This is a genomic window from Noviherbaspirillum sp., assembly GCF_035254865.1.
GTDB lineage: Bacteria > Pseudomonadota > Gammaproteobacteria > Burkholderiales > Burkholderiaceae_D > Noviherbaspirillum.
The window spans coordinates 56,667-114,105 of record NZ_DATFAF010000034.1 but is presented as its reverse complement, the minus strand read 5'-3'; the positions used below and the strand labels follow the sequence as shown (position 1 = coordinate 114,105).

The 57,439-nt window shown below is 59.3% G+C and carries 39 protein-coding genes and 1 pseudogene (1 of these 40 running past the window's edge); 24 read left to right on the top strand and 16 right to left on the bottom strand.

Going from position 1 to position 57,439, the window contains the following annotated elements:
* Together VJ651_RS09510 and lepB are read left to right on the top strand one after the other, a co-directional pair.
* Positions 1–163, top strand: a pseudogene (locus VJ651_RS09510) (erythrose-4-phosphate dehydrogenase); the annotation flags it as partial.
* A gap of 91 nt (positions 164–254) precedes the next feature.
* A complete protein-coding gene (gene lepB / locus VJ651_RS09505) occupies positions 255–935 on the top strand; it encodes a signal peptidase I (protein ID WP_324107224.1) in 681 nt (226 codons plus the stop codon).
* Between the two features lie 25 nt (positions 936–960).
* On the opposite strand, the gene VJ651_RS09500 is transcribed toward lepB, so the two are convergent.
* From VJ651_RS09500 to glnE, 3 genes are all read right to left on the bottom strand, one after another.
* Positions 961–4,161, bottom strand: coding sequence for a sodium:solute symporter family transporter (locus tag VJ651_RS09500; RefSeq protein WP_324107223.1), 3,201 nt, complete (start codon positions 4,159–4,161; stop codon positions 961–963).
* A gap of 39 nt (positions 4,162–4,200) precedes the next feature.
* Complete coding sequence (locus VJ651_RS09495) at positions 4,201–4,395, bottom strand: hypothetical protein (RefSeq protein WP_324107222.1); 195 nt, start codon at positions 4,393–4,395, stop codon at positions 4,201–4,203.
* A 136-nt stretch (positions 4,396–4,531) separates the two neighbouring features.
* Positions 4,532–7,267, bottom strand: coding sequence for a bifunctional [glutamate--ammonia ligase]-adenylyl-L-tyrosine phosphorylase/[glutamate--ammonia-ligase] adenylyltransferase (glnE, locus tag VJ651_RS09490; protein WP_324107221.1), 2,736 nt, complete (start codon positions 7,265–7,267; stop codon positions 4,532–4,534).
* A gap of 158 nt (positions 7,268–7,425) precedes the next feature.
* Between glnE and VJ651_RS09485 the strand changes: the two genes are divergently transcribed.
* From VJ651_RS09485 to VJ651_RS09465, 5 genes are all read left to right on the top strand, one after another.
* On the top strand, positions 7,426–11,604 hold the full coding sequence (locus VJ651_RS09485) for a YhdP family protein (RefSeq protein ID WP_324107220.1): 4,179 nt from the start codon (positions 7,426–7,428) through the stop codon (positions 11,602–11,604).
* Between the two features lie 15 nt (positions 11,605–11,619).
* Positions 11,620–12,429, top strand: coding sequence for a carbon-nitrogen hydrolase family protein (locus VJ651_RS09480; RefSeq protein ID WP_324107219.1), 810 nt, complete (start codon positions 11,620–11,622; stop codon positions 12,427–12,429).
* Positions 12,430–12,574: 145 nt separating this feature from the next.
* Entirely contained in the window at positions 12,575–14,035 is a 1,461-nt protein-coding gene (gene tldD, locus VJ651_RS09475; protein ID WP_324107218.1) for a metalloprotease TldD, read from the top strand.
* 332 nt (positions 14,036–14,367) lie between these two features.
* Positions 14,368–15,429 (top strand): 3-deoxy-7-phosphoheptulonate synthase AroG, encoded by a 1,062-nt coding sequence (gene aroG, locus VJ651_RS09470; protein ID WP_324107217.1) that lies wholly within the window; start codon positions 14,368–14,370, stop codon positions 15,427–15,429.
* A gap of 145 nt (positions 15,430–15,574) precedes the next feature.
* Positions 15,575–16,087, top strand: a complete 513-nt coding sequence (locus VJ651_RS09465) for a DUF1269 domain-containing protein (RefSeq protein ID WP_324107216.1) — start codon at positions 15,575–15,577, stop codon at positions 16,085–16,087.
* Positions 16,088–16,114: 27 nt separating this feature from the next.
* Here VJ651_RS09465 and VJ651_RS09460 read toward each other — a convergent pair whose 3' ends face one another.
* Positions 16,115–16,750: a retropepsin-like aspartic protease gene (locus VJ651_RS09460; protein ID WP_324107215.1), complete on the bottom strand. Its 636-nt coding sequence runs from the start codon at positions 16,748–16,750 to the stop codon at positions 16,115–16,117.
* Between the two features lie 128 nt (positions 16,751–16,878).
* Positions 16,879–17,364 (bottom strand): YajQ family cyclic di-GMP-binding protein, encoded by a 486-nt coding sequence (locus tag VJ651_RS09455; RefSeq protein WP_324107214.1) that lies wholly within the window; start codon positions 17,362–17,364, stop codon positions 16,879–16,881.
* A gap of 163 nt (positions 17,365–17,527) precedes the next feature.
* Here VJ651_RS09455 and murB point away from each other — a divergent pair, with 163 nt between their 5' ends.
* Positions 17,528–18,556 (top strand): UDP-N-acetylmuramate dehydrogenase, encoded by a 1,029-nt coding sequence (gene murB, locus VJ651_RS09450; protein ID WP_324107213.1) that lies wholly within the window; start codon positions 17,528–17,530, stop codon positions 18,554–18,556.
* 55 nt (positions 18,557–18,611) lie between these two features.
* Here the strand turns inward: murB and VJ651_RS09445 are convergent, their stop codons facing one another.
* The 6 genes from VJ651_RS09445 to VJ651_RS09420 form a co-directional block, all read right to left on the bottom strand.
* The gene (locus VJ651_RS09445; RefSeq protein ID WP_136419457.1) at positions 18,612–18,932 is read right to left on the bottom strand and encodes a pyrimidine/purine nucleoside phosphorylase; all 321 of its coding nucleotides are present in this window, start codon (positions 18,930–18,932) and stop codon (positions 18,612–18,614) included.
* 29 nt (positions 18,933–18,961) lie between these two features.
* The gene (argG, locus tag VJ651_RS09440) at positions 18,962–20,299 is read right to left on the bottom strand and encodes an argininosuccinate synthase (RefSeq protein WP_136419456.1); all 1,338 of its coding nucleotides are present in this window, start codon (positions 20,297–20,299) and stop codon (positions 18,962–18,964) included.
* Positions 20,300–20,369: 70 nt separating this feature from the next.
* Entirely contained in the window at positions 20,370–21,284 is a 915-nt protein-coding gene (argF, locus tag VJ651_RS09435) for an ornithine carbamoyltransferase (RefSeq protein ID WP_324107212.1), read from the bottom strand.
* A gap of 120 nt (positions 21,285–21,404) precedes the next feature.
* Positions 21,405–22,304, bottom strand: coding sequence for a ribosome small subunit-dependent GTPase A (rsgA, locus tag VJ651_RS09430; RefSeq protein WP_324107211.1), 900 nt, complete (start codon positions 22,302–22,304; stop codon positions 21,405–21,407).
* 3 nt (positions 22,305–22,307) lie between these two features.
* On the bottom strand, positions 22,308–22,658 hold the full coding sequence (locus VJ651_RS09425; RefSeq protein WP_324107210.1) for a 4a-hydroxytetrahydrobiopterin dehydratase: 351 nt from the start codon (positions 22,656–22,658) through the stop codon (positions 22,308–22,310).
* 23 nt (positions 22,659–22,681) lie between these two features.
* On the bottom strand, positions 22,682–23,941 hold the full coding sequence (locus VJ651_RS09420) for a M48 family metallopeptidase (protein ID WP_324107209.1): 1,260 nt from the start codon (positions 23,939–23,941) through the stop codon (positions 22,682–22,684).
* Positions 23,942–23,985: 44 nt separating this feature from the next.
* Here VJ651_RS09420 and orn point away from each other — a divergent pair, with 44 nt between their 5' ends.
* From orn to VJ651_RS09400, 4 genes are all read left to right on the top strand, one after another.
* The gene (gene orn / locus VJ651_RS09415) at positions 23,986–24,573 is read left to right on the top strand and encodes an oligoribonuclease (protein ID WP_324107208.1); all 588 of its coding nucleotides are present in this window, start codon (positions 23,986–23,988) and stop codon (positions 24,571–24,573) included.
* Positions 24,574–24,650: 77 nt separating this feature from the next.
* On the top strand, positions 24,651–26,318 hold the full coding sequence (locus VJ651_RS09410) for a peptide chain release factor 3 (protein ID WP_324107207.1): 1,668 nt from the start codon (positions 24,651–24,653) through the stop codon (positions 26,316–26,318).
* Positions 26,319–26,850: 532 nt separating this feature from the next.
* Complete coding sequence (locus VJ651_RS09405) at positions 26,851–27,264, top strand: hypothetical protein (RefSeq protein WP_324107206.1); 414 nt, start codon at positions 26,851–26,853, stop codon at positions 27,262–27,264.
* A gap of 152 nt (positions 27,265–27,416) precedes the next feature.
* Positions 27,417–28,748, top strand: coding sequence for a TAXI family TRAP transporter solute-binding subunit (locus VJ651_RS09400; protein WP_324107205.1), 1,332 nt, complete (start codon positions 27,417–27,419; stop codon positions 28,746–28,748).
* Positions 28,749–28,766: 18 nt separating this feature from the next.
* On the opposite strand, the gene VJ651_RS09395 is transcribed toward VJ651_RS09400, so the two are convergent.
* On the bottom strand, positions 28,767–29,219 hold the full coding sequence (locus VJ651_RS09395) for a rhodanese-like domain-containing protein (protein ID WP_324107204.1): 453 nt from the start codon (positions 29,217–29,219) through the stop codon (positions 28,767–28,769).
* A gap of 410 nt (positions 29,220–29,629) precedes the next feature.
* On the opposite strand from VJ651_RS09395, the gene glnA reads away from it, so the two are divergent.
* The 4 genes from glnA (at position 29,630) to ntrC (ending at position 34,513) form a co-directional block, all read left to right on the top strand.
* A complete protein-coding gene (gene glnA, locus VJ651_RS09390; protein ID WP_324107203.1) occupies positions 29,630–31,045 on the top strand; it encodes a type I glutamate--ammonia ligase in 1,416 nt (471 codons plus the stop codon).
* A 201-nt stretch (positions 31,046–31,246) separates the two neighbouring features.
* Complete coding sequence (locus tag VJ651_RS09385; protein WP_324107202.1) at positions 31,247–31,732, top strand: DUF4124 domain-containing protein; 486 nt, start codon at positions 31,247–31,249, stop codon at positions 31,730–31,732.
* 88 nt (positions 31,733–31,820) lie between these two features.
* Positions 31,821–32,894, top strand: a complete 1,074-nt coding sequence (glnL, locus tag VJ651_RS09380) for a nitrogen regulation protein NR(II) (RefSeq protein ID WP_324107201.1) — start codon at positions 31,821–31,823, stop codon at positions 32,892–32,894.
* Between the two features lie 44 nt (positions 32,895–32,938).
* Entirely contained in the window at positions 32,939–34,513 is a 1,575-nt protein-coding gene (ntrC, locus tag VJ651_RS09375) for a nitrogen regulation protein NR(I) (protein WP_324107200.1), read from the top strand.
* 5 nt (positions 34,514–34,518) lie between these two features.
* Here ntrC and VJ651_RS09370 read toward each other — a convergent pair whose 3' ends face one another.
* Both VJ651_RS09370 and prpR read right to left on the bottom strand, forming a co-directional pair.
* On the bottom strand, positions 34,519–34,704 hold the full coding sequence (locus tag VJ651_RS09370; RefSeq protein ID WP_136419442.1) for a DUF1289 domain-containing protein: 186 nt from the start codon (positions 34,702–34,704) through the stop codon (positions 34,519–34,521).
* 65 nt (positions 34,705–34,769) lie between these two features.
* Positions 34,770–36,368: a propionate catabolism operon regulatory protein PrpR gene (gene prpR, locus VJ651_RS09365; RefSeq protein WP_324107199.1), complete on the bottom strand. Its 1,599-nt coding sequence runs from the start codon at positions 36,366–36,368 to the stop codon at positions 34,770–34,772.
* 208 nt (positions 36,369–36,576) lie between these two features.
* On the opposite strand from prpR, the gene prpB reads away from it, so the two are divergent.
* From prpB to VJ651_RS09325, 8 genes are all read left to right on the top strand, one after another.
* On the top strand, positions 36,577–37,467 hold the full coding sequence (prpB, locus tag VJ651_RS09360) for a methylisocitrate lyase (RefSeq protein WP_324107198.1): 891 nt from the start codon (positions 36,577–36,579) through the stop codon (positions 37,465–37,467).
* A 15-nt stretch (positions 37,468–37,482) separates the two neighbouring features.
* The gene (gene prpC / locus VJ651_RS09355) at positions 37,483–38,640 is read left to right on the top strand and encodes a bifunctional 2-methylcitrate synthase/citrate synthase (protein WP_324107197.1); all 1,158 of its coding nucleotides are present in this window, start codon (positions 37,483–37,485) and stop codon (positions 38,638–38,640) included.
* A gap of 78 nt (positions 38,641–38,718) precedes the next feature.
* Entirely contained in the window at positions 38,719–41,313 is a 2,595-nt protein-coding gene (acnD, locus tag VJ651_RS09350; RefSeq protein ID WP_324107196.1) for a Fe/S-dependent 2-methylisocitrate dehydratase AcnD, read from the top strand.
* Positions 41,314–41,388: 75 nt separating this feature from the next.
* Positions 41,389–42,579, top strand: a complete 1,191-nt coding sequence (prpF, locus tag VJ651_RS09345; RefSeq protein WP_324107195.1) for a 2-methylaconitate cis-trans isomerase PrpF — start codon at positions 41,389–41,391, stop codon at positions 42,577–42,579.
* 59 nt (positions 42,580–42,638) lie between these two features.
* The gene (locus VJ651_RS09340) at positions 42,639–44,081 is read left to right on the top strand and encodes a bifunctional 2-methylcitrate dehydratase/aconitate hydratase (protein WP_324107194.1); all 1,443 of its coding nucleotides are present in this window, start codon (positions 42,639–42,641) and stop codon (positions 44,079–44,081) included.
* Between the two features lie 171 nt (positions 44,082–44,252).
* The gene (locus tag VJ651_RS09335) at positions 44,253–46,142 is read left to right on the top strand and encodes a propionate--CoA ligase (protein ID WP_324107193.1); all 1,890 of its coding nucleotides are present in this window, start codon (positions 44,253–44,255) and stop codon (positions 46,140–46,142) included.
* Between the two features lie 828 nt (positions 46,143–46,970).
* Positions 46,971–49,193 (top strand): two-component system response regulator, encoded by a 2,223-nt coding sequence (locus VJ651_RS09330; RefSeq protein ID WP_324107192.1) that lies wholly within the window; start codon positions 46,971–46,973, stop codon positions 49,191–49,193.
* Positions 49,194–49,230: 37 nt separating this feature from the next.
* On the top strand, positions 49,231–55,770 hold the full coding sequence (locus tag VJ651_RS09325; protein WP_414691329.1) for a HAMP domain-containing protein: 6,540 nt from the start codon (positions 49,231–49,233) through the stop codon (positions 55,768–55,770).
* Positions 55,771–55,858: 88 nt separating this feature from the next.
* Here the strand turns inward: VJ651_RS09325 and xth are convergent, their stop codons facing one another.
* A complete protein-coding gene (gene xth / locus VJ651_RS09320) occupies positions 55,859–56,623 on the bottom strand; it encodes an exodeoxyribonuclease III (protein ID WP_324107190.1) in 765 nt (254 codons plus the stop codon).
* On the bottom strand, positions 56,620–57,439 hold the 3' portion of the coding sequence (locus VJ651_RS09315; protein WP_324107189.1) for a leucyl aminopeptidase. The gene runs 698 nt beyond the window's last position; the window shows 820 of its 1,518 coding nt (coding positions 699–1,518); its start codon lies beyond the right edge, outside the window — the gene reads right to left on this strand; it ends in the stop codon at positions 56,620–56,622. Before VJ651_RS09315 ends, xth begins: the two co-directional genes overlap by 4 nt.

Below are 57,439 nucleotides of genomic sequence, written 5' to 3'. Positions count from 1 at the left end.
GGTGTCGGTCGACTTCAACCACAACCCGGCATCGAGCAATTTCGATGCGACCCTGACCAAGGTCTCCGGCCGCCTGGTGAAGGTGTCCTCGTGGTACGACAACGAGTGGGGCTTCTCCAACCGCATGCTCGACACCACCGTGGCCTTGATGTCCGCCAAATAAGCAGACCTCTCCGTCGCCAGCAAAACGCCCCACATGTTGGGGCGTTTTGTTATATTTGCCACTGTCATCGCCGACGCTTGAAGGAGCATGCATGAAGCGCATCAAAAAATTGCTGGCGGAAAACAAAGGGTTTTTGTTTTTTCTGTTTGGAATGATCGCGGTGCGCAGCGCGGTCGCGGATTGGTACGGCGTTCCTTCCGGCTCCATGTATCCGACCTTGATGATCGGCGATCGCATCATTGCGGACCGTCTTGCTTACGATCTCAAGATTCCCTTCACCGATGTGATCGTCAAACATATCGCGGACCCGAAGCGGGGTGACATCGTTACGTTCAGTTCGCCCGAAAGCGGCGATCGCCTGGTCAAGCGCGTTGTCGGCCTGCCGGGCGACATCGTCGAAATGCGCGGCGAGCAACTGATCATCAATGGTGAAAAAGCCACTTATGCAGCCGCCGACGGCAACGTCGCCACGCAACTCAGCCCGGATTACTCCGGCCGCCAACTGGTTCTGAACGAGAGGCTTCCCGACAATGAACACCCGATCATCGTCATGCCGGAACGCGCGGCTGCACGCTCCTTCGGCCCGGTTACCGTGCCGGAGGGGCAGTACCTGATGCTCGGTGATAATCGTGATGCCAGCAAGGACTCGCGCTATATCGGTTTTGTCAAACGCGAACTGATTACCGGTCGGGTGAAGCACGTCGCGTTTTCCCTGGATACCGGCAAATACTACTTGCCGCGGAGCGATCGAGTCGGTGTTTCGTTGCAATAATTGACGACTTGTCCGGAATGGCTTTTCACCAGTGCGGCCATGCGACGATAAGCGCTTCCGCCTTGGCGCTGTCGACCGGGCTTGAGAAGTAGTATCCCTGGCCGTATTCGACCTTCAGCTCGCGCAGCTTCGCCAACTGGGCCTCGGTTTCCACGCCTTCCGCGATCAAATCCATGCCCAGCGTGTGCGCGAGGGTGACAATGGCCTGGATGACGTCGATGTCACGGCTGCCGGTATCCAGCCGGCGCACGAAAGAGGCATCGATCTTGAGCGTATTGACCGGGAAGCGGTGCAGATAAGAGAGCGACGAGTAGCCAGTACCGAAATCATCCATCAGCAACTTGATGCCCTTGCCGCGCAACTTCACCAATGCCGCGGCGGCTTCTTCCGCATGTTCCATGATCACGGTTTCCGTCACCTCCAGCTTGAGGCTTTGCGTATCCAGCGCGGTTTCCTCCAGCACCTCTTCGATCTGCTCCATCAGGTTTGTCTGGGCAAACTGACGGCCGGAAAGATTGACGCTCATTTGCATGGGCGGCAAATCCGGAAACTTGATTTGCCATGCGCGCATCTGCCGGCATGCCTCGGCCAGTACCCAACGCCCGATGTGAATGATCAGGCCGGTTTCTTCGGTTAATGGAATGAATTCGTTCGGCAACACAAGCGTTCCGTCCGGCCGACGCATGCGTACCAATGCCTCGAACCCGGCGAGTCGGCCGCTATCGAGCGCCACAATGGGCTGGTAGTACACCACGAATTCCTGGCCCTTGGTTACCGCCTGTCGCAGCCGGGTTTCCATGTCGAGCAAGGCGACCACGCGCGTACGCATATCCGACGCAAACACCTCGCAGCACGCGCCTCCTCGCCCCAGGGCACGATGGTTGGCGGTCGCCGCGTCGCGCAGGATATCGGCCGGATCGGAATAGGATGGCTTGCTCAGCACGACACCGATGCTTGCCGTCGTGTACACCTCGTGATCTTCCAGCTGATAGGCGGTCGCCAGGCTAGTCTGCAAATGCTCGGCAAAACGTATCGCCTCGTTCGCATCCTTGACGTCATTCAGCAGAAGTGCGAACTCATCGCCGCCGAGATGCGCGACGGTCTCGCCGACGCGCAGGCAAGCGCTGAGCCGCAAACCGACGTTGATCAGCAACTGGTCTCCCACGGTTCGTCCGAGACTGTTGGAAATGATGCGAAATCGGTCGAGGCTCAGCAGCATCAGCGCAAAGCTGAAGTCGTTGCGCAGGCGCGCCTGTTTCATCGCCTCGCCCAAGCGATCGAGCAGCAAGGCGCGATTGGGCAACCCGGTCAGGCTATCGTACAAGGGCTCTTCTTCGATAACCGAGGCAATCATTGCCCGCGCCGATGCGGCCCCGATCACGCCGGCCAGTTGCGTCTCCGACATGTTGACAAGGTCCGCGTCCGCTTCTCGAGGCCAGTCCATGCCTTGCTGCTTTGCATAATTGCTGAAGGCCGCCACTGCGCGCGCCGGGCCGAGAAAGCGCGACAGCAGGGCATGCAGCTCCGGAAGCGATCCCCTGATCCGCAAAATCCGCTCGGGCGTGCTGCGTTCGTGCTTGAATACATCGACGAACAGCGCTGCCTGGGTCTGCTCGAGCGCCGTTTCGCCCGTCATCACGGAAACGCCGATAAAAGCGCCGATGTTGGCGAACATGCTCCAAATCATCGCGTGCGTAATCTCGTCCAGTCCTTCCAGGCCGAATAACTGCAATGGCCGCAGGAATGCGATGCCGAACGGTCCGTGGTCCAGCAAGCTCATCGGCAGCCAGCCAGAACGTGCCAGGGCCGGCAGCATCAAGGTATAAACCCACACCGTGAACCCGGCGCCCAGGCCAGCAAGTGCGCCCGCGCGCGTCGCGCCTTTCCAGTAAATTCCGCCCAGCACGGCAGGAGCGAACTGCGCGACGGCGGCGAAGGAAATCAGACCGATTGATACCAGTGCATACGCCTCGCTTGCCCAACGGTAATACCCATACGCGAGCAGCATGCCGAGCATGATGGTAACGCGACGTATGCGGAGCACCAGCCGGGATAGATCCTGGCGTTCCGACAGCTTCAGACGCTTGATGCGCAGCAGCGTCGGCATGACGATGTCATTGCACACCATCGTAGACAGGGCAATGCTCTCGACGATGACCATCCCCGTTGCGGCGGAAAAACCGCCGATGAATACGAGCAAGGCGAGCGCGTTCTGATGCTGGGACAAGGGCAGCGTCAGCACGAAGGTGTCGGGGTTGGCCGTCGCGTCCTGGAAATGGAGCAGGCCGCCGAAAGTGATGGGCAGTACAAAGAGGTTAAACAAGAGCAAATAGAGCGGGAACAGCCAGATTGCCTTGTTCAAATGCGACTCGTCGACGTTTTCGACCACGGCGACCTGGAACTGCCGAGGAAGGAAGATGATCGCCAGCATCGACACGAAGGCAACCGAGAACAAGGATGCCCAGCTGTGATACACGTCCTCCGAAGCGCCGCCAATGACGAAGACGGCGCGTGCTTCGGGCAGCTGCGATGCTTTCGAGAATACATCGCCGAAGCCGTCATACATGCCGTAGGTGACGAATGCGCCGACGGCCAGGAATGCCAGCAGCTTGACGAGCGACTCGAACGCGATGGCGGCCACCATGCCTTCATGACGTTCGGCCGCGTCCAGGTGGCGTGCACCGAACAGAATGGTGAAGGCGCCCAGGATCAGTGCCACGTAGAAGGCGGTATCCATCAGCACCGGTACATATTCGCCTTCCGCCCTGACGACATCGGGGAAATGCATCAACATGCTGAAGCTGACTGATATGGCCTTCAGTTGCAACGACATATAGGGTGTAACGCCCACCACGGCAATGGTGGCGACCAGTCCCGCGAGCAGCGTGCTCTTCCCATAGCGTGAGGAAACAAAGTCCGCCAGCGAAGTAATGTGGTTGTCCTTCGCGATGCGGATGATCTTGCGCAACACGATCCACCACAACGTGGCCATCACCGTCGGGCCGAGGTATACCGGCAAGAAACCGATCCCGCTGCCGGCTGCGCGCCCGACGCTACCATAGAATGTCCAGGCCGTTGCATACACCGCCAGCGACAGTGAGTACACATAAGGATTGGCAATGATACTGCGTCCCTGGGCGGCGGCTCTATCGCCGTAATAGGCAATCGCGAACAATACCCCAAGGTAGGAAAACGCAGCAAGCGCAATTAGCCATCCTGGGAGCATTTAACGCCTGTTCGAGGAAACGTACGGTTAGGCATTGCTTTACTTCTTCTCGACAACAAAGGCGAGCAATGCAATCAGCAATCCCCAGGCTGCGAACACGTAGAAATACAGCAAGGGAATTCCGGCCACTGTTGACGGCTGGTTGAACAGAGTCAGCAGCGGAAAATTGAAGAGTGCGTTTCCCAATAGGAACAATGCGGCGAGGCGCTGGCCCTTGACGTTTGATTTGATCATGCAATCTCCATGGCAAGTTGCCGCCGCGTTTTTGCGCGAGGCAGCGCCGAAGCTTACTTACTATCAAAGTAGTAATTTATAGGGAGATTGCAAAGAGCGATAGCCGCATGCTTGCCGGCAATCTGCGCCGGCACGATCAAGTCGCTACGTCGCTATCCAATACGGAAGCCCACAGGTGCCGTACTTGCGCCGATTCGTGTACAACGCGTTCGGTTTCCACGCGCGCGCGATCATTGCCTTGCAGCCGAATCTCATGCTGCAACTTGCGGAAGCTGCGATAGGCGTTCGCCACTTCCTGCGCCATTGCCTTGTCGATCAGCCCGAGTTCGCCGCACAGCTTCAACAAGGCGATGTTGCCGATGTCGGCTGTCAGTTGCGGATACTGCGCGGCATGCCGCAGAACCAGGAACTGCACGATGAACTCGATGTCGATCATGCCGCCGGCATCATGCTTGATGTCGAACAGGGCAGTGCGGTTGGGATGCGCCTCATGCATTTTCCTGCGCATGGTCAGCACTTCCTGCCTGAGCTTTTCTTCGTCCCGTGGCTGCCGCAATACCGATTCACGGATTGCTTCGAAGCGCGCGCCGATTGTCGCGTCACCGGCGCAAAACCGGGCGCGCGTTAATGCCTGGTGCTCCCATACCCACGCCGATTCAGTCTGATACTTCTCGAACGCAGTCAGGCGCGACACGAGCAGACCGCTGGCGCCGTCCGGGCGCAGGGCGATATCGATGTCGAACAGAATGCCGGCCGGCGTATGGGTGGTCATCCAGGTGATGAACCGTTGCGCCAGCTTTGCGTACAGGGCCGGCGCCTCCTGATCGTCGTCGTCGAACAGGAAGATGACATCCAGGTCCGATGCGTAGCCGAGTTCCTTGCCGCCCAGTTTGCCGTAAGCGATGACGGCAAACTTCGGATCTTCCCGATGGCGATTGTGGATCGATTGCCATACCGCCTTGACCGTCGCGTCGACCAGGATGTCGGCCAGTGCCGACAGATGGTCGGCCAGCCGTTCGACGGTGAGATCGCCCTCCAGGTCCTGCGCCAGCAAACGGAACAGCTGTGCGTGGTGCAAGTCGCGCAGTACGTTCATCTGATGTTCGGTATCGCCCTGGCTGGCATCGAGCTGGTGCCGGACCTCCCGCCCGAATGCCGGCCAGTCCGGCGCGGCCTTCAGGGTGCGGTCCTCGAGCAGCTCGTCCAGCAGGATAGGGTGGCGCGTGAGGTATTTTGCCGCCCAGTCGCTCGCACTCATCATGCGGATCACGCGTTCCAGCGTGTGCGGGTATTCGGTGAGCAGCGCCAGATAGGCGGCGCGGCGGGCGATCGCCTCGAAGAAATCGAGCAGCCGGCCGAGCGTCGCGTTGTGTGCCTTGGTATTGCTGGCGATGAGCGGCAGCGCCGCATTGATCAATGCCATCAGCTTGTTGCGGCTGGCCTCCGGCAGCGATTGCAACTTTGGCGACTGGCAAGTGAGCAGGAGGCGCTGCGTTGCCGTGGCTGCGTCGTCGAATTGAAGCGCTGCCAGGCGCGCTTCGATCGCTTCACGGTTATCGGCGTCGGACAGCACGATATTCGCGGCGCGCGGCGACTCCGCTTCGGCAGCCTGTCCGCCGCGCTTGTCGCTGAAGATGGCATCGAATTGCGCCGCCACGACCGCGCGGTGCGCATCGAGTTCTTCCAGCAGGGACTCGACATCGGTGAAACCCATCATCTTTGCAACGGTCAAGCGGTCTTCCGGATTGGCGGGCAAGGTGTGGGTCTGGGCATCGTCCAGATACTGCAGGCGATGTTCCAGGTTGCGCAGGAAGGTATACGCTTGCAGCAACTGATCGACTTCGGCTTGCGTGAGCAGCCCCTTGGCGGCCAGCGTCACCAGCGTCACGCGGGTCGAGCGGTCGCGCAGAGAAGCGTCGCGGCCCCCGCGGATCAGCTGGAACACCTGCGCCAGGAATTCCACTTCACGGATGCCGCCGCGCCCCAGCTTGACGTTGTTGGTACGGCCGGGATGACGCGCTTCCTGACGCTTCACTTCGGCACGAATCTGGGCATGCATGTCGCGCAGCGCTTCAATCGCGCCGAAATCGAGGTAGCGCCGATACACGAAGGGCTTGACGATGCTTTCCAGGGCCGCGATATCGGATGCGCGCCCGGTCAATGCGCGCGCCTTGACCCATGCATAACGCTCCCATTCGCGGCCTTGCACGATCAGATAGTCTTCCACCATGCCGAAGCTGGCTGCCAGCGGACCTGACGCGCCGTTCGGGCGCAATGCCATATCGACACGGAAGCTGAATCCGTCCTCGGTGATTTCCGATATCGCGCCAATCAGTTTCTTGCCGAGGCGCGTGAAGAATTCATGATTGGACAAAGGACGCTGCTCGGGCGAGGTCGTCCTGGTTTCGCCGTTTTCCGGGTACACGAATATCAGGTCGATGTCCGACGAGACATTCAGTTCGGCGCCGCCCAGCTTGCCCATGCCGAGGACGATCAGTTCCTGCGGCTCGCCCGATTCGATGCCGATCGGCGTGCCATGTGCCTCGATCATTTCCGTCGTCAAGGCGGCCACATGCGTTTGCACCGCGAATACGGCGAAGCTGCTGATGGTTGCAAGAACTTCGGCCAGATCGGCGCGTCCATTCAGGTCGCGCTCGATCAATGTGGCGACCACCAGATTGCGCACTCGCCGCATCGCGCGCTGCAAGGGCATGCCGGCCGCTGTTTCTTTTTGTAAAAGATGAGCAAAAATCGCGGGGGTAATAGATAATTGGGCAAGATCCGAAACCATGCCCGCCCGGGCTGGGGCCGCATTCAGCCATCGTGCGAAGAACCGGGATGCGACGGCACTGGTCAAATAAGATTGGGTCACAATATTGGGGATGAGATTGAAAGCCGTATGCTTTGCACTTGAATATCTGGTCGTTTGATCGACAAGACCGTAGCAGTCCTATGACCAGCCCTTTGATATCCATGCGAACGATTCGCATGTCAATTTGATCCTATTTTACGCCGCTTGTTTTCCGATTGATGTCCATTGACCAAAACATTCCGCGCAAGACTGCAGCCCGGTTGTCACGATGGTGGTATGCGCTGAAAGAATGTTATTTAATCGCCAATGCCCTGACCCATCATGCGCTCGGTGCGCTGTTCAAGATTGCAGTTCTTGCCTACTTCCTCTTCTGTGTACTGGTCCTCGGTCTGCGCTACGTCGTGCTGCCGAATATCGACAGCTACAAGCCCGACGTCGAACGCCTTGCCTCGCGCGCCATCGGCAACAAGGTATCGATCGAAAACATCGACGCATCATGGTCCGGATTGCGTCCGCGGCTGTCACTGGACAAGGTAGTCATTCATGACAAGTTCGGCAATCCGTCACTGACCTTGCCCAATGTGTCCGCCACTCTGTCATGGTGGACGCTGGTTGCCGGCGAGCTCCGCTTGCATCGCCTGATCATCGATCGTCCGGACATGGATGTATTGCGCGACGCCGATGGCAAGCTTTACGTCGCGGGCATCTTTATCGATACCGGCAAGAGCGGCAATGGCCAGGGTGCCGACTGGGTCCTGTCGCAGAACGAGATCGTGATTCGCGACGGGCGCTTGCGCTGGAACGATTACAAGCGCGCAGCCCCGGAACTGGTGCTGGACGACGTCAACTTGGTTCTGCACAATGAGTGGAACCATCATCGGTTCGCCCTGAAGGCAGTTCCGCCTTCTGCATTCGCCGCGCCGCTCGATGTGCGCGCGTCCTTTGTCCATCCGCACTTCGGCGGCAATGCATCCGACCCGACGAAGTGGAAGGGGGAGCTCTACGCCGACCTGCGCGATACTGATCTGACGGTCTGGAAGGCCTATGCCGACTATCCTATCGAGGTGCAGACCGGCAAAGGCTCGGTACGGGCATGGCTGAATTTCGATCGGTCGCGGGTTGCCGATTTCACTGCCGACCTGAGCCTGGCGAACGTGTCGGCGCGCTTGCGCAAGGATCTCGACCTCATGAATCTGGTCGCGGTCAGCGGGCGAGTGTCGGTGCGGGAGGATTTCGAGCGGAATGCCGAGGGCGGAAGACCGGCTTTCGGCCAGAACGGCCATTCCATTTCGCTCACCAATTTCAGTCTGAAGACGGATGACGGCTTGTACCTGCCGAACACGACGATCAAGGAAAGCTACGCTCCGGCGCAGAACGGGCATCTGGCCAGAACCGAGATCAACGCCAAACTGCTCGATCTGCAGACCATCGCCAATTTTGCGGAACGGCTGCCTCTGCCGGCGGAGCAGCGCCAGCTGCTGGCTGATTTCGCTCCAAGCGGCATGCTGCGGGATTTTTCCGCGCAATGGCATGGCTCCTATCCCGAAGTGTCGGCATACAACATCAAGGGCGAATTCACGGGCCTGTCGCTCAAGCCGCAGCCCGCGCGCGCCGCACGGGCCAAGGCGGCAGGCGTCCCGGCACAAGCCGCCGTGCCTGCCATTCCCGGTGTCGACAACCTGACCGGACGGGTCGAGGCCAATGACCGCGGCGGATTGCTCAGCCTGGCTTCGAGCAATCTGACCCTGCAACTGCCGGGGTATTTCTCCGATCCGGCAGTGCCTTTCGAACGTCTCAATGTGCAGGCCAACTGGGTATTTCAGGAAAATAATCAGCTGCTGGTCGATCTGCAGAAAATGGATTTCGTGCAGGATGGTCTGGCCGGCTCATTCTCGGGGCGGCACTTGATGCCGCTGGCCCGCAAGCCAGGAGCAACACAGGGCAGTACCGATATCAGTGGAAAACTGAATCGGCTGGAGTTGCAGAGTATCGGTCGCTACTTGCCGATCCAGACGCCGGACACCTTGCGTGCGTGGCTGACGGGCGCGCTCGTTGGCGGGACGCTGAAGGATGTCCGGCTCAAGCTGAAAGGCGACCTGGCGCAATTCCCTTTCCATGCCAGTGGCCATGGTGACAAGCCCAAAGGCGAGTTCAGCGTGATCGGGCGCATCGAAGACGGCAAGTTGAACTATGCGCCGGGAAAATTCGCCGACGATGGCAAGACGCCGCTCTGGCCATTGATTGACCAGATCAACGGCACGATTGCATTCGACCGCGCGCGAATGGAAATCACGGCGGATAGCGCGAGGACATCCGGCACCGCGCTGTCGCACGTGAAAGCCGTCATTCCGGACTTGTCGCATCACGACATGCTCCTCAATGTCGAAGGCGACGCCGCCGGGCCGCTGCAGGAGTTCCTCCGCTTCACCAACGAAAGCCCTGTCGCCGGCTGGATCGATCACTTCACGGAAGACACCAAGGGCAGCGGCAATGCAAAACTGGCCCTGAAGCTGCAACTTCCTTTGGGTCACCTGCCTGAAGCGAAGGTCAATGGAACGCTGCAATTTGCCGGCAACAATGTCACCTTGAAAAGCGTGATGCCGCCATTGTTTGCTGCGAATGGAAAGCTCGAGTTCCACGAAAAAGGCTTCTCCATCGGAGGCATCAAATCGACCTTCCTTGGCGGACCGGTGACCATATCGGGGGGGACGCAGCGCGACGGGTCGATTCTGGTAAAAGCCGACGGCAGCCTGACCGCCGAAGGTGTCCGCAAGATGTACTCGACCCCGGTCACGCAGCGCTCCTCCGAACGTATCACCGGCAGCACGCGCTACGCCACAACAATCCGCGTGAAGAACAAGCATCCCGAAATCGTCGTGGAATCCAATCTGAGCGGTATCGCCCTGGATTTCCCGGTACCTTTGCGCAAGACCGCCAATGAGAGTCTGCCATTGCGTTTCGAACTTGTCGGCTTGCCCTCGAACGATGCGTCGCTGGCGCGTGACGAAATGAAGCTGTCGCTCGGTTCCGCGATCTCCGCCCGTTATGAACGCCAGAAGGGGCCGGAAAAGGATGCGGAATGGCGCGTTGTACGCGGTGGCATCGGCGTCAATGTGCCGGCTCCGCAGCCCGACGCCGGACTGGTCGCCAATGTCAGCCTGAAGTCCCTGGACATCGACGCATGGCGTCGCGCGGTATCGTCTGTCGTTTCGGCGAGCAAACCCGGCGATACACGCAAGCAAGCGGATTCGCTTTCAATCGCGCAATACATCGATCCGGAAGTATTGGCGGCGCGCGCGACCGAGCTGGTCATCGAGGGGCGCACCCTCAACAACGTGGTGGTCGGAGCCTCGCATCAGAAGGGTACTTGGCAGGCCAACATCGATTCCGATCAGGTGTCGGGCTATGTCACCTGGGCGGAATCGCGCTCAGGACAAGGTCTCGGCCGGGTCACGGCGCGCCTGGCCTCGCTGATCATTCCCAAATCGGCGGCCTCCGATGTGACCGAGTTATTCGAAGGAAAGAGCACGACGACCCAGATGCCGGCGGTCGATGTGGTTGCCGAGAATTTCGAATTGTTCGGCAAGAAGTTCGGCCACCTGGAACTTCTGGCGCAAAACCGGCGCGGCTTTGCCGGCCGCGAATGGCGCATCGGCAAGCTCTCGATTACGAATCCCGATGCGGAATTGAAAGCCACCGGGAAATGGACGAACAAGGACGGCGAGAACCTGTCGAACCTGAATTACACGCTCAACATTACCGATGCCGGCAGGCTGCTTGATCGTTTTGGCTTCAACAATGTGCTGCGCGGCGGCAAGGGCAAGATGGAAGGCGATATCAGCTGGAAGGGCTTGCCGTTCTCCCTCGATATCCCGAGCCTGAATGGTCAACTGCGCCTTGACCTGGCGTCCGGCCAGTTCCTGAAAGTCGAGCCGGGCGCCGCAAAGTTGCTTGGCGTATTGAGCCTGCAATCGCTGCCGCGCCGTCTGGCACTCGATTTCAGGGATGTATTCTCGGAAGGCTTTGCATTCGACGGCGTCACCGCTTCGGCGAACATTGCAGATGGCGTGGCAAAGACTGATAACTTCAAGATGCGCGGTTCATCGGCGACTGTGCTGATTGACGGCAGTGCCGATGTCGACAAAGAAGTACAGAACCTGCATGTGGTGGTGATCCCGGAGATCAATGTCGGAACAGCGTCGGTCGTGTACGGACTTGCCGTCAACCCGGTGATCGGGGTGGGCAGTTTCCTCGCACAGTTGTTCCTGCGGGATCCGCTGATGAAAGCCTTTACGTTCGAGTATCAAGTGACCGGCCCATGGAAAGACCCGGTGGTCACCAAATTGTTGCGAAAGGCGCCTGGCCCTGCGCATGAAGCGGTCAGCAATTCCGGATAGGACGATTGAGACACGATGCCTACTGATGCCATAAAAGTCGCTGCGGTGCAGATGGTCTCCACGCCAGTCGTGGAAGAGAATTTTTCAGCCGCTCGCCGCCTGATCGGCGATGCCGCCCGGCAGGGCGCGCAGCTGGTATTGCTGCCGGAATACTGGCCCATCATGGGTATGAAGGAATCGGACAAGCTCGCATATGCGGAACAGCTTGATGCGGGTCCGATTCAGAAATTCATGGCCGAGATTGCGCGCGAACACCGAATTTGGCTCATCGGCGGCACCCTGCCCATGGTTGCCCCGGAGGCCGACAAGGTATTGAACACCATGATGGTGTACGACCCGCAAGGCGAGCACGTGGTGCGCTACGACAAGATCCACTTGTTCAGTTTTACCAAAGACAATGAATCCTACGACGAAGCGCGCACCATCGTGCACGGCACCAAGGTCGCAAGTTTCGAAGCGCCATTCGGCCGAGTCGGCCTATCGGTGTGCTACGACCTGCGGTTTCCGGAACTTTATCGCGCGATGGGCGATTGTGCGCTGATCGTCATGCCGGCGGCGTTCACCTATACCACCGGCAAGGCGCATTGGGAAATCCTGCTGCGCGCACGCGCCATCGAGAACCAGGGCTACGTACTGGCAGCCGCCCAGGGAGGTCAGCATCCCAATGGGCGCCGCACCTGGGGGCACAGCATGCTGATCGATCCCTGGGGCGAAGTGAAATCAGTGCTGCCGGAAGGAGAGGGAATCGTGATCGGCGACATCGATCCGGCGCATTTGCAGCGCGTGCGCGAGAGCTTGCCCGCGTTGAAACACCGCAAGCTGTAGGGCATTTCCAAGAGGGGAAAAGTTTCGTTCAAGATAACTGCGTTCACATGCAGGATTGCGCCGCGAACCAGAGCGCGAACGAATGCTCTACAATCTATTCACTTTACCAATCTGAATTCGCGCCGGCAGCGGCGCGTTGAACACCATGAATCTATTCGAACCCAACCTCCAGACCCTGGCCGCTGCTCGTGACATCCTGCTTGCGCCGTTCGGCCTGGATGAAGCGAAATTGATCAAGGCGATGAATGCGATCTTCACGCATCGCGTGGATTACGCCGATTTGTATTTCCAGTTCACCAAGAATGAAGGCTGGAGCCTGGAAGAAGGCATCGTCAAGACCGGTAGCTTCTCGATCGATCAGGGCGTCGGCGTGCGGGCAATTTCCGGCGACAAGACGGCATTTTCGTATTCCGACGAAATTTCCGAAAGCGCACTGCTGCAGGCTGCCGAGGCTACGCGCACCATTGCACGTCAAGGCGCAGGAAAGATCAAGGTTGCTTCGTCGATCCAGACCGCCGGCGGCCGATCCCTGTACCTGCCGAATGATCCTCTCGCCTCGCTTGATGCGACGGAGAAGGTCAAGCTGCTGGAGAAGATCGAACGCATTGCGCGCGCCAAGGATCCTCGCGTAGTGCAAGTGATGGCCGGACTGGCGGGCGAATATGACGTCGTGCTGGTGGTGCGCAGCGATGGTGTGCTCGCCGCCGATATCCGCCCCCTGGTGCGCGTTTCGATCACCGTGATTGCCGAGCAGAACGGGCGGCGCGAAGTCGGATCGAGCGGCGGCGGCGGGCGTTACGACTACGCGTATTTCAGCGATGATTTGCTGGAACGCTATGCCACCGAGGCCGTCGAATCGGCCATCGTCAATCTCGACGCACGCCCCGCTCCGGCAGGGACGATGACGGTGGTGCTTGGGCCGGGATGGCCGGGCGTGCTGCTGCATGAAGCGATCGGCCACGGCCTGGAAGGCGATTTCAATCGCAAGGGATCGAGCACCTTCTCCGGCCGCATTGGCGAGCGTGTCGCCGCCAAGGGGGTTACCGTGGTCGACGACGGCACCATCGCCAATCGTCGCGGTTCGCTCAACATCGACGACGAGGGCAATCCCACACAGTGCACGACGCTGATCGAAGACGGCATCCTGAAGGGCTATATTCAGGACACCATGAATGCGCGCCTGATGAAGATGCCGGTAACCGGCAATGCGCGCCGCGAATCCTATGCGCATCTGCCGATGCCGCGCATGACCAATACCTACATGCTTGCCGGTGACAGGGATCCGGACGAAATCATCGCTTCGGTGAAAAACGGCCTGTACGCCGTGAATTTCGGCGGCGGACAGGTCGATATCACGAACGGCAAATTCGTTTTTTCCGCCAGCGAAGCGTACATGATCGAGGACGGCAAGGTGACCTATCCGGTCAAGGGCGCAACCCTGATCGGCAACGGGCCGGATGTGCTGAACCGCGTGTCGATGATCGGCAGCGACATGCGTCTCGACAGCGGCGTCGGCGTGTGCGGCAAGGAAGGGCAGAGCGTACCGGTGGGCGTAGGCCAGCCGACCTTGCGGATCGATGGCGTGACGGTAGGCGGAACGGCGTAGGACCGCGTACCGTCATTGAACTGCCCGGCCGGAGTTTCTCCGGCGAACGGGCGGAATGACGGTTTTCAAGACAAATTTATTCCCCATCCCTTGCCAAAACCCTTTATTTATTGCACTATTCATTTAAATTTGCTGCAAAAAACCTGAAAAACATGACTTTCGCGCGCTTTTACTTTTATTTTCACTTTAGCTATTCCAGCCCAACGGCGGTGGAAAAGCGGTAAGCGCACGAATAAAAGAGCCTGAACCGAATTTCTTGAAAAAACCGCCAGCGATGGCGGTTTTTTCTTTTTACAGTTTACGTTTTAAACCTTTTGACCTGGAGAGAAAACATGCCGCGCACAGATGATCTACGCATACGGGAAATGAAAGAACTCGCGCCACCCTCGCATCTCATCCGCGAATTCTCCTGCTCGGAAAAGGCGTCGACGACCGTCGCAAGTGCCCGTACCGCCTTGCACCGTATCCTGCACGGCCAGGACGACCGCCTGATGGTCGTCATCGGGCCCTGCTCGATTCACGACCCCAAGGCCGCCATGGAGTATGCGCGCCACCTCGTGGAGCAGCGCGATCGTTTCATCGACGACCTGGAAATCGTGATGCGCGTGTATTTCGAAAAGCCGCGCACGACCGTCGGCTGGAAGGGCTTGATCAACGACCCGTACATGGACAACAGCTTCCGCATCAACGAAGGCTTGCGCATGGCGCGCGAGCTGCTGTTGAACATCAATGAACTCGGCCTGCCGGCAGGCACCGAATTCCTCGATGTGATCAGTCCGCAGTATGTTGCCGACCTCATCAGCTGGGGAGCGATCGGTGCGCGTACGACGGAATCGCAGGTGCATCGCGAGCTCGCATCCGGCTTGTCCTGTCCGGTCGGTTTCAAGAACGGTACGGATGGCAACGTCAAGATCGCAGTCGATGCCATCAAGGCAGCATCGCAACCGCACCATTTCCTCTCGGTCACCAAGGGTGGGCATTCGGCGATCGTGTCGACCAACGGCAACGAGGATTGCCACATCATCCTGCGTGGCGGCAAGGCGCCGAACTATGACGCGGCGAGTGTCGATGCTGCGTGCAAGGATATTGCCGCCAACGGACTTGCTTCGCGTCTCATGATCGACGCCTCGCATGCAAACAGCTCGAAGAAGCCGGAAAACCAGGTTCCCGTCTGCGCCGATATCGGAAGGCAAATCGCCGCGGGCGACACGCGCATCGTCGGCGTCATGGTTGAATCGCATCTGGTCGGCGGACGTCAGGATCTGGTTCCTGGAAAGCCGCTGACCTATGGTCAGTCGATCACTGACGGCTGCGTCGATTGGGAATCGAGTGTCAAGATCCTGGAAGACTTGGCGGAAGCAGTCAAGCAACGCCGCTTGCAGGAATCGGAATAAGTTGCCTTGGGGGCATGACAACTGCCATGCCAGTTCGTTTCCGCACTGCGCTGATGCATGTCGAACGTGGTGGCGAGATTACCCTTTGTAGATTGAAGCGGCTTTGCTATAACAAAGCTATTCTCTGCGTCAAAAGGAGGTGATCATGCGCCGCAGACTTTATTTCATGCTGCCCGATGTGCCCAGCGCGCGCGCCTTGCTGGACGAATTGCTGCTTGCCCGCATCGAGGAACGCTATATGCACTTCTGCGCGAAGGATGGCACGCCTCTGCCGAACATGCCGGAAGCGAACTTTCTGCAGAAAACCGACCTGGTGCACGGCGCGGAGTCGGGCATGCTGGTCGGCGGAGCAATCGGCCTGATTGGCGGTGCGCTGCTGGTCTTGTTCCCGCCCGAGGGAGTGCGCCTGCAAATGATCGCCGTTCTGGTGGCCGGCATCGTGGGTGCGCTGTTCGGCGCATGGGCATCCGGCATGGTGGCCGCGGCGATCCCGAACTCGCGCTTGAGAGCCTTTCAGGCCGGAATGGAGCGTGGTCAGGTGCTGCTGATGATCGACGTGCCGAATCAGCGCGTAAGGGAAATCGAGAATCTGGTCGAGAGCCGTCATCCCGAAGCCAGATTCGGCGGCATGGAACCCCATATTCCGGCTTTCCCGTGACCGATTGAATTCGCCTGCAGGCGACGGTCAGAACCGTTTGGTCAACACCATCTGCTGGCCGTCGCGACGCATTTCGGTACGATTGAGGAAGGACATGCCGAGCAGTATGAACGGCAGTCCCTGCTCCTGGACAACGGCGTCAACCTGATTGATTTCGATATCGCCGACTTTGACGGTATCGAGTTTGACGTGGTAGGCCGGGACGACGCCATTGGCCGTATTCACATAGGCTACCCGGCCCTTTTTATAATCGACTCCGAGCCGCGTGGCATCGGACGCGGGGAGAGCGATCATGGTCGCACCGGTATCGAGCAGCATGCGTGCGGTACCGCCGTTGATCTGGCCCTGCACGACATAGTGACCCTGACCATCGGCCTGCAAGGCTACGCTCGCGCGCCCGCTTCCTGCATTGCTACGGCTCACATGTTCGCCCAGTGCGATGATCTGGCGCTTGCCATTGGTCTCTATTGTTGCCGACGTGTTATCCGCAGAGACGAGCCGGATGCCTTCCGTAATTGCCGCCCCCACCGAATAGGTCTTGGGAGGAGCATCATCGACGACCAGAACGGCCTTGTTGGGAAACAGACCAACCACGCTGATGTCGGCCGCATGAGAAGTTCCGGCGAGGAGGAGAAGGCTGGCAGCAAGAAGTGTCGGGCGCATGGTGTCGAAAAGTCAGTCAAACATGCCGGAATGATGTTGCATGGCAAAGACGCGTGAACAGAATAGCATCCTCTACTTCCGGAAGACAAATTTCGGATTGACGCCCCGACAACAGCAGCAGTACAAATTCAATCGCGGAAATTATTGAATTCCAGTGGCAGGTCCGTGACTTCCTTGCGCAGCAGGGCGATCGCCGATTGCAGGTCGTCGCGCTTTGCACCCGTAACACGTACTGCGTCGCCCTGAATGCTTGCCTGCACCTTCATCTTGCTATCCTTGATGATGCGAACGATTTTCTTCGCGGCATCCGATTCGATGCCGTTTCTGATCTTGATGATCTGCTTGACCTTGTCGCCGCCGATCTTTTCGATCTTGCCGAGATCAAGGAAGCGCACGTCGACGTTGCGCTTCACCATCTTCCCGGTAAGCACGTCGCGCACCTGGTTCAATTGAAATTCGCTGTCCGCGTAGGCTGTCAGTTCGCGCTCCTTCTGCTCGACGCGGGCATCGCTGCCCTTGAAGTCGAAGCGGGTCGAAATTTCCTTGTTCGACTGATCAATCGCGTTCTTGACTTCGACGAGATTGGCTTCGGATACGACATCAAAAGATGGCATGGCTGTACTCTCTTTTCGCTGTGAAAATAGGCCCGATTGTCATTCTTCTGGCGGGGGCCGTGTTGTGGATCGATCAACGGGGCATTCTAGCCGACAAAAAATCGGGTGGCTAGGCCTCGCCGTTCAGCTCTCCTTGCTGCGCAGCCCTATATAATGCCGCGCTATGACTCCAGTGCTTCCCATTCAATACGAATTTTCCCTGCAGCACCTGAATACCTTCGGGATTGCGGCAAAGGCCAAGGCTTATCTGCGCGTGACCTCGGTCGATATGTTGACTCAGGTGAAGAGCGACGACTTTCTCGCGCGTTTGCCCAAACTGGTGCTTGGCGGTGGAAGCAACTTGCTGTTGACTCGGGATTTTGCCGGCCTGGTGCTGCATATGTGCACCAGCGGCGTGGAAATTGTTGGCGAGGATGCCGAGTCCATCCACGTCAAGGCTGCGGCAGGCGAGAACTGGCACCAGTTCGTGCAGTGGACGCTGCAGCAGGGCATGGCGGGACTCGAGAACCTGTCGCTGATTCCCGGCAGCGTCGGTGCGGCGCCGATACAGAATATCGGTGCCTACGGCGTCGAACTGAAGGATCGTTTTTTTGCGTTGACTGCGTTCGATTTCGAGACGGGCGGAACCTTTGTGCTCGATCATTCAGCGTGTCACTTCGCGTACCGCGACAGCGTGTTCAAGCATGCTTTGCGTGATCGTTCCGTCGTTCTCGATGTGACTTTCGCGTTGCCGAAAAAATGGCACCCCGACACCCAATATGCCGATGTCGCGAACGAGCTTTCGGCGCGAGGAATTAGCGCACCGACGCCGACAGATGTCAGCGATGCGGTCATCGCAATTCGCACACGCAAATTGCCCGACCCAGCAAAGATCGGCAATGCAGGCAGTTTCTTCAAGAACCCCGTGGTATCTGCCGCACAACGCGATGCGTTGTTGGCGACCTGCCCGCAACTGATCAGTTATGCGCAGCCCGATGGCAAATACAAGCTGGCTGCCGGCTGGCTGATCGACCGGTGTGGATGGAAAGGTAAAAGCCTTGGTGCCGCGGGCGTCTATGAGAAGCAGGCGCTGGTGCTGGTGAATCGCGGCGGGGCGTCAGGTCAGGAGATTGCGCAGCTCGCAAAAGCGATTCAGATGGACGTGATGTCCAAGTTCGGTGTCATGCTGGAACCGGAACCGGTTTTCATCTGACGGGTCGGTAGCGTGGCTGTGCACGCTACCTTGTCTCGATTCCTTATGCTGAAAATCAGGCTGCGACGAAATGGCAGACGTAATCCAGCGTCTCCAGCGTTTCGATGTCAAAGCTCGAATTACCCGGCACCTCGAAGCGCTGCCCGCCTTCATAGGTCTTCCATGCATCTTCACCCTTGAGACGAATGCGGCATTTGCCCGCATTGAGTTCCATGATTTCCGGCGCGCCGGTATTGAAAGTCAGCGAAGACGGGAAAATCACGCCAATGGTTTTCTTCGTGCCGTCCGCGAACTGGACCGTGTGCGAAACACACTTGCCGTCGAAGTAGATATTGGCTTTCTTGACGACGGAAACATTGTCGAATTGCGTAGTCATGGTGTCGTTCTCGATGTTGATGTTCTTGATTATTCGTCGCTGCTCTTGCCCAGGCGCGGCAGCGCAACCGACGGATTTGCGGTCAGCAAGCCGGCTTTGCCGTAGATGCCAAGTTTCTCGCGCGTGTCCGTGATGTCCAGGTTGCGCATCGTCAGTTGTCCGATACGGTCTTGCGGCGTGAATGCACCTTCGCCTTTTTCCATCGTCAGACGTTCCGGCTTGTAGGTCAGGTTTGCCGATTCGGTATTCAGAATCGAGTAGTCGTTGCCGCGACGCAGTTCCAGCGTGACTTCGCCGGTAATCGCGCGCGCGACCCAGCGCTGTGACGCTTCGCGCAGCATGATTGCCTGCGGATCGAACCACCGGCCCTGGTACAGCAGGCGTCCGAGCTTGCGGCCGTTGTCGCGGTATTGCTCGATCGTGTCTTCGTTGTGGATGCCGGTGACCAGACGTTCGTAGGCGATGAACAAAAGCGCCAATCCCGGGGCTTCGTAGATGCCGCGGCTCTTCGCCTCGATGATGCGGTTTTCGATCTGGTCGCTCATGCCGAGCCCGTGGCGGCCGCCGATGCGGTTCGCTTCCATCAGCAGATCGACCGGGTTCGAATAGACGATGCCATTCAATGCGACCGGACGTCCTTCCTCGAAACGGACGCTGACTTCCTCGCGCTTGACCTCGACGTCATCGCGCCAGAAGGCGACGCCCATGATCGGCTCGACGATCTTCATTCCGCTGTTGAGGTGTTCAAGATCTTTCGCTTCGTGCGTCGCGCCCAGCATGTTGGAATCGGTCGAATAGGCCTTCTCGACCGACATCTTGTAGTCGAAGCCGGACTTGATCAGAAACTCCGACATTTCCTTGCGGCCGCCGAGTTCCTGGATGAAGCGGTCATCGAGCCAGGGCTTGTAGATACGCAAGGCCGGATTCACCAGCAAGCCGTAGCGATAGAAGCGTTCGATGTCGTTGCCCTTGAACGTGCTGCCATCGCCCCAGATGTCGACTTGGTCTTCCTGCATCGCGGCAACCAGCATCGTGCCGGTGACTGCGCGGCCCAGCGGCGTCGTGTTGAAGTAGGTGACGCCTGCGGTGGAAATGTGGAAGGCACCGCTTTGCAGCGCGGCGATGCCTTCTGCAACCAGTTGTTCGCGGCAATCGATCAGGCGCGCCTGTTCGGCGCCGTACAGCTTGGCTTTTTTCGGGATCGCGTCGTAGTCTGGTTCGTCGGGCTGACCCAGATTCGCGGTGTACGCGTACGGGATCGCGCCTTTCTGGCGCATCCAGTGCAGGGCTGCGCTGGTGTCGAGGCCGCCGGAAAAGGCGATGCCCACTTTTTGGTTGACGGGAACGGACTGGAGTATGGTTGACATGATTTCTGCTTCGCTTGCTGAAATTGTGAATGTGGGTAAGACGCTGAGGAACCGGGCGAAACCTGACTGATTAATCGAGTTTGCCCAGGACCAGGTATTCGAGCAGCGCCTTCTGGACGTGCAGACGGTTTTCGGCTTCGTCCCACACGGCCGACTGCGGACCGTCGATGACCTCGGCGGACACTTCCTCGCCGCGATGCGCGGGCAGGCAGTGCATGAACAATGCATCCGGATGTGCGCGCTTCATCTTTTCGCTATCCACGATCCAGCCGTGGAATGCCTTCAGACGCGCCGCATTTTCCTCCTCATAGCCCATGCTGGTCCACACGTCCGTCGTGACCAGATCTGCGCCGCCACAGGCGTCGGCCGGATTGGCGAAAGTCGTGTAGTTCTTGTTATCCGCGGCAACGAGGGATGGATCGATCTCGTAGCGCTTCGGCGTCGATACATTGACGTGGAAGCCGAACACCTGCGCCGCCTGCAGCCAGGAATAGAGCATGTTGTTGGCATCGCCGATCCATGCCACCGTCTTGCCCGCGATCGAGCCGCGATGTTCGATGTAGGTGAACACATCGGCCAGTACCTGGCAGGGATGATGTTCATTGGTCAGGCCGTTGATGACAGGGACGCGCGAATGCTTTGCGAAGCGCTCGATGATCTCTTGTCCGAAGGTGCGGATCATGATGATGTCGCACATGCGGGACATGACCTGCGCCGCATCTTCCACCGGTTCGCCGCGGCCGAGCTGGCTGTCGCGGGTATTGAGGTAGATCGCGGCGCCGCCGAGCTGATGCATGCCCGCTTCGAAGGACAGGCGGGTACGCGTGGAATTCTTTTCGAACACCATCACCAGCGTGCGGTCGAGCAGCGGATGATAGGTTTCGTAATTCTTGAACTTGCGCTTGATGATTCGACTGCGTTCGATCAAGTACTCGAACTCGTCCAGCGTAAAGTCAGAAAACTGCAGGAAGTGTTTGATCGCCATAAATGAAAACGGCGGCAAGTTGGCGCCTGCCGCCGAACGTTTGTAACTTGTTCAATTATAAGGGATTTTTTCTGAAAAAGATAACTATCGCCACGCTGTTCTCATAGCTTCTGGCCAACATCAATAGAGTTTCTGCGAGGATTCGTGCACGAGCTGCTGGTAGAGGGCGTGCCGCATGGGCGAGATTTCACCGGAGCTGACGGCGGCAAGTACGGCGCATCCCGGTTCGTTCAGGTGGTGGCAGTTGTAAAACTTGCAATTTCCGAGGCGGGGGCGGAACTCCCTGAATGCGCGCTCCAGCATGCCTTCGCTCAAGTGGTACAAGCCGAATTCCTGAAAGCCGGGCGAGTCGATGATGGCCGTCTCGGCGTCAAGGGCAAACAGGCGGGTAAAGGTCGTCGTGTGCTTGCCGGAATCGAGAGCTGCCGAGATTTCCCGTGTGGCGAGCTCGGCATCCGGCACCAGCAGGTTGATCAGCGAGGACTTGCCCATTCCCGACTGGCCGATCAGAATGGTGGAATGGCCATTGAGCAAGGGCTTGAGGGCCGCGCAGGTTTCGTCAGGCATGGTACGCGCAGACACGGCATGGACCGGATAATCCAATCCAGAATAAAGCGACAGCCGCTCGCGTGTCCTGGGCAAGGATTCGGTGATGTCGATCTTGTTCAGGATGATGTGCGTTTTGACACCTGCCGCTTCGGCAGCAATCAATGCACGCGATACCAAGTCATCCGAAAAACCGGGTTCGGTGGCGACAACGATGAAGAGTTGCGTGACATTGGCCGCCAGCAATTTCGATTTGAATTGATCCGAACGATAGAGCAGAGTCTTGCGCTCGTTGATCGATTCGATCACCGCCTGGTCGGGCGAAGTCTGCTTCAGTTTGACGATATCGCCGACCGCAACATCGCTCTTCTTGCCGCGGGTAACGCATTGCAGTCTGCTGGCGCCGACTTGTACAAGGTAATGCCGTCCATGGGCGGCAATAACGGTGCCGATGATGCCGATTTTCTCGCTCATCGCTTAGTGCGCGGCTTGCTGGTAAATCGCGTCCACCTTGGCAGCGCAAATGAAGTCGTTTTCCGAAATGCCCCCGCGCCCGCCATTGACCGAGTGCGTGTCGAACTTCACGGTGCAGCGGTTGTAGGTCACGACCAGTTCGGGATGGTGGTCTTCGGCATGAATGACATAGGCGATCGCGTTCACGAAGGCCAGTGTTTCGTAGTAATTCTTGAAGCTGAACGTCTTGGCGACTTTGCCGTCCTGCAGCGACCAACCGTCGACGGCAGCAAGGTGTTCCTTGATCTCGGCATCGTTTAATCCAGCGTCCAGATGCCGGCAGGTTTTCTTGAGCAGATCAGCGGTCGTAACCATAGTTGTCCTTTTTGTAGCCGGCATCATCGGTGGGCAAGCAAATGCTGGATGCGCACCGCTGCCGGCGGATGCGAATCATAGAATGCGGAATGCAGCGGATCCGGCGTCAAGGTTGACGCGTTATCCTCATACAGCTTTACCAGCGCCGCTACCAGCTCGCGCGCATCGGTATATTTCGCGGCAAATGCATCGGCTTCGAACTCATGTTTGCGCGACGTGACCGAGACCAGCGGCGAGAACAGGAACGTAAATACCGGGAGCGCCAGCATGAACAGGATCAGCGCCATCGCATCGTTGGTGCCGATCAGGAGCGGATCGACGCCCAGACCCGTGAAGAACCAGGTTTGCGTTTTCAGATAGCCGAGCAAGGCAAGGAAGCCGAGCGACAGCAGGAACATCACTGCAATCCGCTTGATGACATGCTTGAGCTTGAAATGGCCCAGTTCATGCGCGAGTACGGCTTCGATTTCCTGCGGGCCGAGGCGCGCAAGCAGAGTGTCGAAAAACACGATGCGCTTGGCCGCGCCAAAGCCGGAGAAATAGGCATTGCCATGCGCGCTGCGCTTGGATCCGTCCATGACGAACAATCCCTTGGACGCGAAGCCGACGCGTTGCATCAGACTTTCGATCCTGGTGCGCAGATTTTCATCCTGCAGCGGCGTGAATTTGTTGAACAGCGGCGCGATGACCGTCGGGTAGAGCACCAGCATCAGCAACTGGAATCCGCTCCATACGATCCATGCATAGAACCACCACAAGGCGCCGGATTTTTCCATCAGGCTAAGGATGACCCAGGTCAGGGGCAAGCCGATCACGATGCCGACCAGGGTATTTTTCAACAGATCAGTGATGAACAGGCGCAAGCTCATCTTGTTGAAACCGAACTTCGCTTCCAGCACAAACTGCTTGTAGTAGTCGAAGGGAAGGTCGATGACGGCGGTAATGAATGCAAACGAGGCCAGCAACGCGAGCTGATACACCATGCCCGAGCCGAGCAGTTTGAACAAGGTGACCGACAGTGTCTGCAATCCGCCGAGCAAGGTGAATCCGATCAGCACGGCGGCGTTGACGAGCATCGTCAGCAATCCGAGCTTGGTCTTCGCGACGGTATAATCGGCAGCCTTTTGATGGGCATACAATGGAATTTTTTCCGCGAATTCTGCCGGAACGGCGTTGCGGTGGGCAAGCACATGGCGGATGTGCCGCGAGCTGAGCCAGAAGCGAACCCCCAGGGTAACAACGAGAAAAGTGACAAACAATACTGAAAACGCGAGTGAAGACATGCTATGCCTGTGAGAAAATGGCGGGCTCTTTGAGGAAAACAATTATGTCACAAGCTACCGAATCACAAACTCCAATCAACGTGCCAGCCCGTCCGAACGAATTCAATCTTGTCTGGGTCGATATGGAAATGACAGGCCTGGATCCGGATAACGATCGCATCATCGAAGTCGCGGTCGTCGTCACCGACTCCGAATTGAATGTCCTGGCCGAAGGTCCCGTTTTTGCGATTCACCAAGCGGATGAAGTGCTGGACCGCATGGATGCGTGGAACAAAGGCACGCATGGCCGTTCGGGCTTGATCGACCGCGTGAAGGCTTCGACCATCAGCGAAGCCGATGCGGAAAAGGCATTGATCGATTTTCTGAAGCATTTTGTGCCCGGCGGCAAATCGCCGATGTGCGGAAACTCCATTTGCCAGGATCGCCGCTTCATGGCGCGCGGGATGCCGAAGCTGGAAGCATTCTTCCATTATCGCAATCTCGATGTCTCGACGCTGAAGGAACTGTGCAAGCGTTGGAAGCCGAGTATCGCGACAGGTTTCAAGAAACATCAGAAGCACACAGCATTGGCCGATATCGTTGAATCCATCGAAGAGCTGCGCTATTACCGTGAGCATTTCATCAAGCTCTGAACTCTCCAAAGACGACTGGAGGGAATTAGACATTCCCTCCGGTAGTCAATAAACTTGACCCCTTTTTAAGGCGCAACATGGCCTCCGCACCAGATTTACCGTCGACCGACACGCTCGACGCCGCCCCCGAATCCCGCAAAGTCCCGACCGAGCTGATTGCCCGCGAGGTGGCGCGCCGCCGCACCTTTGGCATCATCTCTCACCCGGACGCGGGTAAAACCACGCTGACTGAAAAACTGCTCTTGTTCTCCGGCGCGATTCAGCTCGCCGGCACCGTCAAGGCGCGCAAGAGCGGCCGCCACGCGACATCGGACTGGATGGAGATCGAAAAGCAGCGCGGCATTTCGGTCGCCAGCTCAGTGATGCAGTTCGAATATCGCGATCACGTGGTCAATCTGCTCGACACGCCGGGCCACCAGGATTTTTCCGAGGATACCTATCGCGTGTTGACTGCGGTCGACTCGGCCTTGATGGTGATCGACGCGGCAAAAGGTGTGGAAGAACAGACCATCAAGCTGCTGAACGTGTGCCGCATGCGTGCCACCCCGATCCTGACCTTCATGAACAAGATGGACCGTGAAACCCGCGATCCGCTCGAGTTGCTCGATGAAGTCGAATCGGTGCTGAAGATCCAGTGCGCGCCGGTCACCTGGCCGATTGGCATGGGCAAGAATTTCCGTGGCGTGTATCACCTGCTGCGCGATGAAATCCTGCTGTTCAAGGCGGGCGAAGAGCGCGCCGACCAGGAATTCGAGGTCATCAAGGGCATCGACAATCCACGTCTTGTCGAGATGTTCCCTCTGGAAATCGAACAATTGAAGAACGAGGTTGAGCTGGTGCACGGTGCCTCGCATCCGTTCGATCTCGATGCCTTCCTGGCGGGAACGCAGACGCCGGTCTTCTTCGGCTCGGCGATCAACAATTTCGGCGTTCGCGAAATTCTCAACGCCTTGCTGGACTGGGCGCCGGCGCCGCGTCCGCGCGATGCGACCGTGCGCTCCGTGGAGCCGACCGAAGCGCCGTTCTCCGGTTTCGTGTTCAAGATCCAGGCCAACATGGATCCGGCCCATCGCGACCGCATTGCCTTCCTGCGCGTCTGCTCCGGACGTTTCGAGCGCGGCATGAAGGTCAAGCACTTGCGACTGAATCGCGAGATCAAGGTGTCCAGCGTTGTCACCTTCATGGCTTCCAGCCGCGAGCAGGTCGAGGAAGCCTACGCAGGCGACATCATCGGTTTGCCCAACCATGGCAACATGCAGATCGGCGACAGCTTTTCCGAGGGGGAAATGTTGCAGTTCACCGGCATTCCGTATTTCGCGCCGGACTTTTTCCGCTCGGTGCGCATTCGCAATCCCTTGAAGATCAAGCAATTGCACAAGGGTCTGCAGCAGTTGGGCGAAGAGGGCGCCGTGCAGGTGTTCAAGCCGGTCCATGGCGGCGATCTGATCCTCGGCGCGGTGGGCGTGCTGCAGTTCGAAGTCGTGGCAAGCCGCCTGTTGAATGAATATGGGGTGGATGCGGTATTTGAAGGTACCAGCATCAGCAGTGCGCGCTGGATAAGCAGCGAGGACAAGAAGGCACTGGCCGACTTCGAGAAGTCTTCGGCCGGGGGCAATATTGCTTTTGATGCCGCCGGCAACATGGCTTATCTCGCGACCTCGGGTGTCAATCTCAAGCTGACGCAGGAGCGCTGGCCGCAACTGACTTTCCATGCGACACGCGAGCATGCGGTCAAGCTTGCGTAGCGGCACCTGAGTCGTTCGCATTTCATGGCTTTTCCGCCTCCGGGAATCAGGCTGTCTTCGTGTGACGGCAACTGATTCCCGGCAAAATCTTCTCTTCTCTCTTCTCGCGCTCGCATCCGCTCGTCTGGACGGCTGTTCAAATCCGTTGCGCTTTCGCTGCAGATAGGGGCAGGTTAGGGGCAATAGGTTTGTCAATCGCCGCACTTCCAAGTGCTGTTTGAGAAATCTCAATGGGTCGAAAATGGATCCGCCTATACTCTGGCAACGCGTTTTCAACCTACCTCTTCCCCCGGTTTTCGTAGTGCAGCCATAGTGCAGCGATCGGATTCCGACAAATCCTGAATCGTTTGTTCAGCAGTTACAAAATCAAGGAGTGCCCATGCTAACTGCCACCTATTCGCTCGTCGCTATCGCCGCTGAACAAGACAAGGCTCGACGCATGTTGAGTCGGCTGCGACAGTGTTTCCAATCGACATGGCGCAGCTTGCAGAGTTTCGATTTCGCCTTTCTGGAAACCGCATTCAACAAGCTGATGCAATTCGACAAGTTCTGTCGCAATCGCAAGATAGAGCGGTATCTCATTCCGGCGATCCGCACTGCTTCCGGTGAAGCCGAGGCTTTAATTGGCGAGCTTGATGCATTGAGTACAAAAGCGGCCGGCTTCCTGCGCTTCGTGAGCGATCAACTGGCGGGGGCATTCGACCTCGGTAGCATCAAGGTGAATGAAGTCATCCATGCGATGGAGTCGTATTGCGACAAGATCGTCACCCGGTTCGACCGGGAGGAGAAAGAATTGCTGCCGCTGGCACGTCGTGTGTTCTCCATTGAGGACTGGTTTTCGATCGCCGCACAATTTCTTTCCGAGGATGCGGTAGCGTGCGGCCGGCGTCGCGCGCTACCGGCGCGTGGTGCCACTCAGTCCGCGGTAATGAGCAATTCCCGTTGAGCGACCACGGTGGGATGATTCGGCGCCTATACAGGATTGCCGGAGCATTCCTTTCCCTGCACCGTCATTAAGGATGGCCGTACGCGGCCCGGCCCTTGCGCTGCAGGGCATTTCTTGGCATGGTGTGGCCCATGATTTCTATCGGGACATACATGCCAAAGATTCTCAAGTTCAGCACATTCTCGCTGCGTGATTTTCTGGTTGCGGCCGGCCCGGCGGCGATTGCAATCGTCCTGACTTGCTTTCTTGCGTATTGGTGGGTCGATCCGTCCCCGCCGGACCATGTGACATTGTCGACCGGCCAAGGGAACAGCGCCTATGAGACATTCGGAAAGAAGTATGTCGCAGCACTCGCGAAGGCGGGAATTCGCGTCGATCTGAAACCATCGCTCGGTTCGCAGGAAAACCTGCAGCGTTTGAAGGATGATTCGTCCGGGGTCGACATCGCGTTTGTTCAGAGCGGGTCAACACAACAGGAGGAGGCCGAGCGCACCGGCCTGGTTTCGCTGGGAAGCCTCTTCACCGAGCCGGTGTGGCTATTCCTGCGCGATGGGAAGCATGTCAGCCAGCTCACGCAGCTCAAGGGACTGAAAATCAATGTCGGGCCCGAGGGCACCGGCGTGCCGAAGCTGTTCAAGGAAATCCTGTCGGTCAACGGTGTGGAGCCGGCCGATCTGCGGCTGAGCGCGCTGGAAAACACGCCGGCGACGGTGGAGCTGCTGGCAGGGCGCATTGATGGCCTGGTATTCAGTTCCGCTCCTGACGCACCCCTGATCCAGATGCTGCTGCAGACGCCCGGCATCAAACTGTTCGATTTCGTTCAAGCCGAGGCCTACACGCGGCGCTTTCCATTCTTGTCGCATGTCGTTCTTCCGCGCGGCATCGTGGACCTGGGGCGGGATATCCCGGCCAAGGACTATCACCTGATCGCGCCGACCGCCACACTCGTCGCCCGGGAGGATCTGCATCCGGCGCTGATCGATTTGTTCGTACAGGCGGCATCGAATATCCACGGCGATGCGGGATGGTTTCACAGGAAGGACGAATTCCCGACGGCGAGCTATACGGAGATTGAGGTTTCGCCGGCTGCCCAAAAATTCTACAAGAATGGCGCACCGCTGTTGCAGCGCTATCTTCCATTTTGGGTCGCCAATCTGCTGGAGCGGATGTGGGTGGTCGTGGTTGCATTGGGCGCATTGATTCTGCCGCTGTCGCGGATCATTCCGCCTCTGTATGTCTGGAAGGTGCGCTCGCGCGTGTATCGCTGGTACGGTCAGCTGCGCGCCGTGGAGCAGGCGATCGAGGATGTTCCCCAGGAACGGCAAGCCGATGTGTATCGGACGCAGCTGGAACGATTGAACGATATCGAGGAGCGGGTGAATCGCATCTCGATTCCCTTGTCATTCGCCGATGAATTGTACGGACTGCGCAGTCACATCAATTTCGTGCGGCGGCGCATCGCCGGGCTGATCAAGCCGGAATAGTCGAAACAGTGGGGAATCTCAGGCGCCGACCCAGGGCAAACCCGCCTTGCACCAGCCGCCCACCGTCTTGCGGTGGCCCTCGGCGTCCTTGTCGCCTTCAAAGCCTTCCAGAATGTCGAAACAGTTCTGATAACCGTGTTCGGTTGCCAGCTTCGCGGCGTGGCGGGAGCGGACACCGGATCGGCACAGGAATAGCAGGACATCGTCCTTCGAGGCGGCTTGCCCGAGCTGCCCGAGGAACTCAGGATTCGGTGTGCCGCCGGGGTAGAAACTCCACTGGACAGCGGCATGCTGCGAATCCGGAATTGTCACACGACCGACCCAGTCGCGCTCGGCGTCGGTGCGAACGTCAATCAGCTTCACTGCGCGGTTCTGCTGAAGCAAGGTATAAGCCTCTGCCGGCGTGACCGCGCCGGCATAAGGCAAGTGTTTTTCCTGGCCGCGCTGGCGCGCCGTCGCAATAATATCCATGATCGTTTGTCTCCCGAAATTAGGCTTTTGCTATTTTATCGCGGCCTCGCATCGTTTACGGTTGTCGAATCGGCTATGCGCAAAAACGGTGCAAAAACGGACGTCTGATAAATAATGTGCACCAATAAGGTGCGCATAACAGCATTTGCACCAGATTGGTGATTTTCGGCGAGACGTCTTCTGGCTGTAAATGTGTTTCAAATGCACATTATTTCCGCGAATTCCCATGCATTCACGAACTGCGGGGCATTTGCCATTTCTCAAATTGGTGGCATGGATTCTGCTATCATTGCCGGTTGAGTTCTGGTCGCACTTCGGCATGTTTTGCGTTTCACCGTGATATGGCCAAGACAGTCGCTCAAACCAATTTCATTACATTCCGTACCACTTTCTCACATTAGGAGATTCGCATGGCAATGACGGCCGCAGACGTCCTGAAAATGGCGAAAGACAACGAAGTCAAGTTCGTTGATTTTCGTTTTGCTGACACCCGAGGCAAAGAGCAGCACGTTACCGTTCCGGTTTCGCAATTTGGCATGGACAAGTTCGAGTCCGGCCATGCTTTCGACGGCTCCTCGATCGCCGGCTGGAAGGGTATCGAAGCGTCCGACATGCTCCTGATGCCGGATCCGAATACGGCCAACATCGATCCGTTCATGGAAGAGACCACGCTGTTCATGCAGTGCGACGTGATCGAACCGTCCGATGGAAAAGGCTATGACCGCGACCCGCGCTCCATCGCCAAGCGCGCTGAAGCCTATCTGAAGTCCTCTGGACTGGGCGACACCGCCTACTTCGGTCCGGAACCCGAATTCTTCATCTTCGACAACGTGCGCTGGAAGATCGACATGTCCGGCTGCTTCGTGAAGATCGGCTCGGAAGAGGCCTCCTGGTCCACCGGCAAGGAACTCGAAGGCGGCAACACCGGCCATCGTCCGACCATCAAGGGCGGCTATTTTCCGGTTCCGCCGGTCGACAGCTTCCAGGACATGCGTTCGGAAATGTGCCTGATCCTCGAAGCGATGGGCATTCCGGTCGAAGTGCACCACCATGAAGTGGCGGGCGCCGGCCAGAACGAAATCGGCACCAAGTTCTCCACGCTGGTCGAGCGCGCAGACTGGACCCAGAACATGAAGTACGTGATCTGGAACGTTGCGCACACCTACGGCAAGACCGCGACCTTCATGCCGAAGCCGCTGGTCGGCGACAACGGTTCGGGCATGCACGTGCACCAATCCGTCTGGAAGGATGGCCAGAACCTGTTCGCCGGCGACGGCTATGCCGGCCTGTCCGAGTTCGCGCTGTACTACATCGGCGGCATCATCAAGCACGCTCGCGCGCTGAACGCCATCACCAACCCGGGCACCAACTCCTACAAGCGTCTGGTTCCCGGCTTCGAAGCACCGGTGAAACTGGCTTACTCGGCTCGCAATCGTTCCGCATCGATTCGTATTCCGCACGTTGCCAATCCGAAGGGCCGCCGTGTTGAAGCGCGCTTCCCGGATCCGCTCTCCAACCCGTACCTGTGCTTCGCGGCTCTGCTGATGGCAGGTCTGGACGGCGTGCAGAACAAGATCCACCCGGGCGAAGCAGCATCGAAAGACCTGTACCACCTGCCGCCGGAAGAAGACGCGCTGATCCCGACCGTTTGCTCCTCGCTGGATCAAGCGCTCGAATACCTGGACAAGGATCGCGAGTTCCTGACCCGTGGCGGCGTGTTCAGCGACACCATGATCGACGCTTACATCGAACTGAAGATGGCCGAAGTGCAGCGCTTCCGCATGACGACCCATCCGATCGAGTTCGACATGTACTACTCGCTGTAATCAGCCATCCGCCGCAAGGCGGAATCGGTTCGAGAGCGGGGAAGACTTCGGTTTTCCCCGCTTTTTTTATGCAATTTCACCCTCACATCTTGCGGTAATGGTAGTGTTGCAAGTTAAAGCAATCTGACCTGTGCCGTTTGTAAAGCCTTGATTCTTATCCTAAACTAGTAAGCGCCTCGAGAGTTTCTATAAAGAAAGATTATGAAGAGACAGTTAACCGGGCTGCTTTTGCTGGCAGCTGCAGCAGGTTATGCTCACGCGCAAAGCGATGTGTATTTGTGTGTCGATGAGCACGGAAAGAAGGAGTACAAGAATACCGGTGCGACCAAAGGCTGCAAGAAAGTCGATTTGCCGGGCATTACGATGATTCCCGCACCGCCCAGGAAGCCGGCGGTGCAGGCAGCTTCAAAACCGGCGAGTTCGCCATCCGATTTTCCGAAGGTCGACAGTGGAACGCAAAAGGCGCGTGACAGTGACCGCAAGCAGATCCTGCTGGACGAAATGAAGGGTGAAGAGCAGAAACTGGCAAACCTGAAGAAAGAGTTCAATAACGGCGAGCCCGAGCGGCACGGCGATGAGCGCAATTATGCGAAGTATCAGGAACGTGTCGCGGCGATGAAGGAAGATATCGAGCGTACGGAAAAAAATATCGAAGCCTTGAAGCGTGAGATCAACAACCTGAAATAAGCCAGGGAAGACGGCAGGTATGACGCTTGCATGAACGAGGCCGCGCGACGCGGCCTTTATTTTTCGACCTTTATTTTTTGGAACACTGGTGAAAACATCTGCGAACCTGTTCGGCGGTCTGGATCTTCTCTCGTCGGCGGTGGTCATTCTCGACACCGACGGGCGCATTACCTATGCGAATGCGGCGGCGGAACACTTGTTCGAGACTTCCGTGCGGGCGCTGGCGAACCAGCGACTGGACGCGTTGTTCCTGAACGGCGAACATCTGACCGAAGTCTTCCATGAAGCGGTTCAGCATCGCTTCGCCGACAAGCGCCTCGATTTGACGCTCGAGCGTGCGGGACGCGAATCGCTGCAGGTGCATGTGATCGTCACTGCGCTCGACAGTCCGGACACGCCGGTGCTTATCGAATTGCGCGAGAACGTGCAGCAGCTCAAACTCGACCGCGAAGAGCGCCTCCTGGACCAGAGCCAGGCCAACAAGGAGCTGATCCGTAACCTCGCGCATGAAATCAAGAACCCTTTGGGAGGCATCCGCGGCGCCGCGCAACTGCTTGAATTCGAGCTGCCGGAGCGGGATGCGAAAGAGTTGCGCGAGTACACACAGGTAATCATCAAGGAAGCGGACCGGCTGCAAACCCTGGTCGATCGCTTGCTGGCGCCGCACCGGCGGCCGCACATCGTCGGCGACGTGAACATCCATGAAGTGTGCGAGCGGGTGCGCAGCCTGATCGTGGCCGAATTCCCGCATGGATTGACGATCAAGCGCGATTATGATTTGTCGGTTCCCGAGTTTCGCGGCGATAAGGAGCAACTGATCCAGGCCGTGCTGAATATCGCGCACAACGCGGCGCAAGCGCTCTCCGAACGCATCAAGAACGGCGATGCCGTGCTGACCTTGCAGACGCGGGTGGCGCGGCAGGTTACCCTGGCGAAGGTGCGTTACAGGCTGGCATTAGACTTGCATATCATCGACAATGGTCCGGGTATTCCGCCCGAGATCCAGGATCGCATTTTTTATCCCCTGGTATCCGGGACCGAGGGCGGTAGCGGACTCGGGTTGACGCTGGCGCAAACTTTCGTGCAACAGCACATGGGAGTGATCGAATGCGAAAGTCGTCCGGGATGCACCGATTTCAGGATCCTGATACCGCTGCCTTAATGTACGCCCTGCACGCCCGGGAATAGAGAGACGCCGAAAACCATATGAAGCCAATCTGGATTGTTGACGACGATGAATCGATTCGCTGGGTGCTCGAAAAAGCGCTCGCCCGCGAAAACCTCGCCACCAGAAGTTTTTCCAATGCGCGCGAGGCGATGGATGCTCTCCAGACCAGCGTTCCCCAGGTGCTCGTGTCGGACATCCGCATGCCTGGCGAGTCGGGTCTCGAATTGCTGCAGGCGGCCAAGGCCAGGCATCCCGGCTTGCCTGTCATCGTGATCACCGCGTTTTCCGATCTCGATTCCGCGGTTGCCGCATTCCAGGGCGGTGCATTCGAATATCTCGCCAAGCCGTTTGACATCGACAAGGCAGTCGCACTGATTCGGCGTGCACTGGAAGAGAGCTTGCGCGAGTCGAGCGTTGAGCAAGCCTCGACCGATACGCCGGAAATTCTCGGCCAGGCGCCGGCCATGCAGGACGTGTTCCGTGCCATCGGCCGCTTGTCGCAATCGAATGTCACGGTGCTCATCACAGGTGAATCGGGTACCGGCAAGGAACTGGTCGCGCGCGCATTGCACAAGCACAGCCCACGCGCCAGCCAACCGTACATTGCATTGAATACCGCAGCGATTCCGAAGGATCTGCTGGAATCGGAACTGTTCGGCCACGAGCGTGGCGCGTTCACCGGTGCGCAGGCCACGCGACGCGGCCGCTTCGAACAGGCGGAAAACGGCACCTTGTTCCTCGACGAAATCGGCGACATGCCTTTCGACCTGCAGACGCGCCTGCTGCGCGTGCTGTCGGACGGACATTTCTATCGCGTCGGCGGTCATCAGCCGCTGAAGGCAAACGTGCGCGTGATCGCGGCCACGCATCAGAACCTGGAACAGCGCGTGAAGGAAGGCTTGTTCCGGGAAGACTTGTATCACCGCCTGAATGTGATTCGCCTGCGTCTTCCCAGCTTGCGCGAACGACGCGAAGACATACCACTGCTGACGCGCCACTTTCTGGCGCAGAGCGCGAAGCAATTGGGCGTCGAGGCCAAACGCATGTCGGATGCGGCGATGCAATTCCTGTCCGGTCTGGATTTGCCGGGCAATGTGCGACAACTGGAAAACCTCTGCAACTGGATTACCGTGATGGCGCCGGGCCAGACGGTGGAAGTGAAGGACTTGCCGCCGGAGTTAACGCATGGGCAGGAGTATGCGCCGCCGGCGATGACGAGCGTGATGTCCGCGCCGTCCCTCGCAATGCCAGCAGCACCCATGGGGCAGCCGCAGGTCTTTGTCCCGCAGCCGGAAATGTCCAGTATGCAGACAGCGACCGCAACTGCCGCATCGTTTGCATCGTCCTTCCCGTCAAGCAGCAGCGGCAACGGACTGGGCGACAAGGCAAGCTGGATCGCGCTTCTGGAGAACGAAGCGGCGCAAATGCTGGCCTCCGGTCAGCCGGAAGTGATGGAGGCGCTGGGCCGCCAGTTCGAATCGGCCTTGATCAAGACTGCGCTCAAGCACACGCATGGGCGCAAGAACGATGCAGCCATCCGGCTAGGCATTGGGCGCAATACCATCACCCGCAAGATCCACGAACTCGGGATCGACGGCGCGAAAGACGATTGACGCGGTCAGGATTGCCGGCGCGGATAGCCTTCGGCGGTAATCCTGGCCCACACCAGCGCCTTTTCTTCTTCGGACATGAACACCCAGTTCGCGACTTCGGCGACCGTGCGTCCGCAGCCTCGGCAGACGTCGTCGAAGGTGGTTGTGCAGACGGCAACGCAGGGTGTGTCGGGACGGGATGGATTCTGCATCGTGGATACCTCAAAACGCCAATGATAGGGCAAATTCGCTTGCCGGTCCGGCGCCGGGCATCGTGCTAATTGCTCTTGCTTAGCTTGCGCCACAAGGTTGTGCGGCTGATGCCGAGAAATTTCGCGGCCGCTTCGCGGTTGCCGTTGAAGCGGGCGAGGACCTGTTCGATGGACTCGGCAGCCACCGCCACCACGGGTTTTGGCGGCGGTTCCGTAATGGCGCCCAACTCAGGTGCAACCGTCATCACAAAGCCCGGCGTGAGTGCTTGCAGCGGCTCAGCGGCAAGGAACAGCGCAAGGCGTTCCATCAGGTTGCGCAACTCGCGCACATTGCCCGGCCAGGCGTAGCGGGAAAAGAGCGGTGCGCAGGCTGTGATTTCCGCATGCAGATTGGCGTGCGGGCGCGCGCCGAGCGAGGCCAGAGCGTTCTTCAATCCCCATTCGGCCAGTGCTACCAGGTCTTCGCTGCGTTCCCGCAAGGGCGGCAAGCTCAGGCGCAAGACGCCGAGGCGATAGAACAGGTCGGCGCGGAAACGGCCATCCTTCACGCGCTGGTCGAGGTCGCAGTGCGTGGCGCTGATGATGCGCACGTTCACCGGAACGGGGCGGGTGCCGCCGACGCGCACCACTTCACGTTCTTCCAGCACGCGCAGCAGGCGTGTCTGCAACTGCACGGGCATCTCGCCGATTTCGTCGAGAAACAGGGTGCCTCGATTCGCGGCTTCGAACAGGCCCGCATGGCCGCCACGGCGCGAGCCGGTGAACGCGCCTTCTTCATAGCCGAACAATTCGGATTCGAGCAGCGATTCCGCCACCGCGCCGCAGTTGATGGCGACGAAAGGCTGGCGTGCGCGCTGGCTTTCTCGGTGGATGGCTTGTGCTGCGAGTTCCTTGCCGGTGCCGGTTTCTCCCTGGATCAGGACCGTGGCGGGCGATTTCGCGAACAGTTCGATCGAGTGACGCACGGTTTGCATCGCAGGCGAGTCGCCGCGCAAGTCGTTCAAGCCGTGCTTGGTGCGCAGGGTTTCGGATACCTGCTGATTGCGGCCGCGACCGGATTCCAGTTGGGTGAAGCGTGCGATTTCCAGCGCGTCTTCGAAGGCCTGGCGGATCGATGTGGCCGAATAGACAAAGATGCCGGCAAGACCGGCCTCCTGTGCGAGATCTGTCACCAGGCCGGCGCCGACGATGGCCTTGATGCCGCTGGCCTTGAGTTCGTCAATCTGTGCTCGCGCGTCCTCTTCCGTGGTGTAGGTACGCTGTGCAATCTTCAGACCGAAGGTGGCCTGGAAATCGGCCAGTTCGGACATCGTTTCCTGATAGGTGACCAGGCCGATCTCGGGAGTGATCTTGCGCGCGCGCGCCAACGCTTGCATGACATCGAAGCCGCTCGCCTTGGCGATGACGACGGGCAATGACAGACGGCTTTTCAGGTAGGCGGCGTTGGAGCCGGCTGCGATCACGGCATCGCAGCGCTCCGTTTCCAATCGCTCGCGTATGTGGTGCACGGCTTCTTCAAAGCCGTAGCGAATCGGCTCGATCGTCGCGCGGTCGTCGAATTCCGGGGTGATGTCGCGAAACAGGTCGGACAGGCGTGAAATCGACACCGTCCAGATAATCGGCTTGTCGGGCAGGTCGGGAAGGGGGCGGGCTGGGATGCGCATGTTTCATGAACGTTTCAACGTTTCAAATGTAACACGGATTGAAACGTTGCGGGGAAATTGATCCAGGATAAGTGCGGCGATAAGCCTTTGAAAACACGTGTTTTTACCAATAGCGAGAAAGAACGCCGGGAGGTGTTACTCGATGGCACGCCGATTGCAATAAAGCCTGCAGCTTCTCTGGCTGAAACAGTTCCCACAAGGTGAAGAAATGACTCTTTATTCCGCAGGCGCCGCCTTTCGCAAGGCAGTAAAAGAAGAATCCCCGTTGCAAGTCGTGGGTGCTATCAACGCCAACCACGCATTGCTGGCCAAGCGCGCAGGCTATCGCGCCATTTATCTGTCCGGTGGCGGCGTGGCCGCCGGTTCGCTCGGCTTGCCGGACCTCGGCATTTCCAGTCTGGACGATGTGCTGACCGATGTACGGCGCATCACCGACGTCTGCGACGTGCCGCTGTTGGTCGACGTCGATACCGGATTCGGTTCTTCCGCATTCAACGTCGCGCGCACCGTCAAGTCGATGATCAAGTTCGGCGCTGCCGCGATCCACATCGAGGACCAGGTCGGCGCCAAGCGTTGCGGCCATCGCCCCAACAAGGAAATCGTGAGCAAGCAGGAAATGGTCGACCGCATCAAGGCCGCGGTCGATGCGCGCACCGATGAAAACTTTGTCATCATGGCCCGTACCGACGCGCTCGCTGTCGAAGGGCTGGAAGCTGCGCTCGATCGCGCACAGGCTTGCGTCGAAGCCGGCGCCGACATGATCTTCCCGGAAGCGATCACGCAACTCGACATGTACAAGACCTTCGCGGATGCCGTGAAGGTGCCGGTTCTGGCCAACATCACCGAATTCGGCGCAACGCCGCTCTACACGGTTGAGGAGTTGAAGAGCGTGAACGTCGGTCTCGTGTTGTATCCGCTGTCGGCCTTCCGCGCGATGAACAAGGCCGCGGAAAACGTCTACACCGCCATCCGCCGCGACGGCACGCAAAAGAATGTGGTCGATACCATGCAGACGCGCATGGAGTTGTATGACCGAATCAACTATCACGACTTCGAACAAAAACTTGACGCGCTGTTTGCGCAACAAAAGGCTAAGTGACCACCTGGAGGCTATATGAGCGAACAACAAACTACTACCGGACCGAAACCGAAGAAATCCGTGGCGCTGTCGGGCGTCACGGCAGGAAATACCGCACTGTGCACGGTCGGCAGGACGGGTAACGACCTGCATTACCGCGGCTACGACATTCTCGATGTTGCCGATGCCTGCGAATTCGAAGAAATCGCGCACCTGCTGGTGCACGGCAAGCTGCCGACCGTGGCTGAACTCAAGGCCTACAAGGCCAAGCTGAAGTCCCTGCGCGGCCTGCCGGCCAACGTCAAGGCTGTGCTGGAATGGCTGCCTGCTTCGTCGCATCCGATGGACGTGATGCGTTCCGGCGTTTCCGCGCTGGGCTGCGTGCTGCCGGAGAAAGAGGACCACAACACGCCGGGCGCACGCGACATCGCCGACCGCCTGATGGCATCGCTTGGTTCGATGCTGCTGTACTGGTACCACTACAGCCATAACGGCAAGCGCATCGAAGTCGAAACCGACGACGATTCCATCGGCGGCCACTTCCTGCATCTGCTGCATGGCAAGGAGCCGTCTGAGCTGTGGGTCAAGGCGATGCATACCTCACTGATCCTGTACGCCGAGCACGAGTTCAATGCCTCTACCTTCACCGGCCGCGTCATCGCCGGCACGGGCTCCGACATGTTCTCGGCGATCACCGGTGCGATCGGCGCGCTGCGTGGACCGAAGCATGGCGGCGCGAACGAAGTCGCCTTCGAAATCCAGAAGCGTTACGACAACCCGGATGAAGCGGAAGCCGACATCCGCAGGCGCGTCGAGAACAAGGAAGTCGTGATCGGCTTCGGCCATCCGGTGTACACCGTGTCCGATCCCCGCAACAAGGTGATCAAGGAAGTCGCGCGCAACTTGTCGAAGGATGCGGGATCGATGAAGATGTTCGACATCGCCGAGCGTCTGGAAAGCGTGATGTGGGACGTCAAGAAGATGTTCCCGAACCTCGACTGGTTCTCCGCCGTGTCCTATCACATGATGGGCGTGCCGACGGCGATGTTTACGCCGCTGTTCGTGATTTCGCGCACTTCCGGCTGGGCTGCGCATATCATTGAGCAGCGCATCGACAACAAGATCATCCGCCCGAGCGCGAACTACGTCGGCCCGGAAGATCTGAAGTTTGTGCCGATCAACAAGCGCAAGTAAAGAAGCAACACCGGGAGCCTGTCGTGCATGCGCGGCGGGCTCCGCCTCCCGCTGATCATCTCTTTTCTTCTCTGATCCATGAACACCGCAAACCGCAAACCTCTACCGGGCACCAAACTGGATTACTTTGACGCACGCGCCGCGGTCGACGCGATCCAGCCGGGCGCCTACGACAAGCTGCCGTACACCTCGCGTGTGCTGGCCGAAAACCTCGTGCGTCGTTGCGACCCGGCCACGCTGACCGATTCGCTCAAGCAGCTCATCGAGCGCAAGCGTGAGCTGGACTTCCCGTGGTTCCCGACACGTGTGGTTTGTCACGACATTCTCGGCCAGACCGCGCTGGTGGATCTCGCCGGCCTGCGCGATGCGATCGCCGACCAGGGCGGCGATCCGGCCCAGGTGAATCCGGTCGTGCCGGTGCAACTGATCGTCGACCACTCGCTGGCCGTCGAGTGCGGCGGTTTCGATCCGGACGCGTTCACCAAGAACCGCGCGATCGAAGACCGCCGCAACGAGGACCGCTTCCACTTCATCGACTGGACCAAGAACGCATTCAAGAACGTGGATGTGATCCCGGCGGGAAATGGCATCATGCACCAGATCAACCTGGAGAAGATGTCGCCGGTCATCCATGCGGTCGATGGTCTCGCCTATCCCGACACCTGCGTCGGCACCGACAGCCACACGCCGCACGTCGATGCGCTGGGCGTGATCGCGGTCGGTGTCGGTGGTCTCGAAGCAGAGAACGTGATGCTGGGCCGCGCCTCCTGGATGCGCCTGCCGGAAATCGTCGGCGTCGAGCTTACCGGCAGGCGTCAGCCGGGCATCACCGCCACCGACATCGTGCTGGCGCTCACCGAATTCCTGCGCAAGTCGAAAGTGGTTGGCGGATATCTCGAATTCTATGGCGAAGGCGCTTCGTCGCTGACGCTGGGCGATCGCGCGACCATTTCCAACATGGCTCCGGAATACGGTGCCACCGCAGCGCTGTTCTCCATCGACCAGCAGACCATCGACTATCTGAAGCTCACCGGCCGCACGGACGAGCAGGTGAAGCTGGTCGAGACTTATGCGAAGGTAGCCGGCCTGTGGTCCGATACGCTGAAGAACGCGGAATACGAGCGCGTGCTCAAGTTTGACCTGTCCGCCGTGGTGCGCAACATGGCCGGCCCGTCCAATCCGCATGCGCGCGTGGCGACTGCCGATCTCGCGGCCAGGGGCATCGCGGGCAAGTGGGAAGAAGTGCCCGGCCAGATGCCGGATGGCGCCGTCATCATCGCTGCCATCACCAGTTGCACCAACACCAGCAACCCGCGCAACGTGATCGCCGCTGCCCTGTTGGCACGCAATGCCAACCGACTCGACCTCACTCGCAAGCCGTGGGTGAAAACCTCGCTGGCACCCGGCTCGAAGGCCGTGGAGCTGTACCTGGAAGACGCCGGACTGAAGGAGGAACTGGAAAAGCTGGGCTTTGGCATCGTCGCCTTTGCCTGCACCACCTGCAACGGCATGTCGGGCGCGCTGGATCCGAAGATTCAGCAAGAAATCATCGACCGCGACCTGTATGCGACCGCCGTCCTTTCCGGCAACCGCAACTTCGACGGCCGCATCCATCCGTATGCGAAGCAGGCTTTCCTCGCATCGCCGCCGCTGGTGGTGGCCTACGCGATTGCCGGCACGGTCCGCTTCGACATCGAGCGTGATTCTTTCGGCAACGACAAGAACGGCAAGCCGATCACGCTGAAGGATATCTGGCCGACCGATGAAGAAATCGACGCCATCGTCAAAGCGAGCGTGAAGCCGGAGCAGTTCCGCAAGGTCTACGTTCCGATGTTCGATCAGCGCTCCGAGGGCGTGTCGAAAGTCAGCCCGCTGTACAACTGGCGGCCGATGAGCACCTACATCCGCCGTCCGCCGTACTGGGAAGGCGCGTTGGCCGGCGAGCGCACGTTGAAGGGCATGCGTCCGTTGGCGGTGCTGCCCGACAACATCACCACCGATCACCTGTCGCCGTCGAACGCGATTCTGCTCGACAGCGCGGCCGGTGAATACCTGGCGAAAATGGGATTGCCGGAGGAGGACTTCAATTCCTACGCAACCCATCGTGGCGACCACCTCACCGCGCAGCGCGCAACCTTCGCCAATCCGCAGCTCGTCAACGAGATGGCGGTGGTCGACGGCAAGGTGAAGAAGGGTTCGCTGGCGCGCATCGAGCCCGAAGGCAAGGTCACGCGCATGTGGGAAGCGATCGAAGCCTACATGCTGCGCAAGCAGCCGCTGATCATCGTCGCCGGTGCCGATTACGGCCAGGGCTCGTCGCGTGACTGGGCGGCCAAGGGCGTGCGCCTGGCAGGCGTGGAAGCAATCGCTGCCGAAGGTTTCGAGCGCATTCACCGCACCAACCTGATCGGCATGGGCGTGCTGCCGCTGGAGTTCAAGCCCGGCGTCAATCGCAAGACCCTGAACATTGACGGCACCGAGACCTTCGACGTGGTTGGCGAGCGCAAGCCGCGCACCGATCTCACCCTCGTGATCACCCGCAAGAACGGTGAGCGCGTGGAAGTGCCGATGACCTGTCGTCTCGATACGGCGGAGGAAGTGTCGATCTACGAAGCCGGCGGCGTGTTGCAGCGCTTCGCGCAGGACTTCCTCGAGTCGTCGAAGGCAGCGTAAGGCAATCGGTAAGAAGCTCCTTCCCCCTGCAAGGGGGAGGGGACCGGCAAGCACATAGAATTCAGGAAAGCACTCATGGCCCACGTACCCCAAATCAAGATTCCCGCCACCTACATCCGCGGCGGTACCAGCAAAGGCGTGTTCTTCCGCCTGCAAGATCTGCCCGAGGTCGCACAGAAACCGGGTGCAGCGCGCGATGCATTGCTGATGCGCGTCATCGGCAGTCCCGACCCCTACGGCAAGCAGATTGACGGCATGGGAGGCGCGACCTCCAGCACCAGCAAGACAGTCATCGTTGCGAAGAGCAGCAAGCCCGACCACGACGTCGATTATCTGTTCGGCCAGGTGTCCATCGACACCGCATTCGTCGACTGGAGCGGCAATTGCGGCAACTTGTCCGCCGCCGTCGGTCCCTTCGCGATCAGCAACGGTCTGGTCGATGCGGCCCGCTTGCCGAAGGACGGCGTGGCCACCATCCGGATCTGGCAGGCCAACATCGGCAAGACCATCATCGCGCACGTACCGCTGACGAACGGCGCGGTGCAGGAAACCGGCGACTTCGAACTCGACGGCGTGACCTTCCCTGCTGCGGAAGTGCAACTGGAATTCATGGACCCGGCCGCCGAGGAAGAAGGCGCGGGCGGCTCGATGTTCCCGACCGGTAACCTGGTCGATGATCTGGAAGTGCCCGGCATCGGCACGCTCAAGGTCACCATGATCAATGCCGGCATTCCCACCATCTTCGTGAACGCCGAAGCCATCGGCTACAAGGGCACCGAGTTGCAGGACGCCATCAACAGCGACACGAAGGCACTCGCGATGTTCGAGACCATTCGTGCCTATGGCGCAGTACGCATGGGGCTCATCAAGAACGTCGATGAGGCGGCCAAGCGCCAGCACACGCCGAAAGTGGCTTTCGTCGCCAAGCCGGCCGATTATGTTTCATCGAGCGGCAAGCAGGTCAAGGCAGGCGATATCGATCTGCTGGTGCGCGCGCTGTCCATGGGCAAGCTGCATCACGCGATGATGGGCACGGCCGCCGTCGCCATCGGCACCGCAGCGGCAATTCCCGGCACGCTGGTGAATCTGGCCGCCGGCGGTGGCGCACGCACCGCGGTGCGTTTCGGCCATCCTTCGGGCACTTTGCGGGTTGGCGCAGAAGCGACCCAGGTCAATGGCGAATGGAGCGTGACCAAGGCCATCATGAGCCGCAGCGCCCGGGTGCTGATGGAGGGATGGGTGCGCGTTCCCGGCGATTCGTTCTGAGGAACAAGGTCGCCAGACAACCTGTCTCATTCGACATGAAACCAGCCAAGCCACTCGACATGAAATCAGCTACACGTCCCGACTGGGACGAGGTCCTGGTCGATATCGTCGACTACGTCGAGAAATTCGAGATCAAGTCGACGCTCGCGTATGAAACCGCGCGCAATTGCCTGATCGACACGCTGGGCTGCGGCCTTGAAGCACTCGCGTATCCGGCGTGCACCAAGTTGCTTGGCCCAATCGTGCCGGGTACGATGGTTCCGAACGGCGCCAAGGTGCCGGGCACGCAGTTCCAGTTGGATCCGGTGCAAGCCGCGTTCAACATCGGCGCCATGATCCGCTGGCTGGACTTCAACGACACCTGGCTGGCGGCCGAGTGGGGACATCCCTCGGACAACCTCGGCGGCATTCTCGCGACTGCTGACTGGTTGTCGCGCAATGCGGTGGCCGCCGGCAAGAAGCCGCTGATCATGAATGACGTGCTGACCGGCATGATCAAGGCCCATGAAATCCAGGGTTGCATCGCGCTGGAAAATTCCTTCAACAAGGTCGGCATCGACCATGTCGTGCTGGTGAAGGTGGCGTCCACCGCTGTTGTCGCACATATGCTCGGCCTGACGCGCGAAGAGATGCTCAATGCGGTTTCCCTTGCATGGGTGGATGGACAATCGCTGCGCACCTATCGTCATGCACCGAACGCGGGTTCGCGCAAGTCGTGGGCTGCGGGCGATGCGACCTCGCGCGCCGTGCGCCTCGCACTCATGGCAAGAACCGGCGAAATGGGTTATCCCTCCGTGCTGACCGCGAAGACCTGGGGCTTCTACGACGTGCTGTTCAAGGGGCAGCCGTTCAAGTTCCAGCGCAAGTACGAGAGCTATGTGATGGAAAACGTGCTGTTCAAGATTTCCTTCCCGGCCGAGTTCCATGCCCAGACCGCTGCGGAAGCGGCGATGAGCCTGCACGCGCAGTTGGCCAGGACAGGCAGGTCGGTCGACGACATCAGCAAGATCACGATCCGCACGCATGAAGCCTGCATCCGCATCATCGACAAGAAGGGACCGCTGAACAACCCGGCGGACCGCGATCACTGCATTCAGTACATGGTTGCGGTGCCCTTGATTTTCGGGCGGCTGACGGCCGGGGACTATGAAGATGAAGTTGCCGCCGACAAGCGCATCGATGCATTGCGCGACAAGATCGTGTGCGTGGAAGATCCAGCGTTCACCAAGGACTACCACGACCCGCAGAAGCGCTCGATTGCCAATGCGCTGACCGTCGAATTCAAGGACGGAACGAAGCTCGATGAAGTGGTCGTTGAATACCCGATCGGCCATGCTCGCCGTCGCAAGGAAGGCATTCCTCTGCTCGAAGCCAAGTTCAAAACCAACCTGGCGCGTCGCTTTCCGGCGAAGCAGCAGAAAGCCATTCTCGATGTGTCGCTCGACCAGACGAAACTGGAAGCGATGGCGGTGCACGAGTATGTCGATCTTTACGTGATCTGATCCATGGTCACATAGGGAAAAGCAAGCGCATCGGCACTCTCGTTCTTGCGCTTTTTTTTCGCGTTTTTCACCAAGCGTAAGTGCTCAGTAAGTCACAGTACACATACTACAGAACTAGAAACAACCCCTGTGCCGGATGGTGCGGCACGGACCCACTGATTTGGAGGAGATATGAACTTCGCGGATTTCTACAAGCAATCAATCGACAACCCGCAGGCATTCTGGGACAACGAGGCGAAGCTGATTGACTGGAACGAGCCGTACAAGCAAGTGCTCGATTACTCCCGCCCGCCATTCACGAAATGGTTCGTCGGCGGAAAGACCAATCTCTGTCACAACGCAGTCGACCGCTGGGTCGCGACGCAGGGCGACAAGCCTGCGCTGATTGCGATCTCGACCGAAACGAATAGCGAGAAAGTCTATTCGTTCAAGGAACTGCAATCGGAAGTGATGCGCGCTGCGGCGATGATGCAATCGCTCGGCGTAGGCAAGGGTGACCGTGTGCTGATTTACATGCCGATGATTGCCGAAGCGACGTTCGCGATGCTGGCCTGCGCACGCATCGGCGCCATCCATTCAGTCGTGTTTGGCGGCTTCGCATCCAACAGTCTGGCGACCCGCATCGATGATGCGAAGCCGAAGCTGATCGTCTCTGCCGACGCCGGTTCGCGCGGCGGCAAGGCGGTGGCCTACAAGCCGCTGCTCGATGAAGCGATCAAGCTCGCGGAACACAAGCCGGCGCATGTGCTGCTGGTGAACCGCGGCCTCGTGCCGATGACCAATGTGCCAGGACGCGATGTCGATTACGCGACGCTGCGCGAGCAGAACATGCAGGCGCAAGTGCCGGTCACCTGGCTGGAATCGAACGAGCCTTCATACATCCTCTACACCTCCGGCACCACCGGCAAGCCGAAGGGCGTGCAGCGCGATGTCGGCGGCTATGCGGTCGCGCTGGCGGCATCGATGAAGTACATCTTCGGCGGCAATCCGGGCGAGACCTATTTCTCGACCTCCGACATCGGCTGGGTGGTCGGGCACTCCTACATCGTCTACGGCCCCTTGATCGCGGGCATGGCGACGGTCATGTACGAAGGCTTGCCGATCCGGCCCGATGCAGGTATCTGGTGGAGCATCGTCGAGAAGTACAAGGTCACCCGCATGTTCTCCGCACCGACCGCAGTGCGCGTGCTCAAGAAGCAGCCGCCGGAATTCATGAAGAAATACGACCTGTCCTCGCTCAAGACGCTGTACCTCGCAGGCGAGCCACTGGACGAAACGACCTCCGACTGGATTTCTTCCGAGCTGGGTGTGCCCATCATCGACAACTACTGGCAAACCGAAACCGGCTGGCCTATCCTGTCCGTTGCCAAGGGCGTGGAGGATACGCCGACGCGTCTTGGCAGCCCGGGCATGCCGATGTTCGGCTACAAGGTCAAGCTGCTCAACGAAACGACCGGCGCGCTGTGCGGCACGAATGAGAAGGGCGTGGTGGTGATTGACGGCCCGCTGCCTCCGGGTTGCATGCAGACGGTGTATGGCGACGACGAGCGCTTCGTCAACACCTACTGGGCGAACTTCAAGGAACAAGTGTATTCGACCTTCGACTGGGGCATTCGCGATGCCGATGGTTATTACTTCATTCTGGGCCGCACCGATGATGTGATCAACGTCGCAGGACATCGCCTTGGTACACGCGAGATCGAGGAGAGCATTTCCAGCCATCCGAACGTGTCCGAAGTCGCCGTGGTCGGCGTCGAAGACAAGCTCAAGGGGCAGGTGGCGGTCGCCTTCGCGATCCTGAAGAATGCGGAGCCGGCCTCAACGCCGGAAGGACGCAAGGCGCTGGAGGCGGAAGTGATGGGCGTGGTCGACAAGCAGCTCGGCGCGGTAGCGCGTCCGGCACGCGTGCACTTCGTGACCTTGCTGCCGAAGACGCGTTCGGGCAAGCTCTTGCGTCGCTCGATTCAAGCCATCTGCGAAGGCCGCGATCCCGGCGATCTGACGACGATCGAGGATCCAAGCTCGCTGCAGCAGGTCAAGGCTGCGGTCAGCGAAGCCTGAACTGCAGACAATCTGCATGTGCCGGACGGCATCCAGTCGTCCGGCATCATTCCCGATCTCCCTCCCGTATCCACGATCCTTCGGTACCCGAAAAATTTCTGCGCGGATCAATGCCGAAACCTGTGCTGCTCGGCAATCCACGTGCGATATTTTCCGACAGACCGCCGCCGCGCGGGAACCTGCCTTCTGATGCAGACCGTGTGGCGCTCCGCAGAAAAAGTGCCGACGAGCAAAGCAGGCACAGTGACGCAACACAATATTTCCTGTTGGCTCATGTAGTCCGGCAAGACAATTCGCCGCAAGGGCGCTGCGCCCTCGTATTCATGCCCGCGCTCCGCAACGCATAGTCTCTGTATGCACCATTCTCTTATGAATGCATGAAGATGGGGAACATCCCATGCCTTTGTCCGTCGAAGTTGTTGACGCCTATAAAAAGTGATTGCCCCGGATGCCCCATTGCGCTTGGCATATTCCGGGCAGTTTCGCTGCTGTCGACGTCAAACGCATGTCTGCCTGGATACCCAAGCCGGCTCGCAAAGGAGGAGATGCGATGCCGCACGAATGCGCATCCCTTGCATCGGATTTTGCACAGGCACAACTGTAGAGCATGTCATTCCAAAACATAGAGCCAATGTGCCGCACGCAATTGCCATCAAGACAAAGCATCCCTATCCGCCACATCGCGCCAATCCCATGCCTGAAGGCAGGGATGCGTTTATCGAACGCATTTTTTTATTTTTTTACGATGCGGTCCGCACGGACTGCCCGGAGATCGCTTGAATTTCCCGACAAGGTTCACCTATGAACGAAGCTGACGAGATCAGAGTCTTGCTCGTAAACGATGACCCTGGCTCGCTGTTTGCCTTGAACACTATTCTCACCGATCTGGAGGCAAGCATCGAGACGGCGTCGTCCGGAGAAGAGGCGTTGGCGCTGCTGCTCAAACAGGATTTCGCGGTGATCGTACTCGATGTCAAGATGACCGGCCTCGACGGTTTCGAGACCGCCCGCCTGATCCGGAAGAGACCGCGTTCCAAATATACCCCCATCATTTTTCTGACTTCGCATCGTGCCACCGATCTTGACCGCGCGACGGGCTATGAACTGGGTGCTGTCGATTATCTGTTCATGCCGGTCGCGCCGGAAGTGCTGAAATCCAAGGTCCAGGTCTTCATCGATCTCGCGAAAAGAAACCGAAGACGCGAGAGGAAGGACGTTGAACTGGAATACCTGAATCAGGCTCTCAAGCGCGAGCTCGACCATGTGACGCGCCTGAACGAAGCCTTGCGCCTGGAAATCGCTGCCCGTCGCCAGGCGGAGGATGCCGCGCAACGCAGCGAAACCGAACGCCTGATCGTACAACACGCGGGCGATTATGTGGCATTGCTCGATGCGCGCGGAGGCTGGGTTTATGAGAGCCCCTCGTATTCGACCGCGTTCGGATCGGCGATTCGTTCCGAAGAAACATACTTCGCCATCGTCCATGAGGACGACCGCGAACGTGTCCGCTCCGCCTTTTTTTCCCTTACCGAAGGCGGACTGAACACGCGACTGCAGTACCGGGTGCCGGTGCCGGATCGCGGCTTGCGTTTTCTGGAATCCGAGGCCAGCGTGATTCGCAATCCGGCCGGCGAAGTCGAGCAAGTGGTGATGGTGTCGCGCGACATCACCGAGCGCAAGGAGATGGAAGCTTATATCCTGCATCAGTCTTTCCACGATGCGCTCACGGGCTTGCCCAACCGCTTGTTGCTCGAAGACCGCATGAAGCAGGCGACCGCGCATTCCGGCCGCCAGCACGCACCGGTGGCGGTTCTCTTCATCGACCTCGACCGCTTCAAGGACATCAACGACACGCTTGGCCATGCCGCCGGTGACCGGCTGTTGCAGGAAGTGGCCGAGCGCCTCGGCCATTGCGTGCGTGAAGAAGATACCGTTGCACGCCTGAGCGGCGATGAATTCGTGGTGCTGCTTGCCGGCTTGCACGATGTGCAGGATGCGGCGCTGGTGGCGGAAAAGATCGTCACGACGGTGGCGGAGCCGTGCCGGATCGCGGATCGGGAATTGCGGGTTTCGCCGAGTATCGGAATCGCGATCTTCCCGTACGACGGCCAGAACATGGACGAGCTTCTGCGTAATGCGGACACCGCGATGTACCACGCCAAGCAGGAAGGGCGCGGCCGGTTCTCCTTCTTCACCCCGCACATGAATGAAGCCGCGGCGCGCCGCCTGTCCGTGGGCGGCGCCCTGCAGCGTGCGATTCAGGATGAGGAATTCATTCTGCATTATCAGCCCAAGATCAGCGCTGCCAGCGGCGAGATCTGCGGCTTTGAAGCGCTGATACGCTGGCCGCAAGCCGACGGCAACTGGATGCCGCCGGCGCAGTTCATTCCGATCGCGGAGGAAACCGGGCGTATCGATTCGATCGGCAAATGGGCTTTGCGAGAGGCCGCATCGCAGGTGCAGCGCTGGCGTGCGGCAGGCACCGAGGGCTGTCCGATCGCCGTCAACGTATCGGCACGCCAGTTCCGGCAGGACAGCGTGGCGCGCAGCATTGAAGCCGCCTTGCTGGAGACCGGAATTCCGCCTTCCATGCTGGAAGCCGAGCTGACGGAATCGGCGGTGATGACCGATCCCGCCAAGGCGATCCAGGCCTTGCATCAGATTCGCGATCTCGGCGTGCCGATTTCCATCGATGACTTCGGTACCGGCTATTCTTCGCTCGCTTACCTGAAGCGTTTTCCGCTGGACAAACTCAAGATCGACGCTGCCTTCGTGCGGGACATTGCGACCGATCCAGAAGATGCAGCCATCGTACTCGCCATCATTACGCTTGCGCACAGCCTGAGCCTGACCGTGATCGCCGAAGGCGTGGAGACCGCCGAGCAGATGACGTTTTTGATTGAACATGACTGCGATGAATTGCAAGGCAATTTCTTCAGCAGGCCGGTGCCGACGGATGAGGCATTGTTGTTGCTGAAACGCGGGCGTTTCGACGTGGTGGACCAGGCAAAAAAGGGAGGTGAACATGGCTCAAGAAACCGGAATGCATGAAAGACGCATGCATGCCAGGCGCGCGTCGGACCAGGCAATGCTCGGCAGGACCGAGATCGGGCCGCACATGCTCGATCGTACCGTCCTGTTGAATATCTTGATCGCGGTGCGGGATGGCGACTTCAGCGCGCGCCTGCCATCGGATTGGGACGGAATCGACGGCAAGATAGCGGACGCTTTCAACGACATTGTTTCCGCCAACGAGCGCGTCGCGCAAAGCATGGAGCAGGTTTCCCTCACGGTCGGCACCGAAGGCAAGCTGGGCCAGCGCATCGTGTTCGACAATTACAAGGGTTCGTGGGGCGTGAAAGTCAACGCCGTCAACAGCCTGATCGACAGCCTGGTGCAACCGGTGCGCGACGCCGGTCGCGTAATCGGCGCCGTCGCGCGCGGCGTCCTCACGGAAAACATGGAGCTGGAAGTCGAAGGGCGGCCACTCAAGGGCGAGTTCCTCAAGAACGCCAAGACCATCAACACCATGCTCGACCAGCTCAACAGCTTCTCCAGCGAGGTCACGCGTGTCGCACGCGAGGTCGGCACCGAGGGCAAGCTTGGCGGACAGGCGAAAGTCGAGGGCGCGTCCGGTGTGTGGAAGGATCTGACCGACAACGTCAATGCCATGGCGGGCAACCTGACGGTGCAGTTGCGCGACGTATCGAAAGTGGCGACCGCGATTGCCAGCGGCGATCTGGGGCAGATGATTACGGTCGACGTCAAGGGTGAGATTCTCCAGATCAAGGATGCCATCAATAAGATGGTCGGCCAGCTCAACAGTTTTGCCGGCGAGGTGACGCGGGTGGCGCGCGAGGTCGGCACTGAAGGCAAGCTGGGCGGACAGGCCGAAGTGCAAGGTGCGTCCGGTGTGTGGAAGGACCTCACGGAGAACGTGAACCTGATGGCGAGCAACCTCACCGCCCAGGTGCGTAACATCGCGGAGGTCACCACCGCGGTGGCAAAGGGCGATCTGTCGCGCAAGATCACGGTGGATGTGAAAGGCGAGATCCTGCAGCTCAAGGACACCATCAACATCATGGTGGACCAGCTCAACAGTTTTGCCGGCGAAGTGACGCGGGTGGCGCGCGAGGTCGGCACCGAAGGCAAGCTGGGCGGTCAGGCACAGGTGCCGGACGTGGCCGGCGCCTGGAAAGACCTCACGGATAACGTGAACCTGATGGCGAGCAACCTCACCGGGCAGGTGCGCAATATTGCCGAGGTGACGACCGCCGTCGCCAAGGGTGACCTGTCGCGCAAGATCACGGTGGATGTGAAGGGTGAAATCCTGCAGCTCAAGGACACCATCAACATCATGGTGGATCAGCTCAACAGCTTTGCCGGCGAGGTGACTCGCGTGGCGCGCGAGGTCGGGACCGAAGGCAAGCTGGGCGGACAGGCGGAGGTGCCTGGAGTCGATGGCGTATGGAAGGACCTGACCGACAACGTCAATGCGATGGCGGGTAACCTGACCGTGCAGTTGCGCGACGTATCGAAAGTGGCCACTGCCATTGCTACAGGCGACCTCGGGCAAAAGATCACCGTCGATGTGAAAGGCGAGATCCTGCAGATCAAGGATGTCATCAACAGTACGGTTGATCAGCTCAACAGTTTCGCCGGCGAGGTGACGCGCGTTGCGCGCGAGGTCGGCACCGAAGGCAAGCTCGGCGGACAGGCCGAAGTGCAAGGTGCATCCGGCGTGTGGAAGGACCTCACAGAGAACGTGAACCTGATGGCGAGCAATCTGACGGCACAGGTGCGCAACATTGCTGAAGTGACGACAGCAGTCGCAAAAGGCGACCTGTCGCGCAAGATCACGGTCGATGTGAAAGGCGAAATTCTGGAACTCAAGGACACCATGAACATCATGGTGGACCAGCTCAACAGCTTTGCCGGCGAGGTGACGCGTGTTGCACGCGAGGTCGGCACCGAAGGCAAGCTCGGCGGCCAGGCGCAGGTGCCGGACGTGGCCGGGGCGTGGAAAGATCTCACGGATAACGTGAACCTGATGGCGAGCAACCTCACCGGGCAGGTGCGCAATATTGCCGAAGTGACGACAGCCGTCGCCAAGGGGGACCTGTCGCGCAAGATCACGGTGGATGTGAAGGGCGAGATCCTGCAGCTCAAGGACACCATCAACATCATGGTGGATCAGCTCAATAGCTTTGCCGGCGAAGTGACACGTGTGGCGCGCGAAGTCGGCACCGAAGGCAAGCTGGGCGGACAGGCGGCAGTGCCGGGTGTTGCCGGTGTGTGGAAGGACCTGACCGATAACGTCAATGCGATGGCGGGTAACCTGACGGTGCAGTTGCGCGACGTGTCGAAGGTGGCAACCGCAATTGCCAATGGCGACCTCGGGCAAAAGATCACGGTCGACGTCAAGGGCGAGATCCTCCAGATCAAGGACGTGATCAACACCATGGTCGACCAGCTCAACAGCTTTGCCGGCGAGGTGACGCGGGTGGCGCGCGAGGTCGGCACGGAGGGCAAACTCGGCGGCCAGGCGCAAGTGTCGGGCATCGGCGGTACGTGGAAGGATCTGACCGACAGCGTCAACCTCATGGCAAGCAACCTCACGGCACAGGTCCGCAACATCGCGACGGTGACCACCGCGGTGGCGAACGGTGACCTGTCACAGAAAATCACGGTCGACGTGAAGGGCGAAATTTTGCGGCTGAAGGACACCATCAACATCATGGTGGACCAGCTCAACAGTTTTGCCGGCGAGGTGACGCGCGTGGCGCGCGAAGTCGGCATCGAAGGCCGGCTCGGCGGCCAGGCGCAAGTGAAAGGTGTGTCCGGCGTGTGGCGCGGTCTCACCGATAACGTGAACCTGATGGCCAGCAACCTGACCGACCAGGTGCGCAGCATTGCCACCGTCACGACAGCGGTGGCCAACGGCGATCTTTCCAAGAAAATTACCGTCGACGTGCGCGGCGAAGTGCTGCAATTGAAGGAAACCATCAATACCATGGTCGACCAGCTCAATGGCTTCGCGGGCGAGGTGACGCGCGTGGCGCGCGAGGTCGGCACCGAAGGGCGACTCGGCGGCCAGGCCTATGTGCCTGCCGTTGCGGGTGTCTGGAAGGACCTGACCGACAATGTGAACCTGATGGCGACCAACCTGACCGCGCAGGTGCGCAACATCGCGACGGTGACGACCGCGGTCGCCAACGGCGACTTGTCGCGCAAGATCACGGTGGATGTGAAGGGCGAAATCCTTGAGCTCAAGAACACCATCAACATCATGGTGGACCAGCTCAATGCCTTCGGCAGCGAAGTGACGCGCGTGGCGCGAGAAGTGGGCACGGAAGGCAAGCTCGGCGGACAGGCCAACGTGAAGGGCATTTCCGGCATCTGGAAAGACCTCACCGACAGCGTGAACCTGATGGCCGACAACCTGACCGATCAGGTGCGCGGCATCGCCAAGGTGGTGACCGCCGTCGCATTGGGTAATCTGAAACAGAAGATGATGGTGCCCGCCAAGGGCGAAGTGGCCTCGCTGGCCGAAACCATCAACAACATGGTCGATACGCTGGCCACCTTCAGCGATCAGGTCACGCGCGTGGCGCGCGAAGTCGGCGTGGAAGGTCGGCTGGGCGGCCAGGCAGTGGTGCCTGGCGCGGCCGGCAGCTGGAAAGACCTGGTCGACAACGTCAACGAGCTGGCGGCGAACCTGACCACGCAGGTGCGTGCCATCGGCGAGGTGGCCACCGCCGTGACCAAGGGCGACCTGACGCGTTCGATCCAGGTCGTCGCACGCGGTGAAGTGGCCGACCTCAAGGACAACATCAACCAGATGATCCGCAACCTGCGGGAAACCACGCAGCGTAATACCGAACAGGACTGGCTCAAGACCAACCTCGCGCGCCTGACGCGCATGCTGCAAGGGCAGCGCGACATCATCACCATGTCGCGCACCCTGCTGTCGGAACTTGCGCCGCTGGTCGGCTCGCAACACGCCGTGCTGTACGTCATGCAATCCGGCCCGTACAACACCTTGCGGCTCAAGCTCATGGCCAGCTACGGCTATCAGGAGCGCAAGAACCTGTCGAAGGAATGGGACATGGGCGAGGGTGTGGTCGGTCAGGCCGCGTTCGAGAAGCAGCGCATTCTCATCACCAATCTGCCGGACGATTACATCCAGATCGTGTCCGGGCTGGGACAGTCGAGTCCGCGCAATATCGTGGTGCTGCCGATCCTGTTCGAAGGACAGGTCAAGGCGGTGATCGAGCTGGCTGCATTCGAGCGTTTCCAGGCGATTCACCTGAATTTCCTCGATCAGCTCGCGGAAGGCCTTGGCATCGTCTTCAACTCGATTGAAACCGCGTCCCGCACCGAGTCGCTGCTGCAGCAGTCGCAATCGCTGGCAAGCGAATTGAAGGCGCAGCAGGATGAGCTGCAAAACACCAATGCGGAACTGGAGCAGAAGGCGCGCCAGCTATCGGATCAGAATGCGGAGGTCGAGCGCAAGAATCGCGAGATCGAAGTCGCGCGCAGCAATCTCCAGGAAAAAGCCGAACAACTCGCGCTCACCTCCAAATACAAGTCCGAGTTCCTCGCCAACATGTCGCATGAACTGCGTACGCCGCTCAACAGCCTGCTGCTGCTGGCGGAACAAATGCGCCAGAACACGGACAACAACCTGTCGCCGAAACAGCTGGAGATGATCAAGGTGATCCACAGCGCCGGCACCGAGTTGCTGCACCTGATCAACGATATTCTCGACCTGTCGAAAATCGAATCCGGCAGCGCCACGCTCAACATCGAAGATGTGCCGGTCACCGAAATTGCCGATCATGTGGATCGCACTTTCCGTCATCTCGCGGAAGTCAAGGGGCTGGCATTCAATATCGAATTCGATCAGCACCTGCCGCCGACACTGCATACCGACGGCCAGCGGCTGAAGCAGGTGCTCAAGAATCTGTTGTCGAATGCGATCAAGTTTACGTCGAAAGGCGGCGTCAAGCTCGTTGCATACATCGCCCGTTCGGGCTGGAACCCCGATCATAAGGTGCTTAATCATGCGCCGCAGGTAATCGCGTTCGCGGTTAATGACACGGGCATCGGCATTCCCGATGCCAAGCAGAGACTCATATTCGAGGCGTTCCAGCAGGCTGATGCCAGCACCTCGCGCCGTTATGGCGGCACCGGCCTCGGGCTGGCGATCAGCCGTGAAATTGCCTATCTCCTCGGCGGCGAGCTGCGGGTCGAGAGCAAGGAAGGTGAGGGCAGCACCTTCACCTTCTATCTTCCACAGCAATGGCCGGGCGCTGTCGAGCCCAGGCCGGAGCCGGGAAACGAGCCGGCAGTGCGCGTTCGTCAGTCGCCGCCGCGTCTTTCACGAACTCCATCTTCTTCGCCGACGCCGCAGCCGGGCTTCAGCGATGATCGCGTCGGTCTCTCGCCGCAGGACAATGTCCTGCTGATTGTCGAGGACGATCCGGTGTTCGCGCGCGCGCTGCAGGAAATGGCGCACGAGCGCGGATTCAAGACACTGGTCACGCCAAGCGGAGAGGAAGGGCTGGCGCTGGCGCGCAGGCACCGGCCCGATGCCATAACCCTCGACCTGAACCTGCCCGACCTGGAGGGCTGGGACATCGTGGAACAGCTCAAGGCCGCGCCGGAGACGCGCGACATCCCGGTCCATATCATTTCGGTGCGGGACCGGCCGGCCTCCGCGGACCGCTTCGGCATCGCAAGCTATCTCGCCAAGCCGGTCGACGTCGCCACCCTGGGGCAAGTGTTCAGCCAGATCATGAAGGAAGCGCATCGCCCGATCCGCGCCTTGCTGGTCATCGAGAACGATCCGATAAAGCGGGAAGCCATCCTGGCCGAACTCAAAGGTGCGGATATCGAACTGGATGCAGTGTCCAGCGCATGCGACGCGCGCGCAGCCTTGCGCAGCCGTTCCTACCAGGGCATCGTGCTCGACCTCGACTTGCCGGACATGGATGGACAGGCCTTTCTGCAGGAAATCCGCGCCGAGCGCCAGCTTGCCGAGATACCGGTCGTGATCTATACCGGACGTCCGCTGGATCGGACGACGGAGGACCAGCTCAAGCGGATGGGTGCGTCTGTGGTCGCCGAAGGCGCGCGCTCGCTCGACCGTCTGGTGGTGGAAACCGAGCAATTCCTGAAGCGGATCAAAGGTTCGCTGTCGGAGCGCAAGCGGGCGATGCTGGAACAAGTCGCGCCGACCAGCCATCTGCTGCAAGGAAAGAGGGTTTTGCTGGTCGACGACGACGTACGCAACCTGTTTGCGCTGACCGGCATGCTGGAAAATCACGGCATGACGGTCGCGACCGCCGAGAACGGCAAGGAGGCGCTGGCGCACCTGCGTGAGATAGAGCACATCGACGTTGTCCTGATGGACATCATGATGCCGGAAATGGATGGCTATGAAACCATCGGCGAGATTCGCAAGGATCCGAAATATCAGGATCTGCCTATCATTGCGCTAACCGCGAAGGCAATGAAAGGCGACCGGGAAAAATGCATCGCCGCCGGCGCCTCGGATTATGCTTCCAAGCCGATCGACTCGGAGCAGCTCCTGTCACAGTTGAAGTTGTGGTTGTTCAAGTAGGGGGTGTCCACGGAAGATACGGAAAGCACGGAAATGTCTTTTGTCGGATATCTTTCCGTGTCCAACGCGCTTTCGGTGGACCAAGCAGCTAGTCGATCGTCGCCACCACCGGCGTGTGATCGGAAGGCTGCTCCCATTTGCGCGGCAGCTTGTCGATGACGCACGCGCTGCAGCGCCCGGCGAGCGGGGCGGTGAGAAGAATGTGGTCGATACGCAGGCCCATGTTGCGGCGGAATGCCATCATCCGGTAATCCCACCAGCTGAAAGCTTTTTCCGGCTGATCGAACAGGCGGAACGCGTCCTTGAAGCCGAGACCCAGCAGACGGTGGAATTCGGCACGCTCCGGTTCAGACACCAGTACCTGCCCTTGCCATGCAACAGGATCGTGCACGTCGCGGTCTTCCGGCGCGATGTTGTAATCACCCAGCAACGCGAGGTTTTCGTGGCTCTTGCACTCTTCCGCCAGCCAGTCGTGCAGGGCATTCAGCCAGCCCAGCTTGTACTGATACTTGTCCGAGCCGACCGCCTGACCATTCGGGATGTAGGCGCACACCACGCGCACGCCCTCGATGGTGGCGCTGATGATGCGCTGCTGCTCATCCTCGAAACGCGGATTGTTTTTCACCACTTCGCTTATCGCATGCTTCGACAGGATCGCGACACCGTTGTAGGTTTTCTGACCGGTGAATACCGCTTGATAACCAATCTTCTCGATGTCCGCCAAGGGAAACTTGTCGTCGGTCAGCTTGGTTTCTTGCAGACACAGCACATCGACCGGATTGTCCGCCAGCCACTGCACGACCTGCGGCAGGCGGACCTTCAGGGAATTGACGTTCCAGGTGGCGAGCTTCATGCGGCTTTCTTGCCGTTCGCCCGGTTCAGAAGGAAGGTCGTCAGCAGCGGCACCGGACGACCGGTCGCGCCTTTCGCCGCGCCGCTCTTCCAGGCCGTGCCGGCGATGTCGAGATGCGCCCAGGTGTACTTTTTGGTGTAACGCTCCAGGAAACAGGCGGCCGTGATGCTGCCACCCGGCGGCCCCCCGATGTTGGCCATGTCCGCAAAGTTGGATTTCAACTGTTCCTGATAGGCGTCCTCGATCGGCATGCGCCACGCGGTGTCGCCGGTGGCCTTGCCGGCCGTAAGCAATTCGTCCGCCAGTTCATCATGTGCATCGTCATGCCGCGTGAACAAGCCGGTGTTGTGGTGGCCGAGGGCGGTCACGCAGGCGCCGGTCAGCGTTGCGATGTCGACCACCGCTGCCGGCTTGAAACGTTCCACATAGGTCAGCGCGTCGCACAGGATCAGGCGGCCTTCGGCATCCGTGTTCAGGATTTCGATGGTCTGGCCGGACATGGACGTCACGATGTCGCCCGGTTTGGACGCGCGGCCCGACGGCATGTTTTCGCATGTGGGAATGACGCCGATCACATTCAGCTTCAGGCCCATTTCGCCGATCGCGCGGAAGGTGCCGAGCACCGAAGCGGCGCCGCACATGTCGTATTTCATTTCGTCCATGTTGGCACCCGGTTTGAGCGAGATGCCGCCGGTGTCGAAGGTGATGCCTTTGCCTACCAATACGGTTGGGGCATCCTTGCCTTTGCCGCCCATGTGTTTCAGCACGATGAACTTCGGCGGCTCCTCGCTGCCCTTGGTCACGGAAAGGAAGCTG

What these genes read in the sequence shown, in the direction of transcription:
- VJ651_RS09500 (WP_324107223.1), bottom strand. Translation starts at nt 4,161, where the DNA reads ATGCTCCCAGGATGGCTAATTGCGCTTGCTGCGTTTTCCTACCTTGGG.
- VJ651_RS09340 (WP_324107194.1), top strand. Translation starts at nt 42,639, where the DNA reads ATGAAATCAGCTACACGTCCCGACTGGGACGAGGTCCTGGTCGATATC.
- murB (WP_324107213.1), top strand. Translation starts at nt 17,528, where the DNA reads ATGACTCCAGTGCTTCCCATTCAATACGAATTTTCCCTGCAGCACCTG.
- VJ651_RS09395 (WP_324107204.1), bottom strand. Translation starts at nt 29,219, where the DNA reads ATGGATATTATTGCGACGGCGCGCCAGCGCGGCCAGGAAAAACACTTG.
- VJ651_RS09495 (WP_324107222.1), bottom strand. Translation starts at nt 4,395, where the DNA reads ATGATCAAATCAAACGTCAAGGGCCAGCGCCTCGCCGCATTGTTCCTA.
- VJ651_RS09465 (WP_324107216.1), top strand. Translation starts at nt 15,575, where the DNA reads ATGCGCCGCAGACTTTATTTCATGCTGCCCGATGTGCCCAGCGCGCGC.
- orn (WP_324107208.1), top strand. Translation starts at nt 23,986, where the DNA reads ATGTCACAAGCTACCGAATCACAAACTCCAATCAACGTGCCAGCCCGT.
- VJ651_RS09370 (WP_136419442.1), bottom strand. Translation starts at nt 34,704, where the DNA reads ATGCAGAATCCATCCCGTCCCGACACACCCTGCGTTGCCGTCTGCACA.
- lepB (WP_324107224.1), top strand. Translation starts at nt 255, where the DNA reads ATGAAGCGCATCAAAAAATTGCTGGCGGAAAACAAAGGGTTTTTGTTT.
- prpB (WP_324107198.1), top strand. Translation starts at nt 36,577, where the DNA reads ATGACTCTTTATTCCGCAGGCGCCGCCTTTCGCAAGGCAGTAAAAGAA.
- VJ651_RS09385 (WP_324107202.1), top strand. Translation starts at nt 31,247, where the DNA reads ATGAAGAGACAGTTAACCGGGCTGCTTTTGCTGGCAGCTGCAGCAGGT.
- prpR (WP_324107199.1), bottom strand. Translation starts at nt 36,368, where the DNA reads ATGCGCATCCCAGCCCGCCCCCTTCCCGACCTGCCCGACAAGCCGATT.
- VJ651_RS09410 (WP_324107207.1), top strand. Translation starts at nt 24,651, where the DNA reads ATGGCCTCCGCACCAGATTTACCGTCGACCGACACGCTCGACGCCGCC.
- argG (WP_136419456.1), bottom strand. Translation starts at nt 20,299, where the DNA reads ATGTCAACCATACTCCAGTCCGTTCCCGTCAACCAAAAAGTGGGCATC.
- aroG (WP_324107217.1), top strand. Translation starts at nt 14,368, where the DNA reads ATGCCGCGCACAGATGATCTACGCATACGGGAAATGAAAGAACTCGCG.
- prpC (WP_324107197.1), top strand. Translation starts at nt 37,483, where the DNA reads ATGAGCGAACAACAAACTACTACCGGACCGAAACCGAAGAAATCCGTG.
- rsgA (WP_324107211.1), bottom strand. Translation starts at nt 22,304, where the DNA reads ATGAGCGAGAAAATCGGCATCATCGGCACCGTTATTGCCGCCCATGGA.
- VJ651_RS09445 (WP_136419457.1), bottom strand. Translation starts at nt 18,932, where the DNA reads ATGACTACGCAATTCGACAATGTTTCCGTCGTCAAGAAAGCCAATATC.
- ntrC (WP_324107200.1), top strand. Translation starts at nt 32,939, where the DNA reads ATGAAGCCAATCTGGATTGTTGACGACGATGAATCGATTCGCTGGGTG.
- VJ651_RS09325 (WP_414691329.1), top strand. Translation starts at nt 49,231, where the DNA reads ATGCTCGGCAGGACCGAGATCGGGCCGCACATGCTCGATCGTACCGTC.
- VJ651_RS09420 (WP_324107209.1), bottom strand. Translation starts at nt 23,941, where the DNA reads ATGTCTTCACTCGCGTTTTCAGTATTGTTTGTCACTTTTCTCGTTGTT.
- VJ651_RS09400 (WP_324107205.1), top strand. Translation starts at nt 27,417, where the DNA reads ATGCCAAAGATTCTCAAGTTCAGCACATTCTCGCTGCGTGATTTTCTG.
- VJ651_RS09480 (WP_324107219.1), top strand. Translation starts at nt 11,620, where the DNA reads ATGCCTACTGATGCCATAAAAGTCGCTGCGGTGCAGATGGTCTCCACG.
- prpF (WP_324107195.1), top strand. Translation starts at nt 41,389, where the DNA reads ATGGCCCACGTACCCCAAATCAAGATTCCCGCCACCTACATCCGCGGC.
- VJ651_RS09455 (WP_324107214.1), bottom strand. Translation starts at nt 17,364, where the DNA reads ATGCCATCTTTTGATGTCGTATCCGAAGCCAATCTCGTCGAAGTCAAG.
- VJ651_RS09335 (WP_324107193.1), top strand. Translation starts at nt 44,253, where the DNA reads ATGAACTTCGCGGATTTCTACAAGCAATCAATCGACAACCCGCAGGCA.
- VJ651_RS09460 (WP_324107215.1), bottom strand. Translation starts at nt 16,750, where the DNA reads ATGCGCCCGACACTTCTTGCTGCCAGCCTTCTCCTCCTCGCCGGAACT.
- acnD (WP_324107196.1), top strand. Translation starts at nt 38,719, where the DNA reads ATGAACACCGCAAACCGCAAACCTCTACCGGGCACCAAACTGGATTAC.
- glnA (WP_324107203.1), top strand. Translation starts at nt 29,630, where the DNA reads ATGGCAATGACGGCCGCAGACGTCCTGAAAATGGCGAAAGACAACGAA.
- VJ651_RS09405 (WP_324107206.1), top strand. Translation starts at nt 26,851, where the DNA reads ATGCAATTCGACAAGTTCTGTCGCAATCGCAAGATAGAGCGGTATCTC.
- VJ651_RS09485 (WP_324107220.1), top strand. Translation starts at nt 7,426, where the DNA reads ATGTCCATTGACCAAAACATTCCGCGCAAGACTGCAGCCCGGTTGTCA.
- argF (WP_324107212.1), bottom strand. Translation starts at nt 21,284, where the DNA reads ATGGCGATCAAACACTTCCTGCAGTTTTCTGACTTTACGCTGGACGAG.
- VJ651_RS09425 (WP_324107210.1), bottom strand. Translation starts at nt 22,658, where the DNA reads ATGGTTACGACCGCTGATCTGCTCAAGAAAACCTGCCGGCATCTGGAC.
- tldD (WP_324107218.1), top strand. Translation starts at nt 12,575, where the DNA reads ATGAATCTATTCGAACCCAACCTCCAGACCCTGGCCGCTGCTCGTGAC.
- xth (WP_324107190.1), bottom strand. Translation starts at nt 56,623, where the DNA reads ATGAAGCTCGCCACCTGGAACGTCAATTCCCTGAAGGTCCGCCTGCCG.